Source organism: Kitasatospora sp. CB01950 (assembly GCF_001905465.1).
Taxonomy (GTDB): domain Bacteria; phylum Actinomycetota; class Actinomycetes; order Streptomycetales; family Streptomycetaceae; genus Kitasatospora.
On the sequence record NZ_LISX01000024.1, the window covers coordinates 50701 to 94392 of the forward strand.

The window sequence follows — 43692 nt, forward strand, 5'->3', positions numbered from 1 at the left end:
CCACCGCCGAAGAACAGGCCGTCACCCTCCGAGCCGTTCTGGACGACGAGAGCTACACCGCTCTTGTCGAAGCCCTCTACGCGCAGCTCTGATCCTCGGCGTGTTGTCCGCGGACAACACGGGGTGCCCTCACCGGCCGGTGAGGGCACCCTTCGCTTTTTCTGCCCGCAGCCGGCTGCAGGCCAGCAGACGATGTTGTCCGCGGACAACACACCGGCAGACCCGGTCGGCCTGGCGGAGCGTCAGCACACGCAGTCGGCCGAGCCGACCCGGCACCACTCGGACATCGAGCCGGCTGCCGCGGCCTCGGAGCAGTCCCCCGCCGGGGCCGAGTCGGACGTGTTGTCCGCGGACAGCATTCCCGAGCAGCGCCTCATCGGCAGGCCGGCCAAGGACACCGAGCAGAGCGCGCCGCCGGCCAGCGGCAATCCGATGTTGTCCGCGGACAACACGAGCACGGTCCAGCAAGCCCCTCCGACCGGGCGGACCGTCATGTCGGCCACCGATCTCGTCCTCGCGCTGGGCTCCACCGCCGAAGAACAGGCCGTTACCCTCCGAGCCGTTCTGGTCTGCCATCCTGTCGGCACGGCCCGGCACGGCCCGGCACGGCCCGGCACAGCCCGGCACGGCCCGACACGGCCCGACACCCGAGGACACCGAAGCGATGAAGACGCCCGCTGACTACCTGCGGCAGCGCCGTGCGGCCGAAGACACAGACGCCAACCTGCGGCTGCGCCGTGCGACTGAGCACGCACACCGCACCTGGCCCGGTGACATGCCCTGCAGAGAGGCGTCCCTGAACCTGGTCCGTGCCGAGCTAACGCTCGAGGCCACAAAGGCCGTCTTGGACAAGGCGATCCGCGACATGACGGACACCAGGAAGTTCCTGGAGCAGCGCGAGCGCGACAAGAAGCCGGTCACCACGAAGATGCGGGGTGGTCTCCGCCACACGGAGGCGAGGGTCGACTGGGCCAAGGGTGAGCATGGCCGTGCGGTTGAGGTGGAGCGGCAGGCTCGTGCCTGTCTGAGGAGGGCCGAGGCTGGCGCTTCGAACCGCGCCGACGTGAGGGCTCGGCGGGCGGCACGAGAGCTGGCGGTTGACCGATCGCTCGGCAGCGGCGCGCTGCTGCCGCCAACGATCGGGCACCCGCGCGAGCTGGAACGCGAGCACTACCACCAGAACGAGACGAGGCACTGATTTGGGCCTACCCGGACGTCGCCGGGCCGAAGCGTATCGTGCGCACCGGCCCAGGCAACTGGACTCCGGCGGGTTGTCGGATCGGGGCGATACCGTCCGATCATGATCGCCACGCGCGCCGCCACACCCGCGACCGGCGGCTGGCTGCCCTACCCCAACTCGGCACCGCACCCCGCACTCGGCGGTCGGCGCGTCCCGCACGTGGCCGGCGGGCTGTGGCTGGGGCTGCGCGCGATGCTGCTCGGCCCTGACCCCGCCGCGGCCGAGCACGATCCAACTGCCGCGGCGTGTGACGTGCTGCGCCTGCTCGCCCTCACCGCCCGCCCCGCTCCCGGCGGCGGCTTCGTCACCGACCAGCCGTAGCCGCGGCCCGGACCGGATCGTTCACCGGACGTGAGCACCAGCAGCAATGCGGGGCGGAGCGGGCTCGGCCGCCGCCTCGACGACCTGATCGCCACCACCGACGAGGCCGGGCGAGGGCCCGCGTCGCCGCGCGCCACGGCGGCCGAGCGGATCGTTGGCCGCCAGGAGGATCTGACGCCGGAGCAACAGGTGCTGCTCGGCCGGGCCCGACGGCAGGCGCGTGCCACCACCGAAGCGGCGCAGCGACTGCTGGCCGCCGCCCCGGGGCCCCAGCCCGTTCCAAGGGACAGGACCCCGGCCGCCGCTCGACCGCGCAGCCGGATTGATGGGTACCAGAGCTGACCGCCGGCCGTCCCTGCCCGCGCCATCATGGCAGCGGCGCTGCACCTGGCCCGGCGCGCGGCAAGTGTGGCTGCTGTGCCGGGCTGATCCTGTGTCACCCCTTCGGGCGGACTCCCTTCCCCTGAACCGGGGAACACCCCGGGCGTGACGGACACCGACGAGACGACCACCACCGGCAGCCCCCTGTTCCAGCCCGGTGCCACCGCAGTGCGCCGCGACGTCCACGCGGGGCGGGTGTGGACGGCGAAGCCGCAGCGGGTGGTCGCCGACACCGGCCACGTGCTGACCCTGGCCTGCTGGCCCGGGATCGAGGGCCTCGCCCCGACAACCTGGACCGAGGCCTTGTGCACCGGCGACGACACCGTCCGCGAACAGGGCCTGCACCACCTCGCCGCCGGCACCTGGACGCTCGGACCCCACCGCTGGGAGCGCACCGCGGTCCTGTCCCACTACCTGGCAGGGGAGTGGTTCTCCGTCCACTGCTTCCAGGACGCCGCCACCGGCACCCCCATCAGCTGGTACGTCAACTTCGAGCTCCCCTACCGTCGCCGTCCGGGCGGGATCGACACCATGGACCTCGCCCTCGACCTGGTCGCCACCCCCGACCTGACCGACCACCACTTCAAAGACCGCGACGAATACGCCCGGCTGCGCCGCCTCGGCGTGGTCGACGACCACCTCGACCGCCAGGTCCAGCAGGCGTGCGGCCGCGCGATCGCGATGCTCGACAACCACGCGGGGCCGTTCGCCACCGGCTGGCCCGCCTGGACTCCGGACCCGTCCTGGCCGCTGCCGCTGCTCCCGGACGGCGCCGACCGGGAGACAGAGCCGGTGGCTCCCTACCAGCTGTAGCCGCGCCGGGCCCGGGAACAGCCCGGGCCGGCGACTCTTCTCCTCACCTCCGCAGTCAAGCTCGGCTGCATCCTTGAACGGCTCGGGCTTGCGGGTAGGAAATGCGGGACCCGCACCACACAGTCCGGACTGCCCGCCTCCGATGAGCGGCCATCCATTGGTTCACACGAGAGTTCGACAGCAGTTGGGACGGCATCGGCGGGAAGAGGGTTGTCGGGAGAGAAATTGTTCGGTTTCTTCAGTCCAGGCAGCTGGTGAAGTGGGGGTATTTCTCGGGGTGGTACATCTGGTCGAGGCATCTACGCAGCCCGTCGCCTTCGTCGTCGACACGGAGCATCCACGGGATTCGGCCGAGGAGGGCGGCTAGGTCTCCGGTAGCCGCAGCGTCCAGGAAGGCGCGCAGGTCGCCAGGGATGGGGCCGTTGGTGAGGCAGAGCCAGGACAGGGCCGCGCACATCCTGACCTCGGTGGGATGGGAGGGGTCCTGCCACCAGGTGCGCATCTGCTCGATGGCGGCCGGGTGTCGCTCTTCCCAGGCGAGTTGGCCGATCGCCAGGACGAGGCAGGCGCACACCGCAGGGTCGTCCTCGACTCGGAGGCGGGCGTGCAGGGATTGCACGATCGTCTCGCACGGGCCCGCGGCCGCGGCCAGGGCGTGGGCGACGTCCTGGCGGACCTCCGGGTCGGGATCGCCGAGCAGAGGCAGCAGCAGGCCTGCGTCCGCGGCCAAGGCCTCGCGGGCGGCCTGCACCGACCAGTTCCCCAGGTAGCCGGAGGCCTCGAAGACCAGTTGGTCGTCGGCGCGTGCCGCGCGGAGCAGGCCGGTGCGGCTGCCGTCACCGTAGTGCTGACGGCGGGCCAGGCCGGCGAGGCCCGCCAGGATCTCGGCGCGATAGTCGGCGCGCGTGAGGGCGATGCGGATCAGGAACGGAACGGCCAGGGCGCCGGCAGCGCAACCGGTGTCGCTGTGCAGCAGGCTGCTCCACAGCCGGTGGAATGCCATGCGCACACTGCGCTCGTCGCCGGTACGGACCTGCTCCAGTGCGGCGGGGACGTCGGTGCCGGGCCCATAGGAGTGGTGGAAACGGTCCCAGGGCACGGCGTCGTAGTCGAAGTTGTCCTTCGCCTCGGCCGGGATCCGGGCGACGACGAAACGCACGTCCTCCACGGTCCCGGCATGGAAAGCCCTGTAGCCCTCATCCCACCGGACGGAAATACCCGCCTCGCCCTGCCGGCTCATCGCTCCTTCTTCCCGGAGCCGGTTCGGTGCCGCTGTTCAAGATCGTAAGTGTCCATGGTGGGCACCGTAGCGTCAGCCTCCGACACCGGCCGGCGAGGGCGGCTACCGGGAATACGGCATGGTTGGAATGACACTCCCCGCCAGTCGGGGGCCTCCGCCTGGTCCGCAGCGGAGCGGCAGGCCTACGCCAACGACCCCGACGAGCCGAGGGCGCTGATCGCGGTCTCCGCCAAGTCCAACAGGTCTCGAACGTCGTGCTGCTCCGGCTCAGCCACAGGCGGAGGCCGTCCACGACCGTGTAGGCCGGGCGCAGCCACAGCACCGCGGCCTGCGTTGCCGAGCTGGCGCTACGGTTGGCGCGACAGCGGCCTGGTGGCCGCTGAATGGGGAGGCTCGAGTGTTCAGCAGGAAGAGGGCAACAGACCAGACGATCGGCCAGAGCAGTGCTGCCGACGAACTCGCTCAACGCGCCGCATCGGTGTTCGTCTCCACGCTGCCGACAGCGCAGCGTCCGTACCGGCAGGTAGCGGTACTTGCCGGAGAACCGGCGCAGTCGGCGGAACAGGCCTGGCAGAGTCTCCGGCGGCGTGGGGCCGAACACGGCTGTGACGCCGTTCTGGGCGCGGGGTTGACCTCGTGGGCCGGTGACTCCGTTTTCATGCCGCAGTTCCTGGCGTTCGGAACAGGGGTCAGCTGGAGCCCGGAGGAAGACGGCGAACCGACTGGCTGACGGCCCGGAGACGGCCCCGGACCGGTGCGAAAGCCCCTCTTCCAGTGGAGAACCCATAGGTAGGGGATTTCCCCTGCGTCACGCACCTGCCGCAGCCGCCCGCCGAGGACATCGCCGTGGTCGAGCTGGACGCCGAGGACGACTCCGAAGTGTTCTGGCTGGCCTCGGCCGACCTGGTCGGCGCGCACCTCTACCCCGACGTCGGCGAGCACCTGGTCGACGCCGTCACCGCCCAGGCCCGCCCGCGGGCCGCCGCCCCGGTGCTGCTGGCCGCGATGACGGACGTCGGTCCCGGCGACGCGTCGTGTGCGCCGGCGGCTGCGGTCGGTGAGGGCGGTGCGCAGCCGGGTGGCGAGGTGTCGGCGGTGCCAGGTGGGTCGGATCGCGAGCTCGAGCAGTTCGAAGGTGCGGGTGCTCCGAGGAGTCGGCCGGTTCGTCGGTGTCCGGCGTGTTGTGTCGGCGGATCGGGTGACGTGGTGTCGGTGCGGCCCGCCACCGTGGTGACACGCAGTCAGTTGGCATCACGGGAGGTGGCCGTGGAGTACAAGGGGATGTCGTCGCAGGCGAAGGAGCTGTTCCTGAAGGAGCGGCCTTGGTGCGCGCTGTGCGGGGCCAGGTCGATGGAGGTCGACCACGACCACGCCTCGGGCGAGGTCCGGGGCACGCTCTGCCGGGTGTGCAACGGCCGCCTGGGGTCGCTGGAGGCGGCGCTGCGCCTGCCGGCCGGGGAGTTCCAGGCGAAGGCGGGCGATCTGCACCGGGCGCTGTGGCGCGACGGCCAGGTGGCGCTCGACCGTGCCCGTGCTGCTGTCCCGGCCGCTGACGGCCGAGGAGTTCCTGGCCGCGCACTGGGACGCCGGGGAGAAGCTGCCGAGGACGCCGGACGGACTCCGAGAGCTGATCGGGGACGAGTACTCCTCCCGATGGCTGGACCTTGCGGTGCGGGTCGCGTTGGAGGACCTGGGCGACGACCTGCCGGATCGGAGATGGGGGCTCTTCCACGTCGCCCGGTGGCACTGGCGGGAACTGTTCGGTCACTGGAGGGACCGGCGGGATCCGCCTCCGCCGAGAACCTGAGGGGGAGGGAACCCCCGGGGATACCCGGTTCTGCGCGTCGGAGGGCGTCTGCCGACGCGTCATGTGCGCCTGTGGCTCATGGCCGGTGTTCACAGCGGTGGGAGGCCGGCCCGCCGGTCGGTGACCAGGGCCCGCCACCTGCTGCGCACCGCCCGCTCGTCTTCGAGCCAGCGCACGTCCGAGGAGGTGTCGGAGTGCTGGCCGGCCATGAAGCGGGCGATGTCGAGGTAGTAGCGGTGGTCGCCTTCCGCGGTGATCTCCCGGAGCCGGGCGAGTGCGTCGTCGGTGCCGTTCTGGTCGCCGGTGACGGCGTGGTGGAAGGTGAAGGCGAGCTCGACGGCGGCTCGGGCGGCGCCGATGCCGGCGTTGCCGGTGTCGGCGCGCAGTTGGAGCGCGGGGCGTTCGAAGGCGTCGGTGCCGGCAACGCGGATGAGCGCCGCGGTGGCGACGGTGAAGGTGGTGGCGGTCAGGGTGAGGCCGTTCAGGAGCTGGGTGGCGAGGTCGATTTCGTCGTCCGCGGCGGCGGGGTCGGTGAAGGCGAGGGTGAAGGCGCGCTGGGCCTGGCTGGTGGCCCGCTCCCCGGCGATCGCGTGCTGCTCGGCTTCGGTGCGGGCACGCAGGTAATGGTCGGCGGCCCGGTCGAGGAGGGCGTGGGGCCAGTGGATGTCGCCGAGGACCCGCTGCTCGCGGCCCTTCCAGCCGAGGTGCTGGGCGGCTTGGTGTGCGGCGGGGAAGTCGCCGGCGAGGCGCAGGAGGTGGACCAGGCCGCGGCGGGCGGCGGGGGCGAGGCGGCTGGTGCTGTCCGCGACGGTCTGCATGCCGTGGCGGGAGCCGGCGCGGTGGCCGAGGTCGCGTTGGGCCTTGGCGAGGTAGTAGAGGGCCATCAGGTGCAGGTCCTCGGGCAGGAGGCGGCTGTCCACGACGGCGGCCAGGCGCTGGACGGTGCGGGCGCGGTGTTCCTGCTGGCGGCGGGTGAGCGCGGAGAGCGTCTCGACGAGCATGTCGGCCGGCGTCGTGGCGGGCGCCGCACCGCTTCGGTCGGCCTCGGGCCCGGCAGCGCTCCGGGACGGCGCCGGGGAGGGCGGGGCGAGGGGCTCCCACACGGAGTCGCCGATGTAGGCCCAGGCGGCGTCGGTGAGCCAGCCGAGGTCGAGGCGGTGGTCGCGGGCCAGACGTAGGCCCTGGCGCAGGCACGCGACGAGCACCACCCGGCCGGCCGCGCCCGCACCGGGGTTCGCTCCCGGACCTGCGGCCGGACCCGCGGTGCTGTTGGTCCAGCGGTCGCCGATCGCGGTGAAGGCGCGCTGGGCGGCGACGTGCCAGTCCTGTTCGCTCCAGCTGTCATCGGTGCGGTCGTCGGCGTGGCGCAGGGTTGATCGGACCACGCCGTGGAGGTGGTAGGGCCACAGCCCGGCCGGGTGTTCCAGGACCAGAGGCCGCTCCACCAGGCGGCGAGCCGGGGCTTCGCGGGGCAGGCCGGCGGCCGCGGTCGCGAGAGGGATGTCGAAGGCGTCCAGCAGGCAGGCAGCGCGCAGGACGTGGCGTTCGGGTTCGGTGAGGTCCTGCATGGTGCGGGCGAGCAGCGCCGGGAAGTCGTGGTCGACGTCGGCCGGCTCGGGGGTGCGGGTGCGGCGGATCTCGAGGAAGCGCTGGACGGCGAGGTCGAGGTACAGCGGAAGGCCGTGGGAGCGCTCCGCGATGACGGCGCGCAGTTCGGGTTCGATGAGGGGCCGGCCGTCGGTGTGGGCGAGGCGGCGGGCGAGGTAGTCGTCGCGGTCCTCAGGGCTGAAGTCGCCGATCAGCACCTGCCGGTCGGCGTCGGCCGCCTGGGCGTCGTCCTCGGTGCCGGCGGTGCCGCTCCGGTCGACGTCGTTCGCCGCGCCGGCAGCGTCCTCGGCGCCGACCGCGTTGCCCGAGTCGCTGCTCGCCGCTGCCCTGTTGCTGCCGGTGTGCCCGGAGGAGGCGTCGGTGCGGGGGGCGGCCGGGGCGGTGCGGGGGTTGGGGAGGTGCGCGGCGAGCTGTGGCCATGCCGCGGGGCCGGTGTAGTCGAGCTGCCCCTGCAGCGCCGGGTCGGCCCACTGCAGCCGGCTGCGGCCGGTGATGACGAACAGGGCGTTCGGCATCAGCCACACCACCCGCTGGACCAGGCGTTCCAGGTCGCGGTGGGTGCGGTCGCCGACGTCCTCGAAGGTGTCCAGCAGCACGATCGGCGCGACCTTCTTCTTCTCCGGGAGCCGGTCGAGCTCGTAGGCGAGCAGGTGCGGGTAGAACGACAGCGCGTCCAGGTCCGGCTCCGCCTCCAGCAGGTCGGCGAGCCTGGGGCACCCGGCGAGCGCCCGCGCGGCGGTGCGGCGCTCTCGCACCGCCCGCACCACCGCGGTGGTGACCTGTCCGACCGCCGATCCCACCGCCCCGGGCAGGGCCAGCTCCTCCGCGGCCTTCGACAGCGCCCCCTGCACCTGGCCGGGCAGCGCCTTCGCCAGCCGGTGCACCAGACCGGCCCGCCGCAGGTACTCCTCCAGGCTCTCCCCGGGGTGGTTGTGCCCCCAGTAGCGCAGCAGCGCCAGGTCGAACGCCGGCATCGCCCGGTCCAGGCCGGCGAACGCCATGCGCAGCGTCAGCACCAGGCGCTCGAAGTCCACGCCCGCCGATCGCGCCAGGTCGATCCGCACCGGCAGCAGCACCGGCGACGTCGGCCACGACGGCTCACCCCACTGCGCCGGCCGCCCCGGCGCCCCGCCGAGTGCGGCCTCCACCTTCCGCGACAGCGTCGACTTCCCGATCCCGCCGATCCCGTGGAACACCAGCACGTTGCGCCGGGCCGTCTCCAGGTCCTGCACGTCGAAGCCCGGATCCGAGATCCGCCGCAGATGCTCCGAGACCGCGGCGGCGACCTGCGCCCACTGCCGCTCCCGGTTGGTGAACGCCTCGTCCGTGCCCACCCGGTCGTTCGATCCGAACAGCGCCCGCAGATCCCGCCCCGCCACAACCCGCCCCCTCCGACAACGACCTGATCGGTCATCAACCTACGCGCCCGAAGCGCGCTGGGAGATCAGTGGCCGGGTTCTCCGCCCGCCGTCCTCCGGGGCTGTACCCGGCTGCCTCGGCGGCACTCCGGCGGAGGGGCGCTCGAAAGTTCCAATCGCCCAATTGCTCAACGGCTGCTGCCTATTCTGCTGTTCATGACATCGACAGCGGGGGATCTGGTCGGCGGCAGGTACCGGTTGGTTGAGACGATTGGCGAGGGCGGGATGGGGAGGGTTTGGCGGGGCCGCGATGATCTGCTTCAGCGGGACGTCGCGATCAAAGAGCTGACTGTTCCCGGGAATTTGACGGCCCACGAGCGGGACCGCCTGGTCGTGCGCGTGATCAGGGAAGCGAGAGCGGCCGCCCGGCTCAGCCATCCGGGGATCGTGACGGTGCACGACGTCGTGCAGCACCGGGGCGCACCGATGATCGTGATGGAACTCGTCCGCGGCCGTTCGCTGAGTGCTGTTCTCCGAGACGAGGGCCCGCTGGCCGGAGAACGCGTGGCGGCCATAGGCACGGCCGTGGCAGACGCCCTGGCTGTGGCCCATGCCGAAGGCATCGTGCACCGCGACCTCAAACCGGACAACATCCTGATCGACGGCAACCGGGTCGTCGTCACCGACTTCGGCATTGCGAGCATGGCCGATGCCACGATGCTCACCAGCGAGGGGGTGGTGCTGGGGACGCCGGCGTACATGTCGCCGGAGCAGATCGAGGGCCGGCACCTCACCACCGCCACAGATCTGTGGTCGCTGGGCGTCACCCTGTACGTCGCGGTCGAGGGCGAGCTGCCGTTCAGCGCTCCGTCCCTCGGATCGCTCTTCGCCGCTGTCCTGACCCAGGAGCCACGCCCTGCGCACAGGGCCGGTGCACTGTGGCCGGGGCTGTCGGCGCTGCTGCGGAAGGATCCGGTCGAGCGTGCCGCGGCTGAACAGGTCGCAGGACTGCTGCAGGCCGATGAGGCCGTCATGCGGAAGGAACTGCTCACCAGGGTGGCCACCACGGCCAACGCCATGGTGGAGCTGCGGCGGGCCCGGAGCGTTCAGCGGCGGGCGAAGGCCCCCGAGCAACGATCGGCAGGCAGCCCCGAGCCCGACGCCGATACGGACGCTCCGGTGACACCTGCCGAGGTGTCACCGGAGCGTCCGTTGACACCTGACGAGGTGTCCTGGGCGGCGGTCGCGGCAATTGCGGGCCTCGGTATCCTGACCGGCCTGTTTATCTGGAGGTTGAACACGCCGGATGCTCCTGCTGCCTTCCTCTGGATCTTGGCCCTATTTGGCCTCTTCGGATCGGGCATAGTCGGTAGGGGGCTGGAGGATGTCCTGCGGAGCTGGCGGTCGAACAGCGATGCGAAATGGATGGGAAGGATCATTCACGGCATTACTTTCGCGATCTTCCTGATCCTCATACTGCGTTCAAAGCACTGACGAATCCCTTGGGCAGGACTCTGGTTCTGCGGGCCGTCCCCGCTTCCTGCGGACCTTCCCGAAGGCCGCTCCAGGAGCCACCTGTGAGATCGATTGTTCACCCGAACAGCGCCCGCAGATCTCGCTCTGCCGCAACCCGCCCTCCGGCAACGGCCTGACCGGGCATCAACTACTCCTCGCCGGGGAGGACGACGGGCAGTCGGGCCGGCCCTGCTTTCGGCCGGGTCAGCGCCGGGACGGGATTCGCGGAAGTGGCTGGCGTTTGCCGAACGCGCACACCGTCCGCACGAACCTGGGGAGGCTGGAGCCGGGGCGGAAGTAGACGTGTCGGACGGCGGCCTGGATCTGGACCGTGTTGAGCGCGTCGACCTCGTCGCGCGGGATGCGTCGGACCTCTGACGTCGGGCCGCCGATGGCGATCAGGTGCTGGGGGCCGACCGGCAGGACAGCGGTGTGGGCGTTGCCGAGCGGTACGCCGAAGACACCCTGGGTGGGGACGTTGGTGTAGGCGAACGTGATGGCGGGACTGTCGCCGATGAGGAACTCGCCCTCCGCCGCGACGAGGACGTTCACGGAGTGCGGGGCAAGGATCTCGCGTGCGCGGTGGAAGCGTTCCTCGATCGCGGTCCGCAGCACGGCGCCGCTGTCGACCAGGTGCTGCGACGTCTCCATGAACCGGCGGGCGAAGTACTCGGCGGCCGCCTGTGTGCCGGGGTAGATGCCGCACTCGGCCACGGCGGCGGCATCGAGCCTGCTCCGGTCCTCCCCCAGCAGCCGGCGAAGGCCGGCGTCGTAGGTCTCCTTCCAGGCCTTGTCGTGGACTTCGCGGAAGCGCAGGCTGCGGATGAAGTGCAGAGCGACGGTGTCGCGCAGCGTTCCCGCGACCTCGCGGTCGCCGAGCGCCGCCGGGTCGTCGAGGACGGCGAACGCCTCTCCCATGCGCTGTTCGGTCGCGTTCCACAGTTCCTCCAGGGAACCGGAGGCGAAGGCGACGAAGTCCCTCTCGAAGCCGAGGGCTTTCGTCCCCTTGTCCTTGCAGTGCCGCTCCGGGTGGTGGAGGTCCAGCCAACTCACCAGGTTCCCCGTGCTGCCCCGACCGGGGGCAGCGAATCGCCGCAGCAGCACCTGCGAGACCACATGCTGCCGCGAGACCGGCTTGTTCGGCTCGGCCTCGAGCTCGCGTATGTGCGCCAAGAGCTCCTGGGCGTCGGAGCGCCCCGGTGCGGGAGGGGCGGGGAACTGATCCATCGTCCGATGCTGCCAGTGACGGCTGTCACCGCCAACCGGTTTGACGTCTCGACCGTTCTGCGGCAGCCCGGGGCGGCAGTGCGCCCGTAGGCTCGCTGCTGCGCCGGAAGGGCCGGCGAAGCTCGACCGACAGCAAGGTGGTCTTCCCGTGCACGATCCTGACCAGCCCGCCCCCCACACCGGTGACGCCGGGTCCTCGGATCCGGGCGCGGTCGACGCGGTCGCGGTCGGCCGGGTCGCGGAGAAGATCGAGGAGATGGCCGCCCTGCTGACCCGGCGTCTCTTCGACGAGCGGCGCCGCCCCGGCGCGGATAGCACCCTGGTCGAGCGCCTGCTCGCCGAACGGGCCGCCTGCGCGGCGGACCGCGCCGGGCTGGTGGACGCGGACGCGCGAGAGCTGGCGCGGATCGAGGCCCTCTACGACGCCAAGCTCGCCGAGAACACGGGCCGGTAGAGCCGGACAGGGAGAGCGGCGGGCGCAGCGCAGGCGAGCCGCCCCGGCCGCAGCCGCTCCGGCAGCAGAGGCACGGCGAGCCGGGTGATCGCGTCGATCTCCCGCCGGTACTGCGGCAGCGCGGCCCGCAGGGCGCGCTGGCGGCCCAGGAACGCCAGCGCCTCCTGCTCGCTGTAGAGGCGCTGCTGGCCGAGCCGGAAGACGCGCGCCGCACCCACCGGGCCACTCCAGCGGCCGCCGGGCCCGAGGACGTTGCGGAACGAGGCGCTGCCGTCACGCCTCACGATGCCGAGGTGGTCGACCAGACACCGCTGCTCGGCGAGCCGGACACACGCCAGCACCGCCGCCAGGCACCGATCGTGGCCGGTGGCGGTGGTGAACCGGCCCGGCCGGACGCCGCCCCGGCTGACCTCGGCGTAGCGCTGGGCGGTGCCCTGACGGCTGTCGGCGGCGCGCACGTCCAACACCAGCAACTCGACGCGGTACCCGGCCCGCCGCCACAGGGCCGCCGAGTCGGCGAACTCGGCCGCGCCGCCCGGCGCGATCTCGACCACCGCGTCGCCGCGCCCGTCGCGCACCAGCTGCTCGGCGCGGGCCTGCCACGCCTTGTAGTCCGCGCGGATACGGGCGGAGGCGGTACGCGGATGCTCGCGCAGCAGCTGGCAGTAGTCCGGGTGGGCGGCCTTGAACATCCCCCCGGAGATCCAGACGGGACGGCGCGAACGCATCGCCCGCAGCACCGTGACGGCGGCCCCGGTCTTGCCCGCGCCGGGAGCGCCCATCACGAACACCGCCACCGGCCGCTCCTGCGCGGTGATCGGCCCGAGGTCCGGGACGATCAGGTTCTCGAAGATCCACTCGTGCTCGTCGGCGGACAACCGGTGGAAGTCCACACCCGGCGGCACGCTCAGCGCCTGCGCCGTGCGGCGCACCGGCTCGGCCAACGCCGCCGCCCGCTCCACATCCCGCACCACCGCCAGCACCCGGTCCGACGCCAACCGCTCCTCCGCCCGCACCAGCTCCCGCTGCGCACCGGCCAGCGACCGGCGGAACCGGGCCGTCTCCGCCGCACCCCACCAGCGCCCGCGCTCCGCCTCCACCGCCGCTCCCGCGCCCGGCTGCCGCATCCACCGGCCGCCCGCGAACTCGTTGGCGTAGAGCACCTCCAGACCGCGCCGCACCACCGCGACGCGGTCCACCAGGCCCTCGGCCTCCAGCACGTCCAGCGTGCGGGCCAGCTGCCCCGCGCACTCGTCGTGGTTCGCCCACGACACCCACCGCTGCGCCCCGTCCTGGCCGTCCGGGGCGAGGTAGCGGGCCAGCACGCCGAGCTGGCTGACCGCCAGCGCCACCGCCACCGCCACCACTTCCACCCGGTACCCGGCCGCCCGGTACGCCGCCGCCTGCGCCCTCGCCTCGTCGGCGTCGGCGAACGCGGTCTCCACCACCACGTCCAGGCCGTGACGGCGGGCATGCCGCTCCACCCCGGCCTGCCAGCGGCGCACGTCCGCCCGCACCCCCGCCCCGGCCGCGCGCACGTCGCCCGCCAACAGGGCGGCATAGGCCGGGTGCGCCGTCTTGTACAGGTCGCTGCCGATCCGGACCGCGCCGCCGCGCCGCTCCAGCACCGCGTGCAGTACATCGCCGATCACGGTCTTGCCGCTGCCGGGAGGCCCGGCGACGAGCACCGCCACCGGCCGCTCCTGCGGCACCGCCCCGGCGGTGGCGGCAGGGACGATCACCTCGGCCAGCACCCGGCGGTGCTCCTGCTCGGACAGGACCGGCAGACCATCCCACTCGCTCAACCCGCTGCTCCTGTTCGCGGAACCGGCCTGCCGGGCGGCGGCAGGAGTGGACCGGGTCGGGGCGATCCGGACGCTGCTACTGTAGCGGGTACGGGTACGTACCCGTACCCATCTGTCGAGAGGAGCACCGCTATGGCCGACGCCAACGTGCGCATCCCCACCGAGACCCGAGACCGCCTCGCCCAACTCGCCGCCGGCGAACACATGTCGCTGCGCGCCTACCTGGCCCGCCTCGCCGACACCCAGCTCACCCCCACCGAACGCGCCGAACGCGCCGAACGGGCCCGCCAGAAGCTGCAGGCCTGGAACGGCTACAACCCGGACGCCGAACACGCCCAGCGCCTCGACGCCGAACTCGACCGCCGCCTCGACCAGGCAGCCGGCCTGTGACCGACATGCACATCGTCCTCGACGACACCGCCATGGTCGCCGCCGGCCGCGGCAACCTCCTCGCCTCCCGCCTCATCCACCGCGCCCACGCCGAACCCGGTTGGCACCTCTACGCACCCGCCTGCGCCCTCGTCGAAGCCGACCGCGAACGCCCCGGCACCGCCGAACACCTCGCCGCCCTGCCCGCCCTCACCGTCCTCGACCTCGACCTGCCCGCCGCCCTCGCCCTCACCACGGACACCACCTGGGCCCAGGCACACACCCGCTACGCCGCCGCCCCCACGCCCGAGCGCCCCGCCGGCGCCGTCGTCGCCACCGCCGACGCGGAACGCTGGAAGGGCGAGGCCGTCCGCGTCATCGACCTCACCCCGTAGCCGGACAGTCGGGACGCCGCCCGACCCGGAGGTCCCCGGCCGCACCGAACCGCCCTTCCATCACCTCCCCGGGCCGGCCGGGACATGGCCTGCGGAGACCCGCGCGGAGCGTGGTACATGGTCGGCGGGCAGGACTTCGAAACCCGCCCGACCCCAGGGGACGCCGCGCGGGGAGCCGGCCCGATGCCGCCAGCACCGGGCCGGTGGCGGTTCCCTCGGTGACGGTAGGTCAGACTGTGCCCATGAGTCCCGACCTACGCCCGCTGGAACTGGCCTTCTCCGAGCCCGCTGTCGACCAGGTCCTCCCGGCCGACGAACACCCGTGCCCGCTGTCCGCCGGGAGCTCGCCGTTCCTCGAACCGAACCCGACCGCGCCCGCCCCGTCGGGCGCCCCGCGGGCCTGACCCCCGGACCAGCCGCCCGCGACGCGGCAGTCGGCGTGCGTCGAGGCCGACGACCAAACCGCCCCCGAACCCCGTCGGCCGCCCGAGACGGGGACCCCGCGGCCCTCACCGGCGATCCCGGCCGCCCCGGCGCCGCAGTCGACGACGCCGGACGCCACCGACCGGCTCCCGGGAACGCAGCGCCGGCCCCGCACGGTGGCGCATCCTGGGCGCGAGCCGTCCCGTCTTCCTGACGCACTCGCGCTCTTGACGGCCCGTCACCCCCAAGAGGACGGTGGCCCGCAAGTGACCGCAACCGGTTTGGCGACGGAGGGCATCGTGGAGCTAGATTTCGTCGGGATCGACCCGGAGACGGGTAAAGAGGGCTCGCCGACCGCATGGGTGGACCAGGAGAGCCGGGAGATCGTCATCCAGGGCTGGACGGCCGGCCCCGACCTGCTGGACGCGATCTCCCGGATCGCGTGGGCGCCCGACCACACCCCCGGCATCCCGAACGGCGAGGCCGTGGTGCGCATCCCGGCCCGGATGGCGCAGATTCTGAGGGAGGCCTGCGATGTGGCTGAACGCGCCGGACTTTGACCAACTCCTCGACAACGCCCGGCACTCCGCGGTGCACCTGGAGCTGCGCGACAGCTACAACGTCCCGGACGAGGCCGACGCCATCGAGCGCTTCCGGCTGACCGGAACCTCCGACCTCGACCCCGAGTCCGAGTACTGGCACGAGTGGACCCGGACGGTACGCGAGGCAGCCGCCCGGGGGATCGCCATCCGCCGGGCCCGTATCGTCTCCGAACCCGTCACCCTCTACACCCGCTACCTGCACGCCATGACCCAGGTCAACGTCACCGCCGGCGAACAGGTCCGCTGGCTGGCACGACGCCACACCTGCGACCTCGCCCTGCCCGGCGAGGACTTCTGGCTGATCGACAGCAACCGGGTGCGCTTCCACCACTTCACCGGCGACGGCGACTGGGCCGACCGCCGCTTCTCCTACACCGAGGACCCGGCCGTGGCGAAACTCTGCACCACCGCGTTCGACGCGGTGTGGGAGCGCGCAGTCCCGCACGAGCACTACACCGTCTGACCCGCCGCGCCGAGCACCGACATGTCCGCCTCCCCGTCGTCCAGCGTTCAGGCCGCCCGCACCGCGCTCGCCGCCCGACTGCGCGAGCTGATGCTGGACGCCGGGATCGACGGCAAGGAACTGTCCGCCCGCTGCCGCTGGCACCCCGCCAAGACCTCCCGCATCCTCTCCTGCAAATCCGCCCCCTCGGAGAACGACCTGCGCGCCTGGTGCACGGCATGCGACGCGGACGCCAAGGCCCCCGACCTGATCGCCTCGCTGCGCGCGGTCGACCTGATGTACCGGGAGTGGCGCCAGACCCACCGTGCCGGGATGCGCCAGGTGCAGCAGGAGTCGCTGACGCTTCACCAGCGGACCGCGGCGTGCCGCGCCTACGTCTCCAACGTCGTCCCGGGCTTCCTCCAGACGGTCGCCTACGCCACCGCCCTGATGCGCTCGATCACCGAGTTCCAGGGCACCCCCGACGACGTCGCCGACGCGGTCGCCGCCCGCACCGAACGCGGCCGGCTGCTCCACGACGGCCGCCACCGCTTCGTCATCCTCATCGAGGAGACGGTGCTGCGCTACCGGATCGGCGACGCCGAGACGATGGCCGGCCAGCTCGGCCACCTCCTGGCCGTGATGCCGCTGCCCGCCGTCTCGCTCGGGATCATCCCCTTCACCGCGCAGCGCACCGTGTGGCCGCTGGAGGCGTTCTACCTCTTCGACAACGAGCAGGCCTGCGTGGAGACGCTGACCGCCGAGGTCACCGTGACCCAGCCCGGCGAACTGGCCGACTACCACCGCGCCTTCGCCGAGCTGGCCAAACTGGCCGTCCATGGCGCAGCAGCCCGAACGCTCATCACGACCGCGATCGACACCCTCGGGTGAATCCCCGCAATCAGCCGCAATCACGTTGAGACCGCGCCTGCCCGCTCCCTACCGTCGAAGAACCTGCAGCCGGGGCGTGCCCACGGACCGGTCGGCGTGCGGGCAGCAAACCGGGCGGCGGCTTGGCCTCACGCCCGCCCGCCGACGAGGGGGAGTCCCACCATGGCTGTCGAGGCCCCGCCCGGGCCGCCCGCCACCGCCTCGGCGCGGGTCCTGCTGCCCTACGAGCCGCGCTCCGCCTCTGTCGCCCGTCACCTGGTGCGCACCGCTCTGCACGATTGGGAGCTCGATGACCTCGTCGACGACGCCGAGCTGATCGTCAGCGAACTGGTCGGCAACTCGGCGAAGACCGGCTGCCGCCTGCGCATGGCCGTGACGGTCGCCCGGGTCACAGACGACACGGTGCGCATCAGCGTCCGGGACGGCTCCCGGGTGCTGCCCTGCCTGATCGACGCCGGCCTGGCCGCCGAGTCCGGCCGTGGCATGGCACTGGTCCACCGCCTCACCCGCGGGCAGTGGGGCGCGGTGCTGGAGTCGGACGGCAAGACCGTCCATGCGAACCTGCGCATCCGCGACCTCCCCCCGGTGCAGCCGAGCAGTTCTTCGCCGGCCTGCGGACCGGACTCCGGTGGCCGGTGGGAGCCGACCGCGGGCGCGGTTCCTGCCGCTGCGGCGTTGCCGGCGCTGTGACCCCACCGTGCGCGCCAAGGCGGTGCGCACGCCGCCGCCTTCGAACACCCGCACTCCTTCGGCCGCGCCAGCCACACCCCGGCCGGCCACTACGTGCTGCGCAGGTACGTGGGCGAGGGCGGGGTGAGTAGCGGCGTCGGCCGGGCCGGCAACGCCGACCGCCTCCTGCACCCGCTGGACACCGTCTTCATCGACCCCGAACGCGAAGCCCCGAGCGCCTAGTAACACATATAGGACCAGTGAGAAGGCCCGCCACCTACCGGTGGCGGGCCTTTCGCATGCCCGCAGACAGAAGGAGGACCTGTCGTGCCCACCATCACCTACCACCCGGCCGCCACCCGCACTCTCCGGTGCCTCACCGGCCCCCGCGCCGACCGCGCCCTGCACCACCAGGTCTGCCGTGCCCTTGAGCGCCTGGCCGTCGACCCGCGCCACCCGGGCCTGCGCACCCACCGCCACCACGCGCTGCCCGGCCACCTCGGCGACCGCGTCTTCGGCTCGCGCGTCGGCGCGGGCAGTGGCTGGCGCATCCACTGGACCTGGACCGGGCGCGACAACATCGAGGTGGTGCGGATCGGCCCGCACCCGTAGCCCGGTCCGGCCGGGTCGGCGGTGAACCGGTTGCAGGGGAGCGCGGGGTCAGGGGGAGGCGTTGCGGCGGCGGGAGCGGGCGGTCTGCTGCATCTCGGCCTCGGCGAGGTGCCGGCGGCCGGCGGCGAGGTCTTCGCGGACCTGTTCCTCGACGGCGGTGAACACCTGGTAGTAGGTCTCGTCGTAGGCCTCGACCAGCTGGTAGGTCCACATGCCCGGGACGACGTCCCGGCCCAGGATCTCCCGCTCGACGAGGTCGGCCTGGTCCCCGTGTCCGGCCTGGCGAAGCATCCGTACCGCCTCGGCGAGCATCCGGTCGGCGCCGCCGGTCATGTGGTGGACCGCGTACAGGTGCCCGCGGGCCCGCTCGGTGTACTCCAACGCCTTCGTCAGCATCCCCAGCGCCTCGACAGTCGCGTCGTCAACCCCGGGCGGACGACGATGCGCCTCGTCCGGCTCACCGGCCCCGACGTTCTCTGCCACCGATGCCTCCCGACGTGCTCGCCCGCCCCTTCGGCCAGACCGCCGACTAGCGCGCGGCATCCAGGCGCGCGGCCTGCTTGAGCTTCATGCTCGCCTTGTGCCTGTTCTCCGCGCCCGCCCAGTACGGGTGGGCGCGCAGCTCGGCGCCGACCGCGGTGAACGCGGTGCGCTGTTCCTCGGTCGGGTCGGCGGCCCAGGCGGCCTCGGCGTCGTACCAGCGGCGCTGGAGATCGAGCAGGTCAGCGGGGAAGTCATCTGTGTCGGACACCTGCCCATCGTAGATCGCACACCGGTGCGGTCCGGGGCGCCGCCCCGGTGGCCGGTCGCGGGGTGTCCGGGCCCTCGCCGGGCCCGCCGGTTCGTCCGAACCGGCGCGAGCGGATGGTCGTCGGGCTGCTGACCGTCGGTCAGACTGGGGTCATGACTGCCCGCCGCCGGCTCGGTCTCGGCCCCCTCGCCCAGCAGGACTCCCCTGTCCCCGAGTCGGACGGGCGCGCGCGCCTGATGCCGGCCGAGCGCATCGCGGCCCGGGAGCAGCCACCCGCTCCCGCCGCTGCGGTGCCGTCCGGTCGGCGCCGCCTCGGTCTCGGCCCGCTCGCCGCCCAGGACGCCTCCCCCGAGGCCTGAGCCCGCCCCGCGCCGCTGTGCTGCCCGCCGGCGATCGGCATCGCGGCAGTCTCCCCGGTGCGCCCGGGCCCGGCAGGCCGTCAGGGGCTTCACTGCGGCCCGTCGCGCGGGTGGTGTGTGCGGGTCGGCCCGATGCCGCGACGCCCCGGACCGGCGGCGGTGGTGCGCGCCGCGGGCAATGGGTGCGGCGCGTACCTGTCGTCATCCTCCCAGGGCGGCGGGCCCGGCTACCGCTGCGGAAGGGTGGCGTCCTCGATGGCGGCGGTCAGGCGGGCGTGGATGTCGGCGGCGGCGTCGCGGGTGGCCGGGTCGGGGTCGTTCAGTTGAGGGGCGATCAGTTCGAGTGCGGCGGCGAGGACCGGTACGGGGACGGCTGCGGTGCGCAGGTGCAGGAGCTGGGTGGCGGCTCGTTCTCCCGGGGTGGCGGCGGGCCGGGCGGAGGGGATGAGGGCGTTGATGCCGCGGGGCGGGAGCGGGGGCGGGGTGCTGGTCACCCGGTCATCCTCGCGTGTGCGGGCCTTCGGCGGCCAACGACGCCGGTCGTCGTTCCGGCCGTCTCGGCGCGTGCCGCGGGACAGCCCGGTCGTGCACGTCGCCGGGTGCCGCGCAGGGCTCCGCCGCCCACGTGTTTCACCCCGGGGTGAAACGGGCGGCGGGCGCTGGCTAGCATTTTGATCATGAGTTTCTCCCCGGGGGTCAACTCGGTGTCGGAGCCGATGCTGTTCGGCGCTCCCGTCTGCGAGGTGTGCGGGGGTGAGCTGCCGCCGCGCAAGGGCACGGGCCGGCGGCCGAAGTACTGCTCGAAGGCGTGCTCGTCGAAGGCCGACCGGCAGCGCGACCGGGAGCGCCGCGAGGCCCTCGCCGCGGCCACGGCCGCCGCCGAATCTCCCCGAGGGGAAGCGGCCGAGCCTGCCGACGACGTCCTGCGGCCGTTCGACTTCCCGCTGGGCGCGGACGGCGAGGAGCTCCTCGAGGCCGCAGCCGAGCTCTACCGGCAGACCAGGCTCTTCCTGATCCAGCTCGGCCGGGCGGCCCGCAACGCCGACCCCGACCTGCTCCAGCGTGCCGAAGCCGACATGCGCGCCGCCGCCTACGTGCTCTCCGCGCGCCACCGCGAGCTCGTCGGACAGCTCCTCGACGGCCACCCGCTCGCGCCGCCGGCCCCGGCCGCCGACCCGTCCACCCCGGACGTTTCCCCCCGGGTGGAAACGCCGTCCGCGGAGCGGATCGCCGCGGCCGTCGGCGCCGACCTGCTCGCGGCGCTCGCGTCGGCCGGCCCCGGCGCGCACCCCGGGTCGGCGGCCCCGAGGCAGTCCGTCGAATCACCCCGGGGAGAAACGGTGCGCCCGGAGAGCGGCGCGGAAGGCCTTGGGGCGCATCGGGCGCCCGCCGATACGCCCCGGGGAGAAACGGCGGCGCGGTCGGCGGGCCTCGCCGTGCCGCCGTCAACGCCCCGGGGGGAAACACTGGCCATGTCCGACGCGCCCTCGTCGTCGGCGCCCGGGGCCGAACGTCGGCTGCGCGGCCTGGTCGACCGACGCCTCGCCCAGCAGGGCGCCGCCATCCCCGCGCCCGGGGCGCCGACGGAGTCCGCCGGCGGCGCGGGGACGGTGACGGTGCCGCGGGATCCGATGCTGCGCGGCCTGCCCCAAGGAATGGACATCCACCTCCCGCTCGACGAGCGCGTCTTCGGCTACAACTGGGCGCTGGCCGGGTGGACGGTGCAGCCGGACGTCCTGGTCGTTCTCGGAGAGGGGCATCAGGTCGGCTGGGTCGAACGCGGCCTGGACGGCGGCGACGGCTGGGTCGCCGTCCACGACGGCTACTTCCTCGGCGACCCGGTCACCGAGCAGGCCGTCCTCCACGCGACCCCGGAGCTGGCCGCCCGGAGCATTCATCACGCCCACGTCCACGATCTGACGGCGGCACAGAGCGCGTAGGACGTCGGGCATGCCGCGCAGCGACGACTCCTCCACCCCCGCGTACGGTGCCGGTCCGTGGACGTTGTCGGCCTGCGACTTTGTTCGCGACCCGGGCGTTCGTCCTCCGCCTCGACGATTTTGACCGGCACTCTGGTGGCCGCTTCCACACCTGCCCGACCTGCCGCCGACTTGTCGACGCGACGACGACCCGGCCGACGCCGCCCATGCCTGGGCCCACCTCGACGCCGACCCCTACCTGCGCCGCTACCCGTCCTCGGCGGCCTATGCGCGCCGGGGGATGAACGCCTATCTCAACCCGGGTCCGGAGAACCTGGTGCATCCGGCCTGAGCTGTCGCGCAGCTCCGCAGTCCCGGAACTGCACAGCAGGGCGTACAAGAAGGAGGGGGTGCCGGGCTTCTCCGGGAACCCCCTCCCCGTGTCTGCCTGCCTCGCGGGACTCCAGGCAGCCCAGACATCGGGTGCGTCCGCGGCCTGGGTCAGGAGCGGGCCATCTCCTGCGGTACGGCGAAGCGGATGTCGGGCCGGCCTTCACGTTCGAGCAGCGCGAAGGCGATCGCGCCGAGCGCGGAGTCGCGGATTCGGGGGTCGAATCGGCCCATGTCCTCGATCGCTTGGGCGAGAAGCCGCGATTCCTCCAGGATGCGCTGGAATCGGGCGGTACGGCACTGGTCCCAGGCCTCGCCCCAGACCTGGGGGTCGGCATCGGGGAGGGCGAGTGTCTCGACCAGCGCCACGACCTCGTGCCGGCTGGGGAGACGCTCGCCCTTCAACGTCCGTTCCAGCGTCGTGTGCGGAAGCCGGTTGAGCCCGGCTCTCTTCTCCAGCTCGCGTGGTGATGGGGAGCCGGCGTCGAAGAGCAGCCACTTCAGCCCCTGACGTAGTTCGGCGAAGTTGACGATGAGTTCCGGTTTCGTCGAGCTCCCCCTAACCCTGAAGGCGCGCCCGGGCCGTTCCCTGTACGGGGGGCTGTACCACGCGGGCCGCTCGTCGGACCTGGCCACGAGCCAGATCTGGCGCAGGGTCTGTACGGCGGGTGCGGGAGCCTCGCACGCGTTTGTGATCTCGCGGATGATCGAGAAGTCGGGAACGGAATCGCCGTTCAGCAGGCGGCGCACCGTTCCCTCCTTCAGGGATGAGGCCCCTGCGATCGCCTTGAAGGTGGTGAGCCCGTAGGCCTTGCACAGCGCGTCCAGCTTCGCCGCCAGGAGGGCCCTCGGGCCAACGGTTTCACGGATTGCTCGTCGGCGCCCCATCACTCACCTCCAGGTGATCTTGGGGACGCGCCGCGCCAGTACCACTACGACGACAGCACCGACTCCTGCGAACAGGCCGAGGATGCTCAAGATGGGCTTCTCGACGACCAGCAGGACCGCGCCGACGACCAGGAAGGCGATCACGACGGCCGCTTCGGGGCCAGACATGGGAAGACGGGAGACCAGCTCCGGGCCAGTCGGCGTGACCGTGTTGTCCACCGGAGCCCCAGGTGCGGAACGCTGAAGAGGCGTCAGGTGGATGAGTTCGCCTTCAGCGGTGACTGCCGCAGCGTCACCGAAAGGGTTGACCAGGGTCATGGGGTTCTCTCTGGGCTAGGGGCTGCTCGGCGTAGTGCCGCGACAGCAGACGTGACCCGCGGCGGCGTAAGCCGGGCGTGGGTATGCCGTGAGCCGGTGGTCGCATCGGTTGCCCGTCGGACCGGCTCGGCCCCGCCCGCAACAGGCTGCTGCGGGCGGGTGGACTCCAACCACATGTGCACAACTGCCGAGGCGGCCTTGCCGGGCCGACCTCGAACGCACGGCCATCAGGATCTCAAGTAGCCACCCGCAAGGCCCAATTGGAGATCATTCGTACCGGCTGGTAGCGCCGGGTATGCCCCAACCGCCACAAGTTGGGGGGTGCTTATGCGACGGATCAGACCTTCATATCGATAGCCCTGGCCTGCCTACGCTTTTGTCTGTAAGGCTGAAGGTGCTCTGTTTGCTTGAATCATGGACTGACGACGACATAGATGACCCGTTTCGACTTGCCGACTCAGTGCTGCATGGCGATTCTGAACACATCTCTGAGGCGGTGGACTCCAACCACGGTTCAGGACCGGCGCACCAGGTGTTGCCGCACCGCGCCACATAGGCCAGAGCAGGCGAAAGCCCGCTCTGGCCTTTCGCTTCCCCGGGTGCCGGAGGAGCCGCCGTCTCTCCCCGCAGTCCCCGCGTGCGATGGTCGTCGCCGACGACGCGGTGGGCGCGCGGGAGGCGCTGGCCGCGCTCGGCCTCGCCGCGGGCCGCCGAGCTGCCCTCGACGCCGCCGAAGCCCGCCTCATCGAGACCGCCTGCGCCGCAGGTGGGTCCTGGAACGCGATCGGGGCGGCCCTCGGCATGACCAAGCAGTCGGCGGCCGAGCGCTATCAGCGCCTGCGTCAGGCAAAGCCTGACGCCACCTTCTGACGTCCCGCCACGCTCCCGGGAGGGCCCGAGATGCTGACCGCTACCTGGACTTCTGCCGGAGCCGTTCCAGGGCTCCCGGCTCGGGCAGGGCGGGGCCGGTCGAGCCGTCGTCGTTGCGCCGGCTGCGGGCCTTGATACCGGTGGCCTTCACGCGCTCACGCCGGCGAAGCTGCCCGACCTCGTCGCGCTCCCACCGTTGCCCGCGGGCGTCCTCGAACGAGACGGTGACGGGGCGTTGGAAGAGCTCCTGCACCACCGGGACACCGATCTCCCGCTGGACGGCCTCGCCAGGAGGTATCAGTCCCACCGGCAGGTTGACCACGTCGGTCTCGCCCGGCAGCTCGCCGGCCTCGATGGTCCGCAGGACGACCACGGTGTTGAACACGGGCTGGTCGGATCCGTTGTGCACGACGACGGAGTCGAAGCGGTAGAGGTTGCCGGGCCCCTGCCCGGTGTCCGGGCCGGTCCAGGCGGCGACCTTTGCCGCGTACTCCTCGGCATCCTTGCGGCGGTCCCGCAGGTGTCCGCGCAGGTAGTTCGAGAAGGCGGCCACGGCCGACACGACGGCGATGCCGAGCCCGGCGTAGGAGACCAAGGACGGGGCGCCGCCGGAGCTGCCAGGAGCGGCGATGAGGTGCGCGCTCAAGGCGCTGGTGATCGTCACGGCGCAACCGTAGGGATGCGGCCGCCCGATGGGAAGGCGCTGTCCTGCACCCGCCGGCCGACACGACGTCGGGCAGCCACGCACCCTCGATCCCGGGACCACGCAATCCCGGACCCGCGCAAACGGAAGAGGTGCCCGGCACCAGGCCGGACACCCCTCCCCCGCGTCTGCGGTTACCGCCGCTGCGCCTCGGTCTGCTCGCGGATCGCGGCAGCGACATCCAGCAGCGCGTAGGCGACCGCGGCCAGACCTTCACCGATCGCGTCGGTCTGCTTGTCCTCGCCGGTGAAGCCGGCCGCGTTGCCCGCGTGATGCAGCGCGTTGTGCTCGGTGATCGACACCATGTCCTCCCTGGGGACGGTAACCTGCCGAGCCTTCCCGATCTCCGGCCCGGCCATGCACACCGGCGGCGCGACCCTGGACACCGCGCCCCCGGTGCGGGGCTCGAATTCCCGGCGGTCCTACTCCAGATTGGTCAGGAGGGCGGCGTAGTTGCGGGCGTAGACCGCTCGGCCGGGGACGGCGCGCTGGAGCACGTCGGCGTCGGCGAGGTCGCGCAGGAGCTGACGGGCCCGCTTGGCGTTGACCTGGTGGCCGGCCGAGACGAGGACCGAGGTCACGCGGCTGGCGTCCCAGTTGCCGCTCTCGGCGCGCACCGCCGCTTCGAGGGCGGCCTTCTGCGTCGCGTGCGCAGCGGGGTCCACGGGCTCCTCGTCCCGCCCGTACCGCTCCCAGGCCGTCTGCTTCGACAGGCCGAGGACGTCGCCGATCTGGGTCCAGGAGTAGTCCTGGAAGCTGGCCTGCTGCGCGGCGGCGCGGGTCTCGGCGGGGAACCCGCCGTCCGTCAGGCGGATCAGGGCGAGGGCGGCCATCGGCTTGCCGTTCTCGGTCAGATCCCGGATGCGGTCCACGACGGTCTGCACGGCGGCCGCCGCCTCGGCCGGGACGGCGGTCGCGGCGACGGAGGGGAGGTGCGTGTCCCGCCATTCCCTCTCCGCGTCCCGCTCACCTGGGTCCTCGAAACGGGCATCTTCCTCCGCCTGGGGGTCGAGCCCGCTCGTATGCACGGTGTCGCTCCCCCACCCGCAGCTGCAGCGGGCGACCACTCCGATGACGTCGATGTGTTCGGGGTCGGTTTCATCCAAGTCGACGGCGGCGGTGAACCGGTGCCCGAGAAATTTCTGATGGGTCGTCATAGATCGTAAGGATTCCAGTCCATGCGCACGATGTCAAATAAATCGGACGAACGATGGAGTGTCAGGTTTTCCTTGCGATGCCTACGCTTTTCCCGGCACTCCGCGATCCCGGTATCCCGGAACCACCCACAGGCCGACGAACCCAGCGACCAGCTCTCCGAGGAGTCGGGCCGCGACCCGCGCCACCCTCAAGCCCAGACCGCCGCGCACACCGCGAGCCGCCACCGGCCGCGAGGGTCTGCCCCCATCGCCCTGGTCCTGGTGCCCGGCCGCAAGCGTCGGCGCCCCGGTACCAAGCCCCCCACCCCCGAGGAGAAACACGAGCAGGCCCGGCGCGACCACGAACGCCTCCTGGCCCGCGGCCGCCGCCGCGTCGAAGCCGCCACCGAGGCCCTCTGGTCCCCGATGCCGTACTGGGGAGCCGACACCACCGCCCTCGACCACCACCGCGCCCTGCCGGTCGTCGCCACCACCCTGCCGCTGCTGCGTACCCGCAGCGCCGACGCACCGATCTGGCGCCGCTTCGGCCGAACCGGCTGGCACACCCTCAACCACGCCCTCGACAACCCCGACGGCGACCAACTCCTCGCCGCCCAGCGGGCCGCCGCCGACCAAGCCCGCCGCGAACAGCAGGCCGCCGAACACGAAGCCCGCCGCCCGGCCTGCACCCGCTGCGCCGCGAAGTTCACCGACGAGCGGTGGGAAGAGAAGAAGCGGACGGTGTGGGACGACGGGCTGTGCGGGTCCTGCCGCCAGGCCGACGCCGAACAGCGTGAGCGCCGCGAAGCCGAGGAAGCGGCCGAGCGGCGGCGCGTCACCGACGGTCCCGGACACCGCCGTACCTGGTGGCACCGAAGCTGACCGTCCCGCCGCCGTTCCGCACCGGTGAGTTTCTCGCCCCGAGGCTGGTGAGTTCCTTTCCCGGGCCGGTGAGTGCGGCATCGGCTCGGTGAGTTTCGCCTGCCACAACCTTTCCATCGCAGCTCAGAGCACGTGCGGTGCGACAGCGGCGCAGGCCTGCGACGGGCAGTCGGCTGCGACTGCGACCGCCCGGTGAGTTTCGCAGTCGCAGGCCGGTGAGTTCGGTGCGACAGCCGGTGAGTTTCCGGCCACCGAAACTCACCGGCCCAGGTCAGGGCGCTGCGATCCCGGATCGCAGTACGGTCGCCGTCCACAGCGGCACCGGCCGGCCCTTCGCCCGCGGCGGCAGGTACCCGGCCCGGACCGCCTGGACCTTGCTGCCGATGGACGGCATCGGCGGGCGCTGGACCTGCTGCAGGTCGCCGGACGACTGGCGGTGCGCGCCGTCCAGCCCCCGCCCGGCCGGGCCCGGTGGTGCCCACCGTCCGGGAGTGCGCACGGGAGGCCATCGCCGTCCGCACCCTGCGCAGGGCCGCCGAGGCCCTCGGCCTCGACGACGAGGGCTGACCCCGGAGCAGGGACGGATCGAGCGGCAGCCGACGATAATGTCGAGAGCAGTGCTCGCGCCAAGGCCGGTGCGGCCCGGTGCCCCGGGATCGGCCAGCACCGATGGAACCTTGACGGTTTGCCACCGAATCCTGATGACAGGAGCTACCGTCAGCGAAGGTTGCGTGCTGCAGGTCCAGGAGGGTGGCTTTGTTCACGAGTTCCGGCGGCAGATGTCGACGACTCCGGAAGGCATCCGCCAACCCGTGGAGTCGATGTTCACGAGAACGGGTTCTGGCTCACTTTCCGTGGATTGGTTACGGAGAGTCAGATCGTCGGGGCCATGCGATGGCGGTTTGGATGGGCGCGAAGCTGGGGGGAGGTGAGTTCGAGGGCCCGGTTGTCACGTCCGGCGCTCATGTGGTTGAGCCAGCGTTCGTACCAGTCGAGGAAGTCGGTGGCGGAGGAGACGTTGGGGCCCCAGTACCCGTCGCTGTTGCCGATGAGGACGCGGCCGGTGAGGGGACCGGCCACCGCGATGACGCATACGTCGGTACAGCCCATTTCGATGATGTGGAGGAAGAGGTCGCGTTCGTAACCCCCGGATTCTGCGTCGTCGAATCCGCGGGGTGCCCCCGGTTCCTCACGCGGGTTCATGACCAGCAGGGAACACCGCTCCAGCGGCATGAGGCCATAGAACGGCGCCGCGCCTGAGCCGCCGATGTGCGTGAGGAACTGCCGGTAGGCGTCGGGCAGGGCAACATCGTGCTCGGCTTCGAACGCAACGACGCGTGCTTCTGCCAGTTTTGGACCGAGGCGGAACTTGTGTTGCTCTTCTCCGAAGGAGTGGCTGCGCAGTGGTTGGAACGGGATCGCGGCCAGCTTGCGGCGCAGGCGGGGTATGCGGGGATCCATGGTGCATCTTCTCTCGTCCTCGTCACCCTATGGATGGCTGTGGTCAGCTGGCCAGGAGAACCCGTTTCCGCAGGAGCGCGAAGCCGGCGCGGCCGAACATCTGGCGTTTGAGCATCTTGATCCGGTTGACGTGTCCTTCGACGACGCCGGAGTTCCAGGGGAGGGTGAGCCCGGCGATGACGGCGGCGCGGTCGCGGTCGATGCCGGCGGCGAGGGTGTGCAGGCTGGGCAGGTCGTCCTGGCGGACCGCGTCGAGCCACTCCGGGAGCCGTTCGCCCTGGCGCTCGGTGAGCATGGTGGCGAAGGAGCGGACGTGCCGGGTCAGGGCGTCGAGTTCGGGGCAGTGGGCCAGGACGGTCTTGAGCTGGAACTGCTCGGACTCGGAGAGCGCCGTGGGCCGTCGGAGGATCCAGCCGGCGACGGTGCGGGGCGACGGCGGTTGCGCGGCCACCGGCCGAGGTGAGGTCCGCTTCCGCCGCAGGTAGGCGCTGACGCGCTGGTAGCTGCCCTTGTAGCCGAGCGGGACGATCTCCTCCCACACCTTCCAGGCGTTGGTGCAGCCCTCGCTCCAGCGGTCGTCGAGGTAGGGCTTGTAGTCGTCGAGGACGGACGTCCGGTTCTGCCACTGGTCGTGGAAGAGGTCTTCCGGGTTCGCCGTGTCGGCCAGGAGCTTGACCGTCCGCCAGGTCATACCGAGCTGCCGCTGGACTGCGCGCCTGCTGTGCCCTGCGGCCAGCAGTGCGTGCACCGCGGCGTGCCGGGTCCGCGTGCGGTCGGCGAACCGGTAGCCCCTCGGCCAGGGCTCGGCAACGTCCTTCGCCGAAGGAGGGTTGATCTCAACTTCGCTGCCAGGGGATGGAGTTACTGCCCGGAGGCACTGCCGGTGGCGGGCGACCGCCCGCTCGGCTGCTTCGCTGAGGTTGTGCCACAGGTGCCAGCGGTCCGCGACCTGAACGGCCTGCGGGGCTCCGGTGCTGGCACCCTCGGCGAAGAACGGTGCGCGGTCCCGGCAGACGATCTCGACGCCCGGCCGCTCGGCCAGCCATGCCGCCAGGCTCGACGCCTCCCGGTCGGGCAGCAGGTCCACCGGCCGACGGGTCTCGGCGTCGACCAACACCGTCCCGTAGACGCGGCCCTTGCGCGTCGCGTACTCGTCGACGCCCACCACCCGCGGGGCCGGCGGCGCCGGGTCAGGGAGCTCCTCGACCAGCCGCAGCACCGTGCTCCGGCTCACCGACACCCCGAACACGGCGGCCAGCCGGGCCCCGGCCCGGCCGGCCAGCGCCAGGCCGACCGAGGCGAGCGTCGCCCGCAACCGCTCGGTCCAGCGGCCGTGGCGGCGGGTCAGCCCTTCGATCTGCTCGGCGAACGTCCGCCGTCCGCACGACGGATCACCGCACACGAAGCGCCGCACCCGCAGGCTCAACCGGACCCGCCTGCCCCCAATCGGCCCGTCGGCGAGAAACCGCAGGTAGGAGCTGTGAACCCAGGTCGACCATCCCCCACAGCCCGGACAACTGCACCCCGCCGCAAGGGACTTGATCCTCACCTCCACCGAATCGAAGCCCACGTCGACCGACAGCACCGCGACGTCCACGACCGACGGAAACAGCAGCCCCTCCAACCGGGGCACCAGATCATCCACGGTCCCGCACTGTCGGCCACCACGACCCGCCCGTTGGCGAAATCCGGGCAACTTCCCGACGCCGACAGCACCGCCATACCGTCACTCACCGTGTGCAGATCACGGAAGTTGAGCCAGAACCCGAGAACGGGAGGCACCCGCCGGCACTCGGCAACAACGCCTTGGCGGACGACACCTGCGCCCGTAGCCAGCGCTTTTGCCCTGGCGCCCAACCAGGCGGCAGACGGCATTCCACAGGTCGCCCCCGAGGTGCTGCCCGTTCTCGTGAACATCCGGCACGGGAGGTGCCTCCCGAACTGCTGTCGAAACGCTGCTCTGCGACGTGAACAGAGCCAAGGAGGCGTGATGTCCGAGCCCATCCCCGACGATTTGCGCTGCTCTCGCTGCGGTCACTTGCCGGAGCCGCTCATCTGCCTCGGCCATAACGCCGACGGCACACCCACCACCGACGCACCCGCGGCGATGGCCGCACTCGAAGCCGAACTCGGCCTCGCCGAAGACGCGCGCCGACAGGCTGCCGGTACCGCGCTCACCGATGCCCAGACCGTTGCTGTGCTGCGCGCCTTGGCCGACTTGGGCGCCGGCAACGGGGGACGACAGCGCTGACCGGGCCCGTCGGCTGGTGGAACCGATTTGTCCCGCGAACCCGACCGGTGCGGACGCCTCGTGGTGCTCCTGGGCGACCGGGGCGAAGGTCTGTGACCGCCTCCGCGGTGGCGAAGAACGTTACGCGGTGGATCGGGGTGGGCGCGGATGGTGTTCAATGGCCCGACCGTTGCACGTTGAGCAGGGAGGACGGCGGGATGGGCCGCAAGAAGCCGGGCAAGCCGCGTCGGGAGAGGGCCGCGGGCGGGTACACGTTGCAGCAGCTTCAGCCGCCCGGCTACGACCAGTGGATCGTCCCCGCGCCGGACCGGGCGAAGAGGATCGACGCCGGGGGCATGAGCGCGGGCGCCGTGGACACGGCCCGCCGCATCGAGCGCCTGCTGCCCCTCTACGGGCCGAAGCTGCCGGTGCAGGCGCTGTGGCTCGATGTGGCCGTCGACAGCGGTGCCCTGCAGGTGCGCCACACCGACGGCGCCATCAGCCTGCTGCCGGTCGCCGAACTCGCCGGCATGCTCAGCGGTCCGGACGGCGGCCCGGCCGCCCCAGCCGAACTACGGGCCTCGGTCCACGAGCTCCACGCCGCCGGCGCGGTGCTGGTGGAGCCCGACGAGGACGACGGCTGCGTGCTGCGCCCGGTCGTCGGCAAGCCGGAGCGCCCCGGGGATCCGTGGCTGTTCGGCGGCGACATGGCCGCGGGGCTGGTGCCGAAGGCGTGCATCCCGGTCGACCCGGCGTCCATGGACGCCGAGGAGTTCGCCGCGCTCGCCTACCTGCGCGCCCACCTCGCCGAGGGCACCGCCGGCACCGCCGAGGAGTACGCGACGTTCAACGGCGTCGGCACCGTCGAGCGGGCCCGGGAGCTGTTCGCCGCGGTGGACCACCTCCTCGACGTCCGGGGCTGCCCGGCCTGCCCGAGCGGCCACCTGTGCACCCGCGACGTCGACGCCCAGCCCGCCGGCTGAACCACCGCCCGCCCACCGCTGCGCCCGCCCCGGAACTCCCCGGGGCGGGCGCAGCGGTGAGCGGGCGTCAGGGCTTCGTGCCGGTCAGCTCCCACCAGGGCACCGGGCCCTCGTCCAGGTCGGCGATCGGCCACCACAGATCGCTACCGACGCCCTCCGCCTCCAGGTCCTCCAGCCGGGCGACCCCGGCCGCCACGGTGCGCAGCATCGTGGCGACGTGCCGGGTGCGGGCGACGAGCTCCAGCTGGCCGACGCGGTTGGCGAAGCCGTTCTCGCCGGTGCCGGTGAGGACGAACAGCAGCCTGGGGAAGCGCATGTAGCGGCGCTGCCACAGCGGCTCGCCGCCGCCCTGCGCGGCGAGGGTGCCCTGCCGCACACCGGACGGCAGCGGGGCGGTGTCCCAGTAGCGGGCGTAGGCGTTCAGCTTCGCGGCCAGCCGGCTGCCGCCCATGGTTCCGCGGTCGACCTCGACGAACGCCAAGTGGTTGACCCAGGAGCCGCCTCGGGTGTCGCGGGTGTAGTGGAGCAGCCCGTCCGGGCGCACCGTGCCCTCCTTGCCCTCGGCGAAGCGGTGGGTGATCTCCGGGATCAGGTCGAACGGCCCGTAGGAGTCGCCCCGGCACCGGGCGTCGGCGAGGAACACCAGATGGGTCCGCACGACCGCCAGCTGGTGGTACAGCGTGAACTTGAAGGCCTCCCGGTCACCGGGCAGCCGGGGCACCGGGATGTCCGCCAGCTCCGGGAACGCCGCGGCGACCTTGACGCCGTGCTCGGTCAGGAACCAGCCCTTGGCCCGCCCGGACTGCGGCAGCACCAACTCCTCCACCAAGCCCCGCTCGCGCAGGGCGCGCAGCCGACCTCGCATCTTCTCGATGCCGCTGTCCGGGGCGTGCAGCTGCCGTAGCTGCTCGGCGGTGGCGATCCGGAACTGGAACAGGGAGGCCACCACCGCCCAGGTGATCTCCACCTCCCGCGTCTCGCTGTCCGGTTCCACGCCCGTCCGCGCCCTGGCCCTCGCCTTGGTCTTCCTCGCGGTGCTGTCCTCGATCGTCATCACGGTGCCCTTCAGCGGGCGCGGGCCTGCTGCTCCGCGCGGTCGCCGAAGGGAACCCCGCACACCTTGGCGGATCCCTTGGCGATTCACCCCGTTCGCGGCAACGATCACGTAACGGCCCCCACCAAGGCGGGGCCTCCAACCTTGGCGGAGCATCAAGGTGAACGCCCCGCAGACCTTGATGGCGACGTCGAACGCCTTGACAGGCCCTGCGGATTCCCTGATCCCCGGGGCACGGTGTCGGCGGCGATCCCTATGGTGAGCGCATGACTGCTGCCGCCACCGGACTGGTGGGCATCGCCCTCGACGGCTTCACCCAGGCCCGGATCCGCCTCACCCGCACCCTGGAGGAGACGAAGAACCTGTACGCCATCACCGTTCCGGTGATGGAGATCGCGTACTGGGCCCGCACCGTCGACGAGCAACTGGCGAAGGCCGACCCGGCCTACATGCGCTCCCGCCACAAGCCGGCCGGAACCGTGATCCGCGGCCTGCAGTGGCTGCGCAACCAGAGCACGCACGCATTGCCGCTGACGGTCCGCGCGGTGGGCGGCCTGACAGCCCCGATCACGACGCCGATCACCATCACGCCCGTGCAGGTCTTCTGGCACCACGCCGACCAGCTCCCGCCCGAAGACCCCAACCTCCTGGAGCCGCTGGAGGACGTCGCCCAATGGTTCGCCGCCGAGCGCGCCCGGCCCGGCTCGCTCCTGGCCGCCGCGTAGCCGGGAAGCCGAGCCGGAACAGGACCGACGGCCTTTTACGCCCTACAACTCCCAGGCCCCGTACTGGGCCCGCGCGGGGTCGCCGATGGAGTGCCACACCGGGGCGTTGACGCCGTGCTGCTCGAGGTCGGTCAGGCGGGCCGCGCCAGCCTTCACGCGCATCAGCGTCAGCATCCGCTCGACCATCGGGTGGGCGGCGGCGACGGCCTGCAGATCGCGCACCCGCTGGCGGGCGGCCCGCTCGCCGGTGTCGGCCAGGACGAACAGCAGACGGGGGAAGGCCGGGTAGCGCTGCTGCCAGGCCGGCAGCACGCTCTGCGAGTGCGAGGTGCGCCGCAGGTGGGCCGGGACCGAGTGGTGCTCGTGGAAGCGGGCGTAGGCGAGCAGCTTGGCGGCGAGCTTCTCACTGGACATGGTGCCGCGGTCGACCTCGACGAACGCCCGGTGCAGTACCCGGCCCGGCCCTTTCTTCGCGTAGTGCAGCAGGCCGTCGGGGATCAACGCCCCGCCCGGGCCCTCGCCGAAGCGGTGGTAGACCTCGGGCAGGAAGTCCAGCGGCGCGCACTCGTCCCCCCGTGCGCGGGCGCCGGCCACGAAGGCGACGTGGGTGCGCACGACGGCCAGGACGTGGCCGAGGCGCAGCCGTGCCGCGCTCTTGTCCTCGGGCAGCGGAGGGGAGGCCACGCCCTCCAGTTCGGGGAAAGTCGAGGCGATCCGCACGGCGCGCTCGGTCAGGAACCACGCCCGCAGCTTCCCGGCCTGCGGGAGGACGACGCTGTCCACCAGGCCCTCCTCGTGCAGCCGGCGAAGGCGCCGACGCATCTGCTCCGGCCCGGCGTCCGGGGTGTGCAGGACGCGCAGCTGCTCGGCGGTGGCCATCCGGAACTGGTACAGCGCGGCGACCACGGCGTGGTCGATCTCGGGCGGCATCGCCATCGAGGGGCTCCTTCAAGGTCGGTGCCCGCCGCCCTGGTGGCGGCGGGCACCGCATGGAAGCCCGCGCCTCTCACTGGATTTCTCACCAGAGGAGGCTCCGGCGGCAACGATCCGACAACGGGTGTTCTCACCGGCTCGGCAACCGGTGGTGAGAACCCGTGCGCCAACCGGTGGCCGCACCCTCCGCACGCCGTGCCCGAGAACTGGGCTAATCCGCAGGTCGGAACGGGTGGTGAGAGGGCGTCAAGGCGGAACTCGCCGGCCCGACAACCCTTCCTTCCTTCTTCTTTGTCTTTGTAGTTGCAGTGGCAGTTGTCGTTGGTCGGTAGGGTCCGGCGCCTGCGGCGGGCCCTTTTTCTTCTGCGTCCGGCTGGTGCCGGCCGCGCGTGGTGAGGGCGCGGACCGGGCGGCCGAGCCGCTGGCGCTGTCGTACCGGTTGTAGGCGGCGGACCCGAGTACGGCGCGGTCTGGGGGGCGGCTCGCTGCCGTCCGGCTGGCTGCGAGCCGGCGGCGACGGCCGGGCCGTCGTACTGCTCGTACTGCTCGTACTGCTCGTACTGCCAGGTCCCGCGCCTGTCGCGATCCCCTGTCGCGTTGGCCGCCTCGGAGCGCGACAGGGCGGCCCTGTCATGCCCTGCGACCTGCACAGGGATGGCTCGAGCCCCCTGTGTGTGCCAAGCGCGACAGTCCTGCCGGCGGCGACGCGCTGTTCGAGGACGGCGCCCTGGTCGACGCCGACCACGACTGCGACGAGGGCGACGGACCCGAGATCGGCTGGGACGGCCGCGCCGAATGCAGCGCCTGCGGCTGGGTCCTGGAGACCCAGTTCGCGGACGGCGACTGGGTCGAGGCCGGCCACGGCTGCACCACCGACCAGTAGCACCACCGCCCCGGGGGCGGTCCGCGCACCGGGCCGCTCTGTGTTCGCTCTTCTGGAGGCCGCGTTGCACGGCTACGGCCGCACCCTGCTGACCCAGCTCCTGGTGGCCGCCGGCCACACCCCCGAGCAGGCGTCAGTCGTTGTCTCCGGCTGGAGTACGACGTTTTTGACTGGGCCGTGGCCGTCGTCGAAAGCACCACGTGGTGCGGCCCCGACGGGCGCGGCGACGATATCGACAGCGGATGGGTGGCCGGCTGCGACGCCGCGCGGGCCCGCCTCGCCGGGCGTGCCGAGCGGGCCCGCGTCGAGGCCCGCGACGGCGGTCTCGCCGTCCCGCCCAGGCCGCCGCCGCGGCCGGCCACCCGTTCCCCGCACCCGACACCGGAAGGCACCGCGTGATGACCGACACCACCCGCCCCGCCCCCGCCGCGCCCGAGCGGCTGGAGCTGTTCCCCAGCGCAGCCGGCCGATGCCCGACCACCAGGACGGCCTGGGCCGCGCGGTCCTCGACTCCCCTCTGACGGGCGGCGCGATGTGGCTGCGCTGGACCGACCAGGACGACATCCGCACCCTTCACCAGGACGCCGGCCTGGCCCGCGGCTGGGTGGAGAAGGGCGCCTGCGGCCTGGACGGCTGGGCGGCCCTGGTCGACGGCCGGCTCGTCGTCCGCGTCGACCAGCTCGGCCGGCCGGAACCCGTCCTGCACAGCGAGGCGCAGCAGGCCAAGGAGACGCTGCGCGCCGCCCTCGACCGGCACCCCGTCCGGACCGGCCCGGACGACGCGGATGGCCCGGCCGGGGAGTACGAGCTGCTCGGCACCGTCCCGGCCCGCATCCGCCGCCGGGCGGCCGGGATGACCGTGCCCGAGATCGACCGGGCCGTGGCCGCCGCCCGCGACGATCTGCGGATCGCCGACCGGCACGCCGATGCCGGCGACGAGCACGCCGCGGTGCAGGCCGCGGTGGTCGTCCAGGAGTGGGAGCGGGTGCGCGGCGCGGCCGCCACCAGCATTCTCAAGGTCTACGACCCGGAGCACGATCTCTCGCTCATGCGGGCCCTGTACGCCGAGCAGCACCGCCAGGACATCGCCGACCGCGCCCGCGAGGCAGCCCACCAGGACCACCAGGAAACCGACGCCGCCCACCGCACCCTCGCCGGCACCGCCGCCCAGCCCCTCTACACCGCCCTGGAACGCGCCGGCATCCACCCGCTCACCGACGACGACCACCAGGCCGTCCGCGACCTCACCCGCACCCTCGACCCCGCCACGCTGCGTCAGGTCGCGGGCTGGCTGGAGCGCACCCGCGCCGCGGCCTTCGCGCTGCGCGGCACCGAGCAGACCCCGCCAACCCGTCCGAGGGTGCGCCGCAGCCGGCTCTGACCGACCGCCCGAACCCGCCCAGTGCCGTCCCGGCGGATCTCGCTGCCCCGCCCCCGCTCGGCGGCGTGGGACAGACCTGGGACATGGGTGTCCCACCCCCGTCTCAGGATGTCCTGGTATGCCTGTTTCGCTGGGACGGTCCTAGGACCGTCCCAGCCGTTTTCCCAGGCGGGAGTGCCGCGTGTCCGGCCTGGGACAGGGGTGCGACGGTGGCCCCTGTCCGGTGCGGCCGGGGCTGCGCCCGTCCGCGTGGTTCCCGGACTGGGCAGGAGCGCGGCACCAGGTGGAGCGGGAGGGGATGACCATCTGGTGGCGGCTGTCGCCGACCCCGGTGGCCGCCGCCCGTTCAGTGCCGGTTCGTCGGTCCGCTGGGGAGTGGTCCGGTGTAGGGGGTGCCGGGGAGTCGGGGGTCGTGCGGTCCGTCGGCCGGCGCGGGCCACCACGCTGCTCCGCGCCACACCCAGTCCGGGCTGACGAGTTCGTCCCAGGCTCTGCCCGGCCGGCCCGCTCGGCACCGGGGGCACAGGTCCACCCGGCGGGGCGGACCGAGTGCCGGCCGCAGCAGGACCCGGAGCCCGCCGTCCGCCGGCACCGCCGACTCCCAGCACAGGTGACAGACGGGCGGGGCCGCCGACAGGCCGCCGAGGCGGGACCGAGCCGGCACGGGGCGGTCGAGGGACCGGGCAGCGGGGGAGGGCGTCATGGCCTGCCCAACGACCGCTGCGAGTCGGAGGTTGCTTCCTCGACCTGCCTGCGGGAGTCGGTGACAGCTTTTGCATCTTCGGGTGTCCTCGGTCGGGGTGGTCGTGGGCGGTGTCTCGGGCGGGCCCTGATCGTTGGGCAGGGACGTGGAGTGGACTTCTCGTCTCAGGGTGTTGAGCGGTGCCGTCGATGCCCGGAACCGGGCGATCGCCGAGGTGTGTCCGGCTGATGCTCGTGTGGTGGAGCCGGCTGCCCGGGCCGCCGCGGCCGGGGCTCCGGCACTGCCCGGGCGGCGGCCCGGAACCGGAGCCCGCCGTCGTGGCGGGGGAGTGGCAGTGAGCGTCGGCGGGGCCGTTCGGGCGGGGTCGGAATCGGTCCGGGGTTCGGGTGTTCCGCTGTTGGTGCCGACCGGGGACCGGGTGCCTGTGGAGTTGGCGGTCGTGGACGGCATCACCGCCGGTTTCCCTCCGGAGATGTTCCTGCATTTCGTCTTCCGTCTTCCCGAGGGCGGCGCGCGGGTGTGGGACGCGTGGACGGCGGGCGGGGACGAGCTCGGCGACGTGGTCGACGGCCAGGCCCTGGCGGCGGGCCTGGACGCCGCCGACACCTTCCACCTGACCGCCCGCCACGTCAGCGACCACTACCGGGGCCGCATCCACATCCAGGCCCACCCCCTGCGGCCGATCCGGGCCGATGTCCTGGCGGGCCTGCGCGCCCCGGTGAACGAGCGCGCCGCGCTCTTGCGGATGGTCGCCCTGGCCGGGAGTACTGGTACCGCCCTGCCCCGCTGGATGGGCGTCGGCCCCCGGCTGCGCAGCCGGTAGGCGAGAGCCTCCGGCGGCCGGGCGGCCCTCGGCCGTGCGGCCCGAACAGGGTCAGGGACGGGGAGGGCGGGCTGACGCCCGCCCTCCCCGTCCCGGCCCCGCCCGGTGCCGGCCGCCAGCCCCGACCTGGAGGTTCGGGCCCGGAGGTTCGGGCCCGCGCCGCCGAGGGCCCGCGCCTGCCGTCGGCCGGCGGGTCCAGGTCGGCACCGCCGCCAAGCCCCCCTCTGCACCGCCCTGGAGCGAGCCGGCCTCCAGACGCTCGCTGCCGACGTCCAGTTCTGAAGGCACGCCCCCTCCAGGTCGTCGCCGGAACCGCCCTCGGCGGTCTCCCCGCTCGCCCTCGCGGTACTGCAATGGGAGCCGCGAGCCGTTTCCCGCCCTTTGTCGCACAGCGGATGACGGCCGAAGCGTTTTGGTCACCGTGGGATACGGATCCGCTACCAACTGTGTTGTTGGCTTGTTTTTCCCTCTTTGGCACTTGGGTCGCCGCCGTAGGGTCCGCAGGAGACCAAGCGGTCGCCTTTCACACGAAGGAGCCTGTGTGATCACTCAGCGCTACGGCGATCTGGAACTGCACTACACCGCTCGCTTTCGAACGGCCTGGCCGGTCGCGTCCGGCCCCTTGGTGGAATCGGCGAGCCGCAACCCTCGGATCATCGTCGGTTCTCTGGGACTGGGCACTTGGTCGCCTGCGGGATTCCAGTTCTCGGACGGAACGAACATCGGGGACGCGGGATCGCTGATGCTGCGGGACCTGTCCGCAGACGGGAGCCTGTTACGGCCGGCCGTGGGGTGGGAACGGATCGGCGACCTCCCGAGGGTTCCCAGTACGGAATTTCAGTCCAGCGTCTGGCGGCCGATACCTCCGCCGGGGTACGTCGCCCTGAGTGACTGCGCCTCCCCTGCACAGCCCACAGTGCACACCCTTACCTGCATCAGGCAGGTACACAACGGGCGACCCTACGCGCGGCGGGCCGAACTCGGCGAGCAGCTGTTCGAGCACGCTGGGATGCGGTTGTGGTCGGTGGTGACTCCGCCGTACCCGGACGGGGACCTCGACGAGCGCTTGTTCCTGCCCATGGGCGGGTTCACCGCCGTGAACGTCGCCGGGCGGCCCAACCCCACGCCCACGACCTGGATCCTGGACCTGCCCGCTGTCGTGGAACGCCAGAACGGCCCCGGCATCCCGGTCCTGACATCGCCCGCCAGGCCGCCGGCGCAGACGAGGGTGAACGACCGCACCGTGACCGTGCCCTACACCCTCGTCGACGACCCCGCCCGCACTGCGGCCTGGCGGATCGCGAACTCGCCGTTCTACCGGATCCGCCGCCACCGGATCTTCGATCTCGTCCTCTTCCGCGACAACCGCGCCGGAACGGTGGCCCAGACGGAGTCGCAGACGATCACCACGGGGGTCACCCGTGAGGAGGGCCACTCCTTCAATGTGGCCACGGGCATCACCGTGGGCGCGTCGATGGGCGTGGAGGTGTCGGCCAAACCGTTCGGCGTAGGCGTCAGCGTCACCACCACCACCTCCGTCTCCGCCTCGCTGGAGCTGGGGTACGAATCGCGCCGCAACGTGTCGACCATGACCGAGGAGAGCAAGGAACGCGGGCTCGTCATTCCGCCGCACAGCACCGGCTGCCTGTGGATGGAACAGCACGAACTCACGCCCGTCCGCGCCGATGGCACCACCCTCGGCGTCCAGGCGTCCCTCGGGTTCCGTACGGACTACTACGTGACCGGCGAATTCCCCGGCGGCGCCGGCGTCGCCCCCTTCACCACCGACGCCTCCGATGAGCGCACCCTGCTGCCCGCCAACCACCTCCTCCCCGACCGCCCCGGGGCGGCTGTCGACACGCCGCTGCCGGACGCCCCGGCAGCCGACGGCAAACCGGACGAAGAAGAATAAGACTTCGCCATCTTCGAACGTGCTGGTCGGAAGGGCCGGCGTGGCGGACCGCCGGGGGTCTAGCGGGCCCCGGAGAACACCGAAACCTTCCGCTGAGCCTCCTCGCCCGAGGAGAACCTGCAGGTGGCCGGGCACGTCCCGGTGTACGCCGACAACAGGGCCCGGCCGGTACGAGGAAGGGGTGCGGCGCCTATCCCGCGCTGCACCCCTTCGCCCGCTTCTTCTCGCGCTGCTACGCCCAGCGGATGCCGAGTTGGGTGAGGCGTTCGGCGCGTTCGGTGGGGATTTCGGCGCGGCGGTTGCGGCTGTTGGCGATGAACAGGCCGAGGCTGACCTCGACGGTGGTGCCGTCGGCCAGGACGAGCTGTTCCTTGTGCTTGCGGCCGACGTTGAGGTGCCCCTCCCGCCCCCGGTATTGGGCGGCGGCGGCGAGGTTGCGTTCCTCTTTCGCGGCGTGCGGGACCTTCGGGGCCGGCAGCTCCTCCGGGTCCATCGGGTTCAGGCCGAGGACGTGTTCGCAGGCCCACTGCTGGGCGGGGCCGAGTTTGTCCCAGCCGGTCTGCTGTGCTCGTGCCCACCCGGCGAGGTCTTCGCCTTGGACGGCAACGCTGCCCGGCTTCGCGCCGGCCAGGGTGCCGCCGTCGCCCACGTACTTCCAGGAGAGGGTGAAGCAGCGTTGCCATTCCACCGGCCAGGTGGGGCACCACGCCGGGTCGATCGCGTCGATTGCGGCTTTCCGGTTGGCGGTGAGCGCCCCGGTCCAGTCGAGGCCGGTCTCGCCGGCTTCGGCCCGGTGCTCCAGCGCCTCGGTGCGGCGTTGGGCGGTGCGCCAGTTCTTCAGGATCGTCCCGACCGGCCGCCCGTCCCACACCGCGTCGTTGGGCGGGCAGGCGTGGCCGTGTTCGGCGGCGTAGCCGGCGACCGCGGTGAGGTTGTCGGTGAAGGCGGTGTCGAACGCCGACCACACCATCCCGAGCCCGTCCAGCTCCTTCACGCGCTCGGCGTCCAGGACGCCGGCGGCCTTGTAGCGGCGCTGGTCGGCCACCCAGGAACCGAGCCGGTGACCGGACGGCGCGGTGTAGGCGTAGGGGACCTTCGCGTCGCCGAAGGCCTTGCGGTAGGCGGTCAGTTCTTCCAGGCCGCGGCGGAACTCGGCCCGCTCGGGCTCCAGGACCCGGGTGCGGACGAACGCGGCGATGAGGGCGGGGTCGCGCCGGGTGGAGAACTGGAGCAGCTGCTCCCCGGCCTCGCCGGAGCGGCGCTCGTCGGGGTCGCCGGCATGCCGCTGCTCCCGGGGCGGCCGGGTCTCGGACTGCGGCAGGGCCAGGCGCTCGACGGCGGCTGCGTCGTGCGAGCGAAGGGCCATCAGCAGCTTGGCGAGCCCGTCGAACGCCTTCGAGCTCAGCAGTTCCTCGCCGGTCTCTCCGGTACCGAGGATGACCGGGACGACGATGGTGGCCACCTTCCCGCTGCCGGGCTTCATGCGCAGGGCCCGGCCGACGGCCTGGACCAGGTCGACCATGGAGCCGCGGACGTCGGCGAAGAACACGCTGTCGCAGTCGAAGGTGTCGACGCCCTCGCTCAAGACCTTGACCGAGGCCAGGACGTAGCGGAGCAGCCGCAGCCCGTCCTCGGCGAGCAGCGAGGAGAAGTCGCCGAGCGTCTTGCGCCGCTCGGCGACGGTGTGCTCCGACTCCAGCCAGCTGGTGCCGATCAGCTTCGGGTCCGGGTGCAGGGCGGGGTCCTGTTCCCACAGCACCTTGGCGACGTCGTGCAGGCCGGTGCTGAGCGCCCGCGCCTCCGCCACGAGGTGATGGAACGACAGCACCCGGCCCAGGTCCCACTCGGCGGCGGCGGTCAGCAGCGCGGTCTGCAGGGCTGCCAGGCGGGCGCCCCGGTACTCCACCGACATCTCGCTCGCACCGCGCTGCTCCAGGCCCTGGAGGTCGGGGTCGGAGACGTCGACGCAGACGATCCGGTAGGGGGCGATGACGCCGTCGGAGATTGCTTGGCCGAGGGGGTAGTCGTGGGCGATGGGGCCGAACAGCTCCTCGTCGTCCATGCTGGCGATCAGTTCGGCCGACTCGATGCCGGCCGCCGCGGCCCGTTCCCGGTCCCGTTCCTTGACGGCCCACAGCCTGGCGGTGGCCGTCATGAACAGCCGCCTGTCGCACGGGATCCGGGTGTTGTCCAGGATCGCCGCCCACGGCCGACCAGCTTGACCACTGACGCGGTGGGCCTCGTCCACGACCGCGAGCGAGAACGGCTCCAGCCCGATCTGGTGGGCCTTCTCCAGGTGCCCGAGGCCCAGGCTGGCGTAGGTGGCGAAGACGGTCACCCGCTTCAGTCCGGCGGTGAGCTTGACCAGCTCGGCCGGATCGGTGGTGCAGCGCAGACCCACGGGCTGCTCGTAGCCGGTGAGCGAGCACAGCCCGACCATCCGCCCGCCGTGGCCTTCGCTCCGCCACACCGCCACCGTCTGCTCCAGCAGCGGCAGCGAGGGCACCAGCACCAGCGTCCGCTCGGAGCGCAGCCGCTCGGCGATGTGAACGGCCGTCAGCGACTTCCCCGACCCCGTCGCCGCCCGGATCTGGCACCGCAGCCCCTGAGGCGGCACCAACCCCGACGCGGGGAGCGTCAGAAGTCGCACGGAGGCGTCGGCGGCTTCCTCCTGATTGCGGCGGGGCTTTTTCATCATGATTCCAATTTCCCTTTCCAGGAATTCAAGCGACATGACCGGAAAACTGACCACTGCTGATTCGCGCCGTTCACGACGGCGCCGCCGCTACCAGTCGAGCGCCGGGCCGAGGTAGTCCTCGCCGTAGGCGTTCGCCTCGCGCCCGTACCGCGGCGGCTCCCGGTAGACCGCGGGCAGCCGCTCCCGGTACGCCTCCAGGCCGGGCGGCGCCGGGGTGATGGCGACCGGGGGCACGTGGACCAGGCCGTCGGCGTCGACCTGGACGTGCTCGGCCAGCACTGCCAGCACCCGCTCCGCGCTCCACCCCAGCCCCTCCGCCAGCGCCCGCAGCCGCCGCCCCGCCTCGCCCGGCAGCACCGCGCGCACCTGCACCCGGTCCGCCAGCTGCACCCGCTCACGGACCTGCTGCTCCGCCTGCCGCTGCCGTGTCCGGCGCCGAGCCTGCATCCGCTGCTCCCACTCGGCCAGCCACGCCTGCGCCTGCTCGTCGAGGGCGACGTCGTACACCGGCCAGGAACCGGAGCAGACCAGGGTGGCGATGCGCTCCCACTCCTCCACCTCCCACACCGCGTCCGGCCCCACTTCCTCGTCCCGGCCGGCCTGCCGCGCCATGGCCCGCGCGGCCACCAGGCCGCCCCCGATCTGCTCTGCCGTCCGCCCCTGCGCCTGGCGCTGCACCCGCCGCTGTGCTGCCGCGAGCCGCTCGACCTCGTCCATCACCGCTCCACTCCGGCCGGCACCGCCGACTCGTCCCCGCACACGTGGCCCGATGCCACCCAGCAGTCGTCCTCGAAGTCCGTCTCAAGCACCCACCCGCACTCACCGCACTCCGCGCGGCCGTCCCACCCGATCGAGCCCGACCCGCCGCCCTGCTCGCAGTCGTGGTCCGCCTCGACCTCGGTGTCGTCCTCGAAGCGATCCTGCCCCGAGCTGCCGCACTCCCCGCAGTACCAGCCCGCGACCCAGGAGACGGTCATGCCGCAGTCTCCCCCGAGCTCAGAAATTTCATATCCAGCTCCCTCTGCATTTCGACGGGCGATATTCTCAGCGATGGGTGATCTCGGCCCGGAGTGCAGTACAAGAATTCTCCGGACCCCATCTTCTAGGCCAGAGTCTAGCGGCCATACAGCTTTGATGCACCGGAACGGGCGAAGCCCGCCCCCTTGCTACCCCAACGAGTGACCCCGCCATCCGACACGCCCGCACCAGCTCCGAATCACCTCCGGGCCCACGGCGTGAAGCGCCCCCAAGCCCGTCCGGCCCGCCCATCCCATTCACCCGCCCATCCCATTCAAGGACCGAAGGCCCCACCTCTCCGCCCCGTCAAACTCCGCGCGAAGCAGCGGAGTTGACCCACCATCACCCACCCGAACCCCGCGCCAGCGATCGGGCGAAGCCCGAACAGCCCGGCAAAGCCGGGCAGTCGGCGGCGAAGCCGCCGAGCCGCCCCGGGCGAAGCCCGGGGCCCGGCCGAAGGCCGGCAGTTCCGGCGGCTTCGCCGCCGCGCAGCGCCGAAGG

At 72.3% G+C, this 43692-nt stretch carries 49 protein-coding genes and 1 pseudogene; 31 read left to right on the forward strand and 19 right to left on the reverse strand.

Annotation, left to right across the window (positions count from 1 at the left end; translation table 11 throughout):
• Positions 1 to 123 precede the first annotated feature (123 nt).
• From AMK19_RS36325 to AMK19_RS33360, 5 genes are all read left to right on the forward strand, one after another.
• Positions 124 to 681: a hypothetical protein gene (locus AMK19_RS36325; RefSeq protein WP_073819218.1), complete on the forward strand. Its 558-nt coding sequence runs from the start codon at positions 124 to 126 to the stop codon at positions 679 to 681.
• Entirely contained in the window at positions 665 to 1198 is a 534-nt protein-coding gene (locus AMK19_RS36330) for a hypothetical protein (RefSeq protein WP_073819220.1), read from the forward strand. The genes AMK19_RS36325 and AMK19_RS36330 overlap by 17 nt, the downstream gene beginning before the upstream one ends.
• Positions 1199 to 1300: 102 nt before the next feature.
• Positions 1301 to 1561, forward strand: coding sequence for a hypothetical protein (locus AMK19_RS33350; RefSeq protein ID WP_073819222.1), 261 nt, complete (start codon positions 1301 to 1303; stop codon positions 1559 to 1561).
• Between the two features lie 30 nt (positions 1562 to 1591).
• Positions 1592 to 1903: a hypothetical protein gene (locus tag AMK19_RS33355; RefSeq protein WP_073819224.1), complete on the forward strand. Its 312-nt coding sequence runs from the start codon at positions 1592 to 1594 to the stop codon at positions 1901 to 1903.
• Positions 1904 to 2047: 144 nt separating this feature from the next.
• Positions 2048 to 2755, forward strand: a complete 708-nt coding sequence (locus AMK19_RS33360) for a DUF402 domain-containing protein (RefSeq protein WP_073819226.1) — start codon at positions 2048 to 2050, stop codon at positions 2753 to 2755.
• Between the two features lie 238 nt (positions 2756 to 2993).
• On the opposite strand, the gene AMK19_RS34840 is transcribed toward AMK19_RS33360, so the two are convergent.
• Positions 2994 to 3923: a HEAT repeat domain-containing protein gene (locus AMK19_RS34840; RefSeq protein WP_158071982.1), complete on the reverse strand. Its 930-nt coding sequence runs from the start codon at positions 3921 to 3923 to the stop codon at positions 2994 to 2996.
• 469 nt (positions 3924 to 4392) lie between these two features.
• Here AMK19_RS34840 and AMK19_RS36730 point away from each other — a divergent pair, with 469 nt between their 5' ends.
• The 3 genes and pseudogenes from AMK19_RS36730 (at position 4393) to AMK19_RS33380 (ending at position 5802) form a co-directional block, all read left to right on the forward strand.
• Positions 4393 to 4725, forward strand: coding sequence for a hypothetical protein (locus AMK19_RS36730; RefSeq protein ID WP_198953527.1), 333 nt, complete (start codon positions 4393 to 4395; stop codon positions 4723 to 4725).
• A gap of 275 nt (positions 4726 to 5000) precedes the next feature.
• A pseudogene (locus AMK19_RS38755) lies at positions 5001 to 5417 on the forward strand (endonuclease domain-containing protein); the annotation flags it as partial.
• A gap of 103 nt (positions 5418 to 5520) precedes the next feature.
• Positions 5521 to 5802 carry a hypothetical protein gene (locus AMK19_RS33380; RefSeq protein ID WP_143200545.1) on the forward strand — a complete coding sequence of 94 codons (282 nt, stop codon included), beginning with the start codon at positions 5521 to 5523 and terminating at the stop codon, positions 5800 to 5802.
• A gap of 89 nt (positions 5803 to 5891) precedes the next feature.
• Here the strand turns inward: AMK19_RS33380 and AMK19_RS36735 are convergent, their stop codons facing one another.
• Positions 5892 to 8789, reverse strand: a complete 2898-nt coding sequence (locus AMK19_RS36735) for an ATP/GTP-binding protein (protein ID WP_198953529.1) — start codon at positions 8787 to 8789, stop codon at positions 5892 to 5894.
• Positions 8790 to 8984: 195 nt separating this feature from the next.
• On the opposite strand from AMK19_RS36735, the gene AMK19_RS33390 reads away from it, so the two are divergent.
• Positions 8985 to 10262 carry a serine/threonine-protein kinase gene (locus AMK19_RS33390; RefSeq protein WP_073819231.1) on the forward strand — a complete coding sequence of 426 codons (1278 nt, stop codon included), beginning with the start codon at positions 8985 to 8987 and terminating at the stop codon, positions 10260 to 10262.
• A gap of 225 nt (positions 10263 to 10487) precedes the next feature.
• Here AMK19_RS33390 and AMK19_RS33395 read toward each other — a convergent pair whose 3' ends face one another.
• Positions 10488 to 11510: a DUF4238 domain-containing protein gene (locus tag AMK19_RS33395; RefSeq protein WP_083647572.1), complete on the reverse strand. Its 1023-nt coding sequence runs from the start codon at positions 11508 to 11510 to the stop codon at positions 10488 to 10490.
• 148 nt (positions 11511 to 11658) lie between these two features.
• On the opposite strand from AMK19_RS33395, the gene AMK19_RS33400 reads away from it, so the two are divergent.
• Positions 11659 to 11964, forward strand: a complete 306-nt coding sequence (locus AMK19_RS33400; RefSeq protein WP_073819235.1) for a hypothetical protein — start codon at positions 11659 to 11661, stop codon at positions 11962 to 11964.
• Here the strand turns inward: AMK19_RS33400 and AMK19_RS38375 are convergent.
• Positions 11928 to 13769 carry a zeta toxin family protein gene (locus AMK19_RS38375; RefSeq protein WP_158071983.1) on the reverse strand — a complete coding sequence of 614 codons (1842 nt, stop codon included), beginning with the start codon at positions 13767 to 13769 and terminating at the stop codon, positions 11928 to 11930. The genes AMK19_RS33400 and AMK19_RS38375 overlap by 37 nt on opposite strands.
• 132 nt (positions 13770 to 13901) lie before the next feature.
• Between AMK19_RS38375 and AMK19_RS33410 the strand changes: the two genes are divergently transcribed.
• The 9 genes from AMK19_RS33410 to AMK19_RS33440 all read left to right on the forward strand — a co-directional run bounded on the left by AMK19_RS33410 (position 13902) and on the right by AMK19_RS33440 (position 18172).
• Positions 13902 to 14159, forward strand: a complete 258-nt coding sequence (locus AMK19_RS33410; protein ID WP_073819236.1) for a hypothetical protein — start codon at positions 13902 to 13904, stop codon at positions 14157 to 14159.
• A 5-nt stretch (positions 14160 to 14164) separates the two neighbouring features.
• On the forward strand, positions 14165 to 14533 hold the full coding sequence (locus AMK19_RS33415; protein ID WP_073819311.1) for a hypothetical protein: 369 nt from the start codon (positions 14165 to 14167) through the stop codon (positions 14531 to 14533).
• A gap of 242 nt (positions 14534 to 14775) precedes the next feature.
• Positions 14776 to 14937 (forward strand): hypothetical protein, encoded by a 162-nt coding sequence (locus tag AMK19_RS36335; protein ID WP_158071984.1) that lies wholly within the window; start codon positions 14776 to 14778, stop codon positions 14935 to 14937.
• A 285-nt stretch (positions 14938 to 15222) separates the two neighbouring features.
• Complete coding sequence (locus AMK19_RS33420; protein WP_338015827.1) at positions 15223 to 15516, forward strand: hypothetical protein; 294 nt, start codon at positions 15223 to 15225, stop codon at positions 15514 to 15516.
• Complete coding sequence (locus AMK19_RS33425; protein ID WP_073819238.1) at positions 15491 to 16021, forward strand: DUF6879 family protein; 531 nt, start codon at positions 15491 to 15493, stop codon at positions 16019 to 16021. Before AMK19_RS33420 ends, AMK19_RS33425 begins: the two co-directional genes overlap by 26 nt.
• 21 nt (positions 16022 to 16042) lie before the next feature.
• The gene (locus AMK19_RS33430) at positions 16043 to 16891 is read left to right on the forward strand and encodes a DUF5753 domain-containing protein (RefSeq protein ID WP_073819240.1); all 849 of its coding nucleotides are present in this window, start codon (positions 16043 to 16045) and stop codon (positions 16889 to 16891) included.
• A gap of 162 nt (positions 16892 to 17053) precedes the next feature.
• Complete coding sequence (locus AMK19_RS33435) at positions 17054 to 17581, forward strand: ATP-binding protein (protein ID WP_073819242.1); 528 nt, start codon at positions 17054 to 17056, stop codon at positions 17579 to 17581.
• A gap of 93 nt (positions 17582 to 17674) precedes the next feature.
• Complete coding sequence (locus AMK19_RS38380) at positions 17675 to 17803, forward strand: hypothetical protein (protein ID WP_274537012.1); 129 nt, start codon at positions 17675 to 17677, stop codon at positions 17801 to 17803.
• 84 nt (positions 17804 to 17887) lie between these two features.
• Complete coding sequence (locus tag AMK19_RS33440) at positions 17888 to 18172, forward strand: hypothetical protein (protein WP_073819244.1); 285 nt, start codon at positions 17888 to 17890, stop codon at positions 18170 to 18172.
• A gap of 48 nt (positions 18173 to 18220) precedes the next feature.
• Here AMK19_RS33440 and AMK19_RS33445 read toward each other — a convergent pair whose 3' ends face one another.
• Together AMK19_RS33445 and AMK19_RS33450 are read right to left on the reverse strand one after the other, a co-directional pair.
• The gene (locus AMK19_RS33445) at positions 18221 to 18655 is read right to left on the reverse strand and encodes a hypothetical protein (RefSeq protein ID WP_073819246.1); all 435 of its coding nucleotides are present in this window, start codon (positions 18653 to 18655) and stop codon (positions 18221 to 18223) included.
• A gap of 46 nt (positions 18656 to 18701) precedes the next feature.
• Positions 18702 to 18923, reverse strand: a complete 222-nt coding sequence (locus AMK19_RS33450) for a hypothetical protein (protein WP_073819248.1) — start codon at positions 18921 to 18923, stop codon at positions 18702 to 18704.
• A gap of 152 nt (positions 18924 to 19075) precedes the next feature.
• Between AMK19_RS33450 and AMK19_RS33455 the strand changes: the two genes are divergently transcribed.
• A complete protein-coding gene (locus AMK19_RS33455) occupies positions 19076 to 19282 on the forward strand; it encodes a hypothetical protein (RefSeq protein ID WP_143200547.1) in 207 nt (68 codons plus the stop codon).
• 227 nt (positions 19283 to 19509) lie between these two features.
• Here AMK19_RS33455 and AMK19_RS33460 read toward each other — a convergent pair whose 3' ends face one another.
• Positions 19510 to 19776 carry a hypothetical protein gene (locus AMK19_RS33460; protein ID WP_073819251.1) on the reverse strand — a complete coding sequence of 89 codons (267 nt, stop codon included), beginning with the start codon at positions 19774 to 19776 and terminating at the stop codon, positions 19510 to 19512.
• Between the two features lie 183 nt (positions 19777 to 19959).
• On the opposite strand from AMK19_RS33460, the gene AMK19_RS33465 reads away from it, so the two are divergent.
• Entirely contained in the window at positions 19960 to 21222 is a 1263-nt protein-coding gene (locus AMK19_RS33465; RefSeq protein WP_143200548.1) for a hypothetical protein, read from the forward strand.
• A gap of 480 nt (positions 21223 to 21702) precedes the next feature.
• On the opposite strand, the gene AMK19_RS33470 is transcribed toward AMK19_RS33465, so the two are convergent.
• Together AMK19_RS33470 and AMK19_RS35745 are read right to left on the reverse strand one after the other, a co-directional pair.
• Positions 21703 to 22479: a hypothetical protein gene (locus tag AMK19_RS33470; RefSeq protein ID WP_143200549.1), complete on the reverse strand. Its 777-nt coding sequence runs from the start codon at positions 22477 to 22479 to the stop codon at positions 21703 to 21705.
• Between the two features lie 3 nt (positions 22480 to 22482).
• On the reverse strand, positions 22483 to 22797 hold the full coding sequence (locus AMK19_RS35745; protein ID WP_143200550.1) for a hypothetical protein: 315 nt from the start codon (positions 22795 to 22797) through the stop codon (positions 22483 to 22485).
• Between the two features lie 642 nt (positions 22798 to 23439).
• On the opposite strand from AMK19_RS35745, the gene AMK19_RS33475 reads away from it, so the two are divergent.
• Entirely contained in the window at positions 23440 to 23667 is a 228-nt protein-coding gene (locus tag AMK19_RS33475; RefSeq protein WP_073819257.1) for a hypothetical protein, read from the forward strand.
• 40 nt (positions 23668 to 23707) lie between these two features.
• Here the strand turns inward: AMK19_RS33475 and AMK19_RS33480 are convergent, their stop codons facing one another.
• The 3 genes from AMK19_RS33480 to AMK19_RS33485 all read right to left on the reverse strand — a co-directional run bounded on the left by AMK19_RS33480 (position 23708) and on the right by AMK19_RS33485 (position 25527).
• On the reverse strand, positions 23708 to 24331 hold the full coding sequence (locus AMK19_RS33480; RefSeq protein WP_073819258.1) for a hypothetical protein: 624 nt from the start codon (positions 24329 to 24331) through the stop codon (positions 23708 to 23710).
• Positions 24332 to 24504: 173 nt separating this feature from the next.
• Positions 24505 to 24675, reverse strand: a complete 171-nt coding sequence (locus AMK19_RS36340) for a hypothetical protein (RefSeq protein ID WP_206745156.1) — start codon at positions 24673 to 24675, stop codon at positions 24505 to 24507.
• Between the two features lie 117 nt (positions 24676 to 24792).
• The gene (locus tag AMK19_RS33485; protein WP_073819260.1) at positions 24793 to 25527 is read right to left on the reverse strand and encodes a hypothetical protein; all 735 of its coding nucleotides are present in this window, start codon (positions 25525 to 25527) and stop codon (positions 24793 to 24795) included.
• Positions 25528 to 25788: 261 nt separating this feature from the next.
• Here AMK19_RS33485 and AMK19_RS33490 point away from each other — a divergent pair, with 261 nt between their 5' ends.
• Positions 25789 to 26388: a hypothetical protein gene (locus AMK19_RS33490; protein WP_073819262.1), complete on the forward strand. Its 600-nt coding sequence runs from the start codon at positions 25789 to 25791 to the stop codon at positions 26386 to 26388.
• An 873-nt stretch (positions 26389 to 27261) separates the two neighbouring features.
• Here the strand turns inward: AMK19_RS33490 and AMK19_RS33495 are convergent.
• Positions 27262 to 27849 carry an SMI1/KNR4 family protein gene (locus tag AMK19_RS33495; RefSeq protein ID WP_073819264.1) on the reverse strand — a complete coding sequence of 196 codons (588 nt, stop codon included), beginning with the start codon at positions 27847 to 27849 and terminating at the stop codon, positions 27262 to 27264.
• 43 nt (positions 27850 to 27892) lie between these two features.
• Entirely contained in the window at positions 27893 to 29494 is a 1602-nt protein-coding gene (locus AMK19_RS33500; protein WP_073819266.1) for an ISL3 family transposase, read from the reverse strand.
• 345 nt (positions 29495 to 29839) lie between these two features.
• Here AMK19_RS33500 and AMK19_RS33505 point away from each other — a divergent pair, with 345 nt between their 5' ends.
• The gene (locus AMK19_RS33505; protein WP_073819268.1) at positions 29840 to 30100 is read left to right on the forward strand and encodes a hypothetical protein; all 261 of its coding nucleotides are present in this window, start codon (positions 29840 to 29842) and stop codon (positions 30098 to 30100) included.
• A gap of 176 nt (positions 30101 to 30276) precedes the next feature.
• On the forward strand, positions 30277 to 31062 hold the full coding sequence (locus AMK19_RS36740; protein ID WP_198953530.1) for a hypothetical protein: 786 nt from the start codon (positions 30277 to 30279) through the stop codon (positions 31060 to 31062).
• Between the two features lie 67 nt (positions 31063 to 31129).
• Here the strand turns inward: AMK19_RS36740 and AMK19_RS33515 are convergent, their stop codons facing one another.
• A complete protein-coding gene (locus AMK19_RS33515; protein ID WP_083647574.1) occupies positions 31130 to 32116 on the reverse strand; it encodes a replication-relaxation family protein in 987 nt (328 codons plus the stop codon).
• 266 nt (positions 32117 to 32382) lie between these two features.
• On the opposite strand from AMK19_RS33515, the gene AMK19_RS33520 reads away from it, so the two are divergent.
• Positions 32383 to 32841 (forward strand): hypothetical protein, encoded by a 459-nt coding sequence (locus AMK19_RS33520; RefSeq protein WP_073819271.1) that lies wholly within the window; start codon positions 32383 to 32385, stop codon positions 32839 to 32841.
• A gap of 42 nt (positions 32842 to 32883) precedes the next feature.
• On the opposite strand, the gene AMK19_RS33525 is transcribed toward AMK19_RS33520, so the two are convergent.
• A complete protein-coding gene (locus tag AMK19_RS33525; protein WP_073819274.1) occupies positions 32884 to 33777 on the reverse strand; it encodes a replication-relaxation family protein in 894 nt (297 codons plus the stop codon).
• A 667-nt stretch (positions 33778 to 34444) separates the two neighbouring features.
• On the opposite strand from AMK19_RS33525, the gene AMK19_RS33530 reads away from it, so the two are divergent.
• The 5 genes from AMK19_RS33530 to AMK19_RS33550 all read left to right on the forward strand — a co-directional run bounded on the left by AMK19_RS33530 (position 34445) and on the right by AMK19_RS33550 (position 39476).
• Positions 34445 to 34657 carry a hypothetical protein gene (locus tag AMK19_RS33530; RefSeq protein ID WP_073819276.1) on the forward strand — a complete coding sequence of 71 codons (213 nt, stop codon included), beginning with the start codon at positions 34445 to 34447 and terminating at the stop codon, positions 34655 to 34657.
• Positions 34658 to 34834: 177 nt separating this feature from the next.
• Positions 34835 to 35056, forward strand: a complete 222-nt coding sequence (locus tag AMK19_RS33535; RefSeq protein WP_073819278.1) for a hypothetical protein — start codon at positions 34835 to 34837, stop codon at positions 35054 to 35056.
• A gap of 70 nt (positions 35057 to 35126) precedes the next feature.
• A complete protein-coding gene (locus AMK19_RS38385) occupies positions 35127 to 36038 on the forward strand; it encodes a hypothetical protein (RefSeq protein ID WP_073819281.1) in 912 nt (303 codons plus the stop codon).
• Between the two features lie 1142 nt (positions 36039 to 37180).
• Positions 37181 to 37564 (forward strand): hypothetical protein, encoded by a 384-nt coding sequence (locus AMK19_RS33545; protein WP_241844715.1) that lies wholly within the window; start codon positions 37181 to 37183, stop codon positions 37562 to 37564.
• Positions 37565 to 38105: 541 nt separating this feature from the next.
• Entirely contained in the window at positions 38106 to 39476 is a 1371-nt protein-coding gene (locus tag AMK19_RS33550) for a hypothetical protein (RefSeq protein ID WP_083647575.1), read from the forward strand.
• 232 nt (positions 39477 to 39708) lie between these two features.
• Here the strand turns inward: AMK19_RS33550 and AMK19_RS33555 are convergent, their stop codons facing one another.
• The 3 genes from AMK19_RS33555 to AMK19_RS33565 all read right to left on the reverse strand — a co-directional run bounded on the left by AMK19_RS33555 (position 39709) and on the right by AMK19_RS33565 (position 43151).
• Entirely contained in the window at positions 39709 to 42174 is a 2466-nt protein-coding gene (locus AMK19_RS33555; RefSeq protein ID WP_073819290.1) for a DEAD/DEAH box helicase, read from the reverse strand.
• Between the two features lie 87 nt (positions 42175 to 42261).
• The gene (locus tag AMK19_RS37835; RefSeq protein WP_241844716.1) at positions 42262 to 42891 is read right to left on the reverse strand and encodes a hypothetical protein; all 630 of its coding nucleotides are present in this window, start codon (positions 42889 to 42891) and stop codon (positions 42262 to 42264) included.
• Positions 42891 to 43151 carry a hypothetical protein gene (locus AMK19_RS33565; protein ID WP_073819293.1) on the reverse strand — a complete coding sequence of 87 codons (261 nt, stop codon included), beginning with the start codon at positions 43149 to 43151 and terminating at the stop codon, positions 42891 to 42893. The genes AMK19_RS37835 and AMK19_RS33565 overlap by 1 nt, the downstream gene beginning before the upstream one ends.
• Between the last annotated feature and the right edge of the window lie 541 nt (positions 43152 to 43692).

Bases quoted from the DNA above. Each gene is read 5' to 3' on its own strand.
- AMK19_RS33430 (WP_073819240.1), top strand. From the start codon at position 16,043: ATGTCCGCCTCCCCGTCGTCCAGCGTTCAGGCCGCCCGCACCGCGCTC.
- AMK19_RS33470 (WP_143200549.1), bottom strand. From the start codon at position 22,479: ATGGGGCGCCGACGAGCAATCCGTGAAACCGTTGGCCCGAGGGCCCTC.
- AMK19_RS37835 (WP_241844716.1), bottom strand. From the start codon at position 42,891: ATGGACGAGGTCGAGCGGCTCGCGGCAGCACAGCGGCGGGTGCAGCGC.
- AMK19_RS36340 (WP_206745156.1), bottom strand. From the start codon at position 24,675: ATGGTGTCGATCACCGAGCACAACGCGCTGCATCACGCGGGCAACGCG.
- AMK19_RS33395 (WP_083647572.1), bottom strand. From the start codon at position 11,510: ATGGATCAGTTCCCCGCCCCTCCCGCACCGGGGCGCTCCGACGCCCAG.
- AMK19_RS33505 (WP_073819268.1), top strand. From the start codon at position 29,840: ATGTCCGAGCCCATCCCCGACGATTTGCGCTGCTCTCGCTGCGGTCAC.
- AMK19_RS33410 (WP_073819236.1), top strand. From the start codon at position 13,902: ATGGCCGACGCCAACGTGCGCATCCCCACCGAGACCCGAGACCGCCTC.
- AMK19_RS33475 (WP_073819257.1), top strand. From the start codon at position 23,440: ATGGTCGTCGCCGACGACGCGGTGGGCGCGCGGGAGGCGCTGGCCGCG.
- AMK19_RS33515 (WP_083647574.1), bottom strand. From the start codon at position 32,116: ATGACGATCGAGGACAGCACCGCGAGGAAGACCAAGGCGAGGGCCAGG.
- AMK19_RS33520 (WP_073819271.1), top strand. From the start codon at position 32,383: ATGACTGCTGCCGCCACCGGACTGGTGGGCATCGCCCTCGACGGCTTC.
- AMK19_RS33565 (WP_073819293.1), bottom strand. From the start codon at position 43,151: ATGACCGTCTCCTGGGTCGCGGGCTGGTACTGCGGGGAGTGCGGCAGC.
- AMK19_RS38385 (WP_073819281.1), top strand. From the start codon at position 35,127: ATGCCCGACCACCAGGACGGCCTGGGCCGCGCGGTCCTCGACTCCCCT.
- AMK19_RS36330 (WP_073819220.1), top strand. From the start codon at position 665: ATGAAGACGCCCGCTGACTACCTGCGGCAGCGCCGTGCGGCCGAAGAC.
- AMK19_RS33455 (WP_143200547.1), top strand. From the start codon at position 19,076: ATGACTGCCCGCCGCCGGCTCGGTCTCGGCCCCCTCGCCCAGCAGGAC.
- AMK19_RS33435 (WP_073819242.1), top strand. From the start codon at position 17,054: ATGGCTGTCGAGGCCCCGCCCGGGCCGCCCGCCACCGCCTCGGCGCGG.
- AMK19_RS36335 (WP_158071984.1), top strand. From the start codon at position 14,776: ATGAGTCCCGACCTACGCCCGCTGGAACTGGCCTTCTCCGAGCCCGCT.
- AMK19_RS33495 (WP_073819264.1), bottom strand. From the start codon at position 27,849: ATGGATCCCCGCATACCCCGCCTGCGCCGCAAGCTGGCCGCGATCCCG.
- AMK19_RS33525 (WP_073819274.1), bottom strand. From the start codon at position 33,777: ATGGCGATGCCGCCCGAGATCGACCACGCCGTGGTCGCCGCGCTGTAC.
- AMK19_RS33415 (WP_073819311.1), top strand. From the start codon at position 14,165: ATGCACATCGTCCTCGACGACACCGCCATGGTCGCCGCCGGCCGCGGC.
- AMK19_RS33465 (WP_143200548.1), top strand. From the start codon at position 19,960: ATGAGTTTCTCCCCGGGGGTCAACTCGGTGTCGGAGCCGATGCTGTTC.
- AMK19_RS35745 (WP_143200550.1), bottom strand. From the start codon at position 22,797: ATGACCCTGGTCAACCCTTTCGGTGACGCTGCGGCAGTCACCGCTGAA.
- AMK19_RS33485 (WP_073819260.1), bottom strand. From the start codon at position 25,527: ATGACGACCCATCAGAAATTTCTCGGGCACCGGTTCACCGCCGCCGTC.
- AMK19_RS33555 (WP_073819290.1), bottom strand. From the start codon at position 42,174: ATGATGAAAAAGCCCCGCCGCAATCAGGAGGAAGCCGCCGACGCCTCC.
- AMK19_RS33390 (WP_073819231.1), top strand. From the start codon at position 8,985: ATGACATCGACAGCGGGGGATCTGGTCGGCGGCAGGTACCGGTTGGTT.
- AMK19_RS33425 (WP_073819238.1), top strand. From the start codon at position 15,491: ATGTGGCTGAACGCGCCGGACTTTGACCAACTCCTCGACAACGCCCGG.
- AMK19_RS33350 (WP_073819222.1), top strand. From the start codon at position 1,301: ATGATCGCCACGCGCGCCGCCACACCCGCGACCGGCGGCTGGCTGCCC.